Below are 54,701 nucleotides of genomic sequence, written 5' to 3'. Positions count from 1 at the left end.
CGCCCGCGCGGACGAAGCCGGTGACGGATCTCGCGCCCTCCGAGTCGTCCGCGCCCCGCTTCGGGACGGGTCGAGGTCCGCGGCCTCGGCCCGTTCGTCCCGTGAGGGGAGGGGAGCGGCTTGACCATGTTGATGGAGATACGTTCCCCCGACCCGCGCGGCGCGCTATGGAACGGGGCCATGCGACTGCTCATCATCGAGGACGACCGGGAGGCGGCGGCCTATCTCGTCAAGGCGTTCCGCGAGACCGGACACGTCGCCGACAGCGCGCATGATGGTCTCGACGGGTACGCGCTCGCCCGCGAGGGCGACTACGACGTGCTGATCGTCGACAGGATGCTGCCGAAGCTCGACGGCCTGTCGCTGATCCGGTCGCTGCGCGAGCAGAACGTCGCGACGCCGACCCTGATCCTGTCCGCGCTGGGGCAGGTCGACGACCGGGTGAAGGGGCTGCGCGCCGGCGGCGACGACTACCTGCCGAAGCCCTACGCGTTCTCCGAGCTCCTGGCACGGACCGAGGCGCTGGCCCGGCGACAGGCCGGATCCGGCGCCGCGGAGGAGACGCGCTACCGGATCGGCGACCTGGAGCTCGACCGCCTGTCGCATCGGGTGACCCGGGCCGGCCGCGAGATCCCGCTGCAGCCGCGCGAGTTCCGCCTCCTCGAGTACCTGATGCGTCACGCCGGACAGGTCGTGACGCGCACCATGCTGCTCGAGCACGTGTGGGACTACCACTTCGACCCGCAGACCAACGTCATCGACGTCCACGTCTCGCGCCTGCGCAGCAAGCTCGACAAGGGCTTCCCGTCGCCGATCATCCACACGGTCCGGGGGGCCGGCTACGTGCTGCGCTTCGACGACGGCGCGGCCGGGTGAGCGACGTCGGGACCGAGGCGCCGGTCGCCCGCGAGACCGCGGGGGCGCGGTTCCAGAAGCTGTTCCGCACCACCGCGTTCAAGCTGTCGCTGGCCTACCTGGCGATCTTCGCCCTCTGCGCGTTCCTGGCGCTCGGCTACGTCGCGTGGAACGCCCGCGCGGTGCTCGACGACCAGATCGTCTCGACGATCGACGCAGAGATCAACGGCCTGTCGGAGCAGTACAATGCCGGCGGCCTGCGGCGGCTGATCTCCGTGGTGGAGCGGCGCTCGCGGGAGCCCGGCGCGTCCCTCTACCTGGTGACCACGGCGGGCGGCGACCATGTCGTCGGCAACGTCGGCTACGTGCCCGCCGCCGTGCTGGCGACGCCCGGCCAGAGCGAGACGCGCTACGGCCGCAACGACGCGGATTCCGAGGCGCATCAGGCGATCGTGCGGGTCTTCACGCTGCCGGGCGGGTTCCGCCTGCTCGTCGGGCGCGACACCGAGGAGCGCGACCGCCTGCGGGCGGTGATCGGACGCGCCTTCGTCACGTCGCTGGCCGCGGTCGTGCTCCTCGGGGTGATCGGCGGCTGGCTCGCGGCGAGCCGTGTCCTGCGCCGGGTCGATGCCATGACACAGACCACGCGGGCGATCATGGCGGGCGACCTCGACGGCCGGCTCCACGTGGCCGGGAACGGCGACGAACTCGACCGCCTCGCGTCCAGCCTCAACCAGATGCTGGAGCGGATCGGCGAACTGATGCGCGGCATGCGGGAGGTCTCCGACAACATCGCGCATGACCTGAAGACGCCGCTGACCCGCCTGCGCAACCGCGCCGACGAGGCCCTGCGCCGGGCCTCGACGCAGGAGGAACTGCGCGCGGCGCTGGAAGCCGTGATCGACGAGGGCGACGGGCTGATCCGGGTGTTCAACGCGCTCCTGATGATCGCGCGGCTCGAGGCCGGAAGCGCCCGGGAGATCCTCGTCCCGCTGGATATCGGACAAGCGGTGCGGGGCGTCGGCGAATTGTACGAGGCGCTCGCCGAGGACCAGGGCCTGACCCTCACGGTGACCGCGCAGGACGACCTGATCATCGCCGGCAACCGCGAACTCATCGGTCAGGCCCTGGCCAACCTGATCGACAATGCCCTGAAGTACGGGGCCGTCTCCGCCGGAGCGGAAGCCCGCGTGACCCTGGACGCGTGGCGCGAGGCGGGCACGGTCCGACTCGCCGTCTCCGATCACGGCCCGGGCATTCCCGAGACGGACCGGGCCCGCGTGCTCGGACGCTTCGTGCGCCTGGAGGATGCCCGGTCGCGACCCGGCTTCGGTCTGGGCCTCAGCCTCGTCAACGCCGTGGTGCGCCTGCATCACGGGACCCTGCGGCTCGCCGACAACGGCCCCGGGCTGCGGGTCGAGATCGAGTTTCCGGCCTCGGCGCAGGCGCAGCCGGCGGCCGGTGACATCCTGCCCGCTCCGCCATCGGGCGACCCTGTGCCGGACTCCCTGTCCCGCGCTACTTAGGTCGCGACCTGTCCCACCGTCGCCCGGCCGTGACCGCGTCCGAGCGGCGGCGCGCCCGCGTTCCAGGAGGCCCCATGACCCTCAAGACCAAGACCGCCCTCGTGACCGGCTCGACCAGCGGCATCGGGCTCGCCATCGCGCGCGCCCTCGCGGCCGAGGGGGCCAACATCGTGCTCAACGGCTTCGGGGACGCGCAGGCCGTCGAGGAGGCCCGGGCGGGGATCGAGAGCACCTACGGGGTCAAGGCCCGGTACTCGGCCGCCGACATGAGCAAGCCCGATGCGATCGCCGCCATGGTGCGCGAGGCGGAGGAGACCTTCGGGGCGGTCGACGTGCTGGTCAACAACGCCGGCATCCAGTTCGTATCGCCGATCGAGGAGTTTCCCGCGGAGAAGTGGGAGCAGATCATCGCGATCAACCTGTCCTCGGCCTTCCACACGATGCACGCGGCGATTCCCGGGATGAAGGCGCGGGGTTGGGGGCGGATCATCAACACGGCCTCGGCCCACTCTCTGGTGGCCTCGCCGTTCAAGTCGGCCTACGTGGCGGCCAAGCACGGGATCGCGGGCCTGAGCAAGACGGCGGCGCTGGAACTCGCCCCGCACAGGATCACGGTGAACTGCATCTCGCCCGGCTACGTCTGGACGCCTCTGGTGGAGGCCCAGATCCCCGACACGATGAAGGCCCGCGGCCTCACCAAGGAGCAGGTGATCGAGGACGTGATGCTGAAGGCGCAGCCGACCAAGGAGTTCGTCACCGTCGACCAGGTGGCCGCGCTGGCGGTGTTCCTGTGCTCCGACGCGGCGAGCCAGATCACGGGCGCCAATATCAGCATGGACGGTGGCTGGACCGCGCAGTAGCGCGACCGGCCGCGGCGGCCGGGCCCGGTCGCCGCCAAGGCCCCGCCCGAATCCGGGCGGGGCCTCTCCCGGTCAGCGGCGACCGTGGACCAGCAGGGCGAGGCCGTAGCCGACCGCGCCCGCGATCAGCAGCGCGACCAGGGGGTTCTCCTCCACCCGGGCGCCGACGGCGGTGCGCCCGTCGCGCAGGTACGAACCGCTTCGCTCGTAGACGTCCCCCGCCACGTCGCCGGCGCGCTCGTAGGCGTCGCTCGCGTAGTCACCGGCCCGGTCTGCGATGTCACGGGCCTTGTCCTTCACCTGGCCGTAGACGTTCTGAGCCTGGCCCTGGGCCTCGCGGAAACGTCCCTCGACCGAGTCGCGGTTGGAGCCCACGAAATCACCGGCCGAGCCCTGAACCTTGCCGACGGCCTCCTTGGCGCCGCCGACGATCCGATCCGTATCAACCATGGCACTCTCCTGGACGTGAGCGCGGCGCCGCGACAGGGGCGCCGCTCGATAAGCCGTCGTCCACCGAACGCGCGAGACGGCGTTTGTGCCCCCGCCCGCCACGAAATTGTGCGTCTCGCCCCGCGATCGCGGCCGCGGAACGGTCAGAGCCCGATCAACTCGGCGATGGCCGCCGCGCCGGCGGCCGGGGAGGTCTCGCCCCGGGCGACGCCGGCCTCGGCCTCGGCCGTGCGGCGGCGAACTTCCGGGGAGCCGACGAGACGCTGGTGCAGGCGCTCGTCGACCAGCGCCCACATCCACTTCACGTCCTGAGTCCGGCGCTTCGCCTGGATCTCGCCGGTCGCCGTGAGCTTCTCCCGGTGATCGACGATCTTCGCCCACAGGGCGTCGAGCCGCAGGTTGTGGAAGCCCGAGATCGTGACCACCGGCGGTGTCCAGGTGGCGGAGGCCGGAGTCAGGATGTGCAGCGCCGCCCGGTACTCCGAGGCCGCCGCGTTGGCGCGCTGCTCGGCCTCGCCCGCATCGGCCTTGTTGACGGCGATCATGTCGGCGAGTTCGAGAATGCCCTTCTTGATGCCCTGCAACTCGTCGCCCGCCCCGGGCAGCATCAGCACGAGGAAGAAGTCGGTGAGGTCGGCCACGGCCGTTTCCGACTGGCCGACGCCGACCGTCTCGACGAGGATCACGTCGAAGCCCGCCGCCTCGCAGAGCAGCATGGTCTCGCGGGTCTTGGCCGCGACGCCGCCGAGCGTGCCGGAGGACGGGGAGGGACGGATGAAGGCTCCGGGATCGTGCGACAGCCGCGCCATCCGGGTCTTGTCGCCCAAGATCGAGCCGCCGGTCCGCGAGGACGACGGGTCGACCGCGAGCACCGCCACCTTGTGACCGGCCTCCGTCAGGTTCGAGCCGAGGGCGTCGATGGTGGTCGACTTGCCGACGCCGGGTACGCCGGTGATGCCGACGCGGATCGCCCGGCCGGTCTCGGGCAGGACCGAGTCGATCAGGCTCGCCGCCAGCGCCCGGTGATCGGCGCGCTTGGACTCGGCCAGCGTGATGGCGCGGGCCAGAGCGGCGCGGTCGCCGCGCAGCAGGCGCTCCCGGAGACTCTCGATGTCGATGGACGGCGTCATGATCCCTTCATGGCCGCGGCGACGGCCGCCGTCGAGGGGGAGAGTACCGGGGCCGGGGGATGGGCCGGCTGTGTCCCGCCCACCACAAGCCCGGCCGTGCCCGCTATTCACGCCGCGATGCGGCGATCGTGCCCCGCGATGGTCACGATCCTGGGCAACGGAAGACGACCCGCCCGAGCGTCACCGGATCATGTCGAGCCAGATCGTCTCACGCCGCGTCCTTCTCCGCTTCGGAGCCCTCGCGGGCGCCGCGGGTCTCGCCCCGTCGCTCGGTGCCTGCGTCACCGACGACCTCGGCACCGGCGCGGCCCTGCCCGAGAAGCAGTCGGCCCTCGACGTCATGCCGGTGCTGCTGGTCGCCACGACCCGCAAGCCCGTGGGCAATCCGCCCCGACCGCCGTACTTCAGCAGCGACCGCGGCCGCGGCCTGAGCTTCGCCGAGGTGCGCCTGTCGCCGCCCGACCGCTCGCTGCTCGGCAAGGTCTCGTCCGTCATCACCGGCGACTGGACCATCGGCGCAGTTCCGAAATCCGAGTCCGGCCCGGGCGCCGCCGAGGCCTTTTCCCAGGCCGCCCTCGGGCGCGACGTGCTGATCTACGTCCACGGCTACCGCGAATCGTTCGAATCCGCCGCCGTCAGCGCTGCCCGGCTCTCGGACGGGATCCGGTTCCGCGGCGTCTCCGGCCTGTTCACGTGGCCGTCGGCGGCCGCGACCCTCGATTACAATTACGATCGCGAGAGCGCCCTCTGGTCGCGCGACGCGTTCGAGGACCTGCTGAAGGCGCTCGCCGCCTCGCCCAGCGGCGGCCGCATCAACATCGTCGCGCACTCCATGGGCACGCTCCTCACCCTCGAGACCCTGCGCATGCTCCGCGCCGAGGCCGGCGAGGCGGCGATGTCGCGGATCGGTGCCGTGGTGCTGGCCGCGCCCGACATCGATTTCGACCTGTTCTCCAACGGCGTCGCCCGCCTCGGGCCCGACGTCTCGAAGATCACGGTGATCTCCTCCACCAACGACCGGGCGCTCGAACTCTCGGCGGCGCTGGCGGGGGGCGTGCGCGCCGGCGCGGCCGACCGCGCCAAGCTCGAGGCCCTCGGCGTCCGCGTCGCCGACGCCTCCGATTACGGCGGCGGCCTGATCAACCACGACCTGTTCCTCTCGAACCCGGACGTGCAGGGGGTGGTCAAGCGCGCCATCGCCCGCGGCGCCGGCGTCTGACGCGCGGCGCTCACCCCGTCCGGGTCGCCATGCTCTGCGGCGGCAGGGGTTCCTCCGGCATTACCGGCGCGTCGCCGGACGCGTCGAGGTGGTCGATCCGGTCGGCCCAGACCCGGAAGCCCACGAGGGGATTGGGTCCGAACGTGTGGGTCAGCGGCACGTCCGCGGCGTCGCGGCCGTACGCGACCATGACGCGGCCGATCCGCGGGCTGTTGTTGCGCGGGTCGAACACGTGCCAGCCTCCACCGAGATAGACCTCCATCCAGGCCGCGAAGTCGCCCGCCGGGTGCGGCTCGGGCTCGCCGATGAAGCTGATGTAGCCGGTGCAGTACCGGGTCGGGACGTTGAGGGCGCGGCAGAACGCGACCGCCAGGTGGGTGAAGTCCCGGCAGACGCCGCGCCCGCCCGCGTAGGCGTCCATGGCCGTGCGGTCGCGGTGGGCGAACTCGTAGCCGAACGCGATGTGGGCGTGGACGAAGTCGCAGACCGCCTGCACCCGGGCCCAGCCCGGCTCGGTATGGCCGAAGAGACGCCACGCCTCGTCGGCCAGGAGGTCGGACTCGCAGTAGCGGCTGGGGAGCAGGAACACGATCGTCTCGGGCGGCAGCTCCTCGATCGCGTGCTGCGCGGCCTCCGGGTGGACCGGATCGGGCACGCCGCTGTCGCGGATCGCGGCGTCGGTCCCGATGGTGAAGTTGCCGGCGGGCGCGGTCAGGCGGCCGCACAGGTTGCCGAAGCCGTCGCGATAGATCGTCACCGGGACGGGCGGATCGGTCCGGAGCGCGTCGGGCGCCTCCAGGGCGGCCGCCCTGGAGGGATGCACGTTGAGCATCACCACCATGGGCACCGGGTAGGGGAAGGCGTAGCGCATCTCGCAGCCGAGCCTGATCCGCATGCGCGGGTGATCCTTCGTGTTCGAGACCGTGTCCGCGGCGACGCGCGCAGGAGCCGTGCCGCGCCGAATCGTGCGGGTGGGGCCGCGACGGGCTTGGCGGCCGTCCGCTTCACCCCTACAGCATCCCCGCGCGACGCTCATCGCCACCGGACGAAACCGAGGCGTTTCTTTCCCGGGGCAGCGCGTCGCACCCGTGCGCCGGCCCGCCGAGCGGGGGCGCCTGAGGACGGTTACGAGAGGGATGCCGGCCATGTTCACGCTCGAGATCGACGGCACCGCCGTTGCGGTGATCAACAGCGACGAGGCGTCCGCCAAGGACCTCTTCACCTGTGACGGCTTCAAGGAAGACATCCGGACCATGACGACCGGCGGGAAGCCGCTCTGGAACGGCACGTCGGCGCTTAAGGTCCGGGCCGCCACCGAGGACGAGGTCGAGATCTTCGAGGACGCGCTCGCCGAGGACGACGGCGAGGGCGACTTCGTCGAGGATCCGCGCCACACCGGTTCCGATTCGGACGACGAGGACGAGGCCGACATCGTCTTCCTTGTGGATATCGACGAGGACGAGGACGAGGATGAGGCCGACGCCTGAGCGCGGCTGAACCCGAGCGCCTCCCGGGTGGTTTCCGATCCGATCTGGATCGGATCCCGGGAGGACGGCATGGCTGACAGCAGACGGATCGTCGACGCGCTGGTGCGTTCGAGGCGCGGCGGCCTCGCCGCCGGTGCCGCCCTCGGCGGGCTGGCGCTGATCGGCAGCCTCGCCTACCGGGCATTGCGCGGGGCGGCGCCGCCCGAGGCCGGCGGGCCGGACTTCACGCAGGTCGCCGAGGACGAGGCCCGGCTGATGCTGCGGGCCATGGTGGCGGCCACGACGGCCGACGGGATGGTCGACGCCGCGGAGCGCAAACGCCTCGACGCGGCCGTGGCGGAGGCGGGCCTCGATCCCGATGGCCGGTCCTGGCTCGACCGCGAACTCGCGGATCCCGCCGACGTCGACGCGATCGCCGAGCGGGTCGCGAGTCCGGACGCGGCGGCGCGGATCTTCGCGGCGGCGCGGCTCGCGATCGATCCCGACACGCTCCAGGAGCGTCAGTTCCTGAAGATGCTGGCCGAGGCCCTCGACCTGCCCGCGGAGACGACCGAGCGGGTCGAGCGCGACATCGCGGCCTGAGCGGCAACCTGTCCGATGGGTGGATCCTCCACGGCGGCCGAGCTTCGTGCTAGGCTTCCCCGCGACGACGGGTCCGGGCGATCCGTCCGCGGGAGGACGGGACATTTCATGGCAGGACTGTCAGTGCCCGCGCTCGGGCGCGCCCGGCGGCGGGCCTGCGCGCTGGTCGCAGCCGTGCTGATCGCCGGCGGCTCCGCGCGCGCGGCCGACCCGGCCCCCGGCCCGCTGACGATCGCCGAGCAGGGCAGCTTCTTCGTCGGCGGTCGCGACGTCCAGTCCGACACGCTCTCGACGCTGCCGGCCTACGCGCCGTCGGGCACGATCAGCGTCGACCAGATCTATGTCCGCTATCAGATCCCGGTGAACGCCGGACGGCCGCCGCTGGTCCTGATCCACGGCTGCTGCCTCACCGGCAAAACCTGGGAGACGACGCCCGACGGGCGCATGGGCTGGGACGAGTACCTCGTCCGGCGCGGCTTCCCGACCTACGTGATCGATCAGGCCTGGCGCGGCCGCTCGGCGGCGAGCCCGGCCCAGATCAACGCCGTGAAGACGGGGCGGGCCGACCCGAATTCCCTGCCGGCCGTCTTCTCGGCCGGCCGCGAGCCGGCCTGGGCGATCTTCCGGTTCGGGCCGGAATACCCGAAGGTGTTCCCCGGCATGCAGTTCCCCCTGGAGGCCCAGGGCGAGTTCTGGAAGCAGATGGTTCCCGACTGGTCGGTCGCCCTGCCGGTGCCGAACCCGACCGTGCCGGCCCTGTCGGAGCTCGCCAAGCGGCTCAAGGGCGCGGTGCTGATCTCGCACTCGCAATCGGGGATCTACCCGTTCCAGACCGCCGCCCTCGACCGGACCGGCCTGCGCGCCATCGTGGCGATCGAGCCGGCCGCCTGCCCGGACCCGGCGAAGGACGACCTCGCGCCCTACAAGGACCTGCCGATCCTCGTCCTGTTCGGCGACTACGTCGACGCCTCGCCCCGCTGGGCGCCGCGGCTCAAGCAGTGCCGCAGCTTCGTGGCGGCGGCGAACGCCGCGGGCGGCAAGGCGGAACTGATCCTGCTGCCGGAGATCGGCATCCACGGCAATTCGCACATGCTGATGCAGGACAAGAACAGCCTCGACATCGCCGACTGGCTGGTCGGCTGGATCGACAAGCGGGCGCCCGGCAAGTCCTGAGGCGGGCCGATCGGGCGCGCCGTTTACACCTGTGTCCGTCCGAGCGCTGCGGTCGCCACACCCGCCGGCGTCATCACGCGCGCAGCGAAGTGACCCAGGGCGGCTCGGCCTCGGCGGTCGTCGCGCCGGCTGGATCGCTGCGCCGCGCTCGCGGGGACGGCGGCGCCGTTACCGTCGACCGGGACAGGTTCTGATGGCCCGGCCGAGGTGGGTGACGGGGCGTCCGCTCAGCCCGGCTTCCGCTCGCCGAGGAACGCGCCCATCCGCTCCAGAGCCCGCCGGATGTTCTCGGCCGAGTTGGCGTAGGACAGGCGGAGGTAGCCCTCGCCGTGAACGCCGAAATCCGGACCGCCGATCACGGCCACGCCCGTCTCTTCCAGGAGGGCCGAGGCCAGGGCCTTCGCCTTCCAGCCGGTCCGGGCGATGTTCGGGAAGGCGTAGAACGCGCCCTTGGGCGCGATGCAGGAGACGTCCGGCAGGGCGTTCAGCCCGTCGACCACGATCGCCCGGCGCCGGTCGAACTCGGCCACCATCTCGGCCACGCAAGCCTGCGGGCCGTCGAGCGCCGCGATGCCGGCCCACTGGGTCGCCGCGTTGACGCAGGAATGCGCGTTGACCGCGAGCTTGCGCGCCGCGTCGTAGAGCGGCTTCGGCCAGACCGACCAGCCGAGCCGCCAGCCGGTCATCGCGTAGGTCTTGGACGCGCCGTCGAGGTAGACTAGCCGGTCGCGGATCTCGGGATAGGTCAGCAGCGAGTGGTGGGTCTCGCCGTCGTAGGTCATGGTGCCGTAGATCTCGTCCGACAGCACCGCGACGTCGGGGTGCTCGGCGAGGCCCTTCACCAGGGCGTCGATCTCGGTCTTCGGCGTCACGCCGCCGGTGGGGTTGGCGGGCGAGTTGACGATCAGCAGCCGCGTCCTCGGCGTGATCAGCGCCAGCGTCTCGGCCGCCGAGAAGGCGAAGCCGTTCGCCTCGCGGATCGGCACCGGCACCGGCGTCGCGCCGGTGAACTCGATCATCGAGCGGTAGATCGGGAAGCCGGGGTCCGGATACAGGATCTCGGTCCCGGGCGCGCCGAACATCAGGATCGCCATGAACATGGTGACCTTGCCGCCCGGCACGATCATCACGGAATCCGGCGAGACCTCGACGCCGTGGCGGCGGTGGATGTCGCGGGCCACCGCCTCGCGGAGCGGCGGGATGCCGACGGCCGGCGTGTAGCCGTGGTGGCCGTCGCGCAGCGCCTTGATCCCCGCCTCGACCACGTGGGCGGGCGTGGGCATGTCCGGCTGGCCGATGCCGAGATTGATCACGTCCCGCCCCTGGGCGGCGAGGGCCTGGGCCCGAGCCAGAACCGCGAAGGCGTTCTCCTCGCCGATGCGCGAGAAGGCCGGGACCACGTGCAGCATCGCGCCCTCCGGGCGGTGAGGTCTCAGTGCTTGGACCGCTCGGAGAGCTTCATCGCGCCGAACGACATCGCCACGGCGATCGCGCCCAGGATCACGAAGGTCTTCACGGAGGCGTAGAACAGGTCCGGATTGATGCCCTCATCGGTGTAGAGCACGAGCCCGATGGCCGCGAGCGGCAGCGAGATGAGGGCGAAGAGCGGGACGAGCGGGTTCATGTTCGGCACTCGGGATCCGGCGCGCGGCTGACCGCGGCCCTGGGAAAGCGCCTCTGCATATCACCGTGCTGCGAAGGTTGGGACCCCGCAAGCTGCAGTTTTTCGCCGGCTCGCCCGGACGCTCATGGATGCGCAATCATTTCGCGCAACAGTGGCGTCTCCGGGAGGGCGGACACGTATGCGTTGGGCATCGGTCGATTCGAAAGGCAAGGGAGCGGGGGGAGCGGGCCCCAGATCCCCCAGCATCGACACGCTGGCGCTCCATATCGGGCGGCTGCTGCGACATCCCGCCTACCGGCGCGAGGCGGTCGTCAGCCCGCTCCTGCGGCGGCACCTGCCGTACGAGGCCGGCTACGCCTGGAACGGCGAGGCCGGCCTGCGCGCCCGGCTGGCGGGCGCCGCCCTCGACGAGGCGAGCATCGATCACCTGCTCCGGAACGTGCAGGCCGAGTTCCTGCGCCTGCGACGGCCCGCCGATACCTGAGCCGGTTCCCGTGATCCGGCCCGCCTGATCCGGCTCAGGCCGGAACCCGGACGGTGGCCCGCAGGCCGCCGAGCGGGCTGTCGTGCAGGGTTATGTCGCCGCCGTGGGCGCGGGCGATGTCCCGGGCGATCGACAGGCCGAGCCCGGAGCCGCCGGCATCCTGGCGGGCGTCGTCGAGCCGCACGAACGGCTTGAACACGTCCTCGCGGCTCTCCGCCGGGATGCCGGGCCCGTCATCGTCGATCGAGACGAGGAAGGCGCGGGCCTCCAGCCGGCCGGAGATCGCCACCGTCTCGCCGTAGCGGACGGCGTTGGCCGCGAGATTGAACAGGCACCGCCGGAAGGCGCCCGGCCGGACCGTGACCTCGGGCGCGCCGACGAGATCGACCGCGGAGACGTGGGCACCGAGGCGCTCGACATCGGTCCGCAGGTCCTCCAGCAGGGCGCGCATGTCGGTGGGGGTCGCGGGCTCGGCCGAATCGCCCCGCGCGAAGGCGAGGTAGCCCTCCAGCATCCGGCTCATCTCGTCGACGTCGCGGCTGAGATCCTCGATCTCCTCGGTCTGCTCGATCAGCGCCAGGGACAGGCGGAAGCGGGTCAGGATGGTGCGCAGGTCGTGGCTGACGCCGTTCAGCATCGTGGTGCGCTGCTCCATCGCCCGCTCGATGCGCCGCTTCATCTCGATGAAGGCGTGACCGGCCTGACGCACCTCGCGGGCGCCGCGGGGCCGGAACTCGATCTCCCGCCCCTTGCCGAAGCCCTCCGCCACGGCGGCGAGCCGCAGGATCGGCTTGATCTGGTTGCGCAGGAACAGGATCGCGACGCCGAGCAGCACCAGCGACGAGCCGATCATCCACACGAGGAAGATGTGCGAGTTCGACGCGTAGGCCTGGCTGCGCCGGGCGGTGATGCGCATCACCCCGTCGGGGATCGCCACGCGGATCTCGATCAGGTTCGAGCGGCCGACCGTGTCGATCCAGAAGGGTCTGCGGATCTGGCGCTTGATCTCGTCGGACAGGGCCTCGTCGAGGATCGAGAAGAACGGCCGCGGGCCCGGGGGCGGCAGCTTGGCGCCCTTGAGGATGTCGAGGTCGAGGTTCAGCCGCTCCCCGGCGATGCGCGAGAGGGTCTCGGCGTCCTTGTCCTGCGGGTAGCTCTCGTAGATGTCGATCAGCGCCGCGACGTCCGCGGTCACCGCCGCCGACAGCCGCTTGGTCACGAGCTGCCAGTGCCGCTCCATGAAGGTGTAGGCGATCACCGACTGGAGCAGGACGACCGGCGCGATGATGATGATCAGCGAGCGGGCGTAGAGGCCCTTCGGCAGGACGTCGCCGATCGCCCGGCTGACGCGCTTCCACAGGCGGCGCGGGCCCGAGCGCGGCGGGTCCTTCCGGAGCGCCCGGGCGAGGGCGGGATCCGGGGCGTTCATGACATCGCGCGCCCGTCCGTCCCGCGGGCGCGGTGGCAGGTCGGTCGACGGAGGATCCGTTCAACGGCGGCGGACATGGCTCGAGCGGGCGCGGAAAGCCTGTGCGTTATCGCATCCGCGTCGGGATCGGCCAAGGCGCCGCGCGATCCCCGGTGGGCCCGGGCGACTTGCACGGCGGCACGCGGGCCATACCTGTGAGGGGCGGGGGGCGCCCGCCGGCCGAAAGTCCACGAGGCCATGCTCAGCACCGACACAGACATCCTCTCCGCCGCCCAATCCTGGCGGCGCGACGGCCGCGCCGTGGCCCTCGCCACCGTGATCGAGACCTGGGGCTCGGCCCCGCGACCGGTGGGCAGCCACCTCGTCGTCGACGGCGACGGCAATTTCCTGGGCTCCGTCTCCGGCGGCTGCGTCGAGGGCGCGGTGATCACCGAGGCGATCGAGGTGATCGAGGCCGGCGCGCCGCGCGTCCTCGAATTCGGCGTCGCGGACGAGACCGCGTGGCGCGCCGGCCTGTCCTGCGGCGGCCGGATCCGGGTCTTCGTCGAGCGGGTCGACTGATGCGCAGCGATGTCCTGGCGGCGCTCAACGACGCGCGGGCGGCGCGCCGCGCCGCGATCCTCATCACCGACATCGCCGACGGCGCGCAGCGCCTCGTCCGCGAGGACGAGATCGCCGCCGATCCCCTCGCCGACGTGCTGGCGAAGCACCTCGCCGCCGGCAAGAGCGGCCTCGTCGAGGCGGGCGGCCGGACGCTGTTCCTCACCGTGCAGGTGCCGCCGGTGCGGCTCGTGGTGGTCGGCGCCGTCCACATCTCGCAGGCCATGGCGCCGATGGCGGCGGGGCTGGACCTCGCGCTCACGGTGATCGACCCGCGCACCGCGTTCGCGACCCCCGAGCGCTTCCCCGGCACCGCGCTGGTCGCCGAATGGCCGGACGCGGCCCTCGGGACCAGCGTGCCGGTGCTCGACCGCTACTGCGCCCTGGCGGCCCTGACCCACGACCCCAAGATCGACGATCCCGCGCTGAAGGCGGCGCTGGCGGCCGAGTGCTTCTACGTGGGCGCCCTCGGCTCGCGGAAGACCCACGCGGCGCGCGTGGCGCGGCTCACCGAGGCCGGGTTCGCGCCCGCCCAGATCGGCCGGATCCACGCGCCGATCGGCCTGCCCATCGGCGCCGTGAGCCCCGCCGAGATCGCCCTGGCGGTGCTCGCCGAGATCGTCGCCACCTTGCGCCGCGTGCCCCGTCCGGAGGTCGCGTGAGATTCGGGACGGTCCCGGTCGCCGAATCGGCCGGGCTGATCAGCGCGCACACGGTGCGGCGGGCCGACATCACCCTGCGCAAGGGCGCCGTCATCGCGCAGGAGACCGCCGCCGGTCTGGCCCGGGCCGGCCTGTCGGAGATCGTGGCGGCGACGCTCGAACCCGGCGACGTCGGCGAGGACGCCGCCGCGGCGCGCCTCGCCGCGCGCCTGCGCGGGCCGAACCTGCGCGTCGAGGCGCCCTTCACCGGCCGCAGCAACCTGTTCGCCGAGGCGGCCGGGGTGCTCACCCTCGATCCGGCCCGGATCGACGCGGTCAACGCCGTGGACGAGGCGGTGACGGTGGCGACGCTGCCGCGCTTCCGGCCGGTGGTCGAGGGCGAGATGGTCGCCACGGTGAAGATCATCCCCTACGCGGTGCCGGGCGCCGTGCTGGCCCGGGCCTGCGCGGCCGCGGAGGGCGACGTCCTCGCGGTAACGCCGTATCGCCGCCGCCGGGTGGCCGTGGTCTCGACGCGCCTGCCGAGCCTCAAGGAGACCACGATCGACAAGACGCTCCGGGCGCTGGCCGACCGTCTCGCGCCCGCCGGCGCCACGATCGTCGCCGAGACCCGGGTGCCCCATGCCGGCGCGTCCGTGGCGGTGGCCCTGGCGGAGGTGATCGATCGCGCCGGGGCCGAGCTCGTCGTGGTGTTCGGCGCCTCGGCGATCGCCGACCGGCGCGACGTCATCCCGGCCGGCATCGCGGCGGCGGGCGGCCGGGTCGACCATCTCGGCATGCCGGTCGACCCCGGCAACCTGCTCCTCGTCGGCGCCCGCGGCGCCGTGCCGGTGATCGGCGCGCCGGGCTGCGCCCGCTCGCCCAAGGAGAACGGCTTCGACTGGATCCTGCATCGGCTCCTCGCGGACCTGCCGGTGACCCGGGCCGACATCGTCACCCTGGGCGTCGGCGGCCTGCTGATGGAGATCGTCTCGCGCCCGCAGCCCCGCGCCGGCGGCGCCGCCGCGACCGACGAGTCCGAGCCGGGCTCCGCGGATGGCTGAGATCGGCACGGTCCTGCTCGCCGCGGGCCTCGGCAGCCGGTTCGGCGCCGCGCCGAAGCTGCTCGCGCGCCTCGACGGCAAGCCCCTGGTGCGCCACGCGGCCGAGGCCGCCCTGGGCGCCCGTCCGCGCCCGGTGGTCGCCGTCCTCGGCGCGCACGCCGAGGCGGTCCGCGACGCCCTGGCGGGGCTCGACCTCGTCCGCGTCGACAATCCGGACTACCGCACCGGCCTCGCGAGCTCGCTGCGCGCCGGCCTCGCGGCGCTGCCCGCCACCTGCGCGGCCGCCATCGTCGTCCTGGGCGACATGCCGCGCGTCACCGCCGCGCATCTCGACCGCCTCGCGGAGGCCTTCGCGGGCGCCCCGGAGCTGCCCGCGGCCGTGGTGCCGGTTCAGGCCGGCCGGCGCGGGAACCCGGTGCTGCTCAACCTGCGCCGCCTCGGCCCGGACATCGCCCGCCTCGCCGGCGATCGCGGGGCCGGGCCGCTCCTGAAGGGACGGTCGGACGTGCTGGAGATCCCGGGCGACCCGGCCACCGCCCTCGACGTCGACACGCCGGACACGCTGGCCGCGCTGGCCGGCGGACCTTCAGACCGGACCGCGTGAGCGCGGGCTGTCCGATCGTCCCGGCGGGCGGTCAGCGCCCCGCCGCGCCGCGCCCGCGGGCGGCCTTCGCCGCGGCCCGGCACCGATCCGAGCAGTAGCGGACCTCGTCCCAGACCCGCTCCCACTTCTTGCGCCACGCGAACGGGCGGCCGCACTGGGCGCAGATCTTCTCCGGCAGATCGCCCTTGCGGCGCATCGGCGGCATCGTCGCTCCTCCCGGCCTATCCGGGCCGGCGCGCGTCGGGGCCGGTCTCGGCGGCCCGGCGGAGGCGCGCGTCCAGGAGGTGCGCCAGGCCGAGCATGACCGCGATCCCCCCGACATTGACCGCGACCTGCAGCGGCCAAGTGGGGTCGAAGGTCCGGTAGAGGATGCGGCCGATCAGCGCCGCCAGGCACCCGGCCGCGAAGATCTCCAGCGAGTGCCGGCCGCAGGCGTCGACGAGGCGCAGCCCCCGCCACCGGCTCGCGCGCGCCGCGGCGGGCGTGCTGAACAGCAGGTAGGCCAGCGCCAGCATGTTGATCAGGCGCAGGGGCGCGACGTGGCCCTTGTCGGGCGGCCCGATCCCCAGCGGCCGGAGATCGGGAAGTCCCCACTCCGCCCAGGACCCGCCCTGCAGGAAGGCGAAGGCGAGGTAGGCGGCGGCCGCGGCCACGGCCCAGCCGCGCCGCGGCAGCGTGCCGTCATGGGCGCGGACCGCGACCGCGAGCGCCGCGCCGATCACGAACAGGAACTGCCACGCGAAGGGATTGAAGTACCACCTGTCGTCCACCGCCGCGGCGTTCGGGAGGTTCAGCTGATGGTCGACGTTGGCGGCGAGCCAGAGCGCCCCCGACAGGCCCAGCACGCCCCAGATCCCGCGCCGCATCCCGAGATAGATCAGCGGGAACAGCGCCAGCAGCAGGATGTAGAGCGGCAGGATGTCGAGGTAGTTCGGCAGCGCGTTCAGCGCGAGGCCGCGCAGCAGGCCCGGCAGGAGCCCCATCTGCAGCAGGGGCGCGACGCCGAATCGCGGCGTCAGGCCGGTGAGGTCCATCCAGATCCGCACGATGACCAGGGTCGCCAGCAGCAGCCCGGCCTGGAACAGGTAGATGCGCAGGCAGCGCTTGGCGATGCGCGTGAGCGCCGTCCGGATCCCGGCCCGCCGGAACAGCCCGCCGTAGGCGATCATCGACGAGTAGCCGGCCAGCAGGACGAAGATCTCGGCCGCGTCCGAGAACCCGAAATTGTGCAGCGTCAGCAGGGCCGGCGCGTTGCGCGGGATGTGGTCGATGAAGATCGTCAGGAGCGCGAGGCCGCGCACGACGTCGACCCGCGCGTCGCGCACGGGCTTCGCGGGCGGTGCCCCGGCGGGCGGCGGGGGAAGCGCCCGCGGGGCCGCGGCGCCGGGCCGTTCGAGATCGTCGAGGCGCGTCACTCAGCCCATCACCGTGGCGCTCTCCGTCCGGACGCGGAGCGGCCGGGGCCGCGGTGGAACAATAGCGCGCGCGCCGCCCGGGAGCCCGCCGATCACGTGCCTGTGTTCGGATGTGCACAACGGCGGGAGCGCGCCGATGATCCGCAGGCCGCGCCGGCCGTCGCCCGCGCCCCCTCGCGTCGAGGCGGGGCCCGGTATAGACGCGGCCGACGATCCCGGATTCCGGCGCCCGCGCCGGGACGGGGGACCGCGGGGCTCGAGGCAGGGTTGAGGGCAAGGGACATGCGCGTCCTCGTCACCGGAGCGGGAGACTATCTCGGCCGTCGCCTGCTCGAGGCTCTGCGTCGGGACCTGCCCCCGGGCAGCCGCATCCTCGGCCTCGACCGGAGCCCGCCGCCGCCCCTCGACGGCGTGACGCTGAGGACCGTCGACCCGTTCGACGCGCGCGACCTCGCCGAGACGGTCGCGGCCTTCGATCCGACCTGCGTGTTCCACCTCGCGGCCCTGGCCTCGGTCGCCCAGTCGAGCGAGACGCCGTCCTACGCCTGGCGGGCGGAACTGCTCGGCACCCTCAACCTCGCCGAGGCGGTGGCGCGGACCCGCGCGGCCCTGGTCTTCCTCAGCTCCACCGTCGTCTACGGCGAGGTGTTCCGCGCCTGCGCGCGCCCCGACGAGAGCGTCACGCCGCGCCCGGACACGATCTCGGGCCGGACCAAGAACGCCTGCGAGTACATCCTCCGCGACGTCCTGGCGAATGCCCGCGTCAAGCATCTCGTGCTGCGGCCGTCGAACTACATCGGCGCCGGGCAGAGCGAGACCTTCGTGGTCGCCTCCTTCGCCGGTCAGATCGCCCGCATCGAGCGGGGGCTGGCGCCGCCGAGCCTCGAGGTCGGCGACCTCTCGGCGGGGCGCGACTTCTTCGACGTGGCCGACTTCACCGCGGCCTGCCTGCGCGTGATCGCGCGGATCGACGACCTGCCGGACGGCGGCATCTTCAACGTGGGATCGGGGGTCGTCACCCCGGTCTCCGACATCCTGGAGACGCTGCGCGGACTGACGGACGCGCGGTTCGACCTGCGCGTCGCGCCCGGGCGGGTCCGCCCGGCGGGGGTACGCAGCGAGGGCTGCGACCCCGCGGCCTTCGGGACCGCCACCGGATGGGCGCCGACCATCCCGCTCGCGCAGAGCCTGTCGACGATCCTGGCGGAGGCACGGGCGCGCCTCCGGTGATCTGTCACCGTCCGAAGGTGACGGCGACGCCCTCGGACGGGCGCGCGGCTCCGGAAACGCCGGCGGCGCTCGGGAGCGCGACCGGTCTCAGCGCGAGAAGCGCTTGTACTTGATCTTCTTCGGCATGATCGAATCCGCCCCGAGCCGGCGCACCTTGTCGGCCTCGTAGTCGGAGAAATTGCCCTCGAACCACTCGACGTGGCTGTCGCCCTCGAAGGCCAGGATGTGCGTCGCGATGCGGTTCAGGAACCAGCGATCGTGGCTGATGATGACCGCGCAGCCGGCGTAATCCTCCAGCGCGTCCTCGAGGGCGCGCAGGGTCTCCATGTCGAGGTCGTTGGTCGGCTCGTCGAGGAGCAGCACGTTGGCGCCGCCCTTCAGGGTCCGGGCGAGGTGCACCCGGTTGCGCTCGCCGCCCGAGAGGGTGCCCACCTTCTTCTGCTGGTCGGGCCCCTTGAAGGCGAAGGCCGCGCAGTAGGCGCGCGAGTTGATCTCGCGCTTGTTGAAATAGATGATGTCGTTGCCGCCCGAGACCTCCTGCCAGACCGTGGCGTTCGGATCGAGGGCGTCGCGCGACTGGTCGACGTAGCCGAGCTTCACCGTCTCGCCGACCTCGATCTTGCCGCTGTCGGGCTTCTCCTGGCCAGTGATCATCTTGAACAGGGTGGTCTTGCCGGCGCCGTTCGGGCCGATCACCCCGACGATGCCGCCCGGGGGCAGCTTGAACGACAGGTCCTCGATCAGCAGCCGGTCGCCGAACGCCTTGCTGAGGTGCTCGAACTCGATGACGTTGTTGCCGAGCCGCTCGTCGATCGGGATGACGATCTGCGCGGCCGCGTCGACCTTCTGCGCCTGCTTAGCGACCAGCTCCTCGTAGCGGGTGATGCGGGCCTTCGACTTGGACTGGCGCGCCTTCGGCGAGGCGGCGATCCACTCCTGCTCGCGGGCGATGGAGCGCTGCCGCGCCATGTCCTCGCGGCCCTCCTGCTCCAGGCGCTTCTGCTTCTGGACCAGCCACGCCGAGTAGTTGCCCTCGTACGGGATGCCCTTGCCGCGATCGAGCTCCAGGATCCAGCTGGTGACGTTGTCGAGGAAGTAGCGGTCGTGGGTGACGATCAGGATCGCGCCCGGATACTGGCGCAGGTGGCCCTCCAGCCAGTTCACCGTCTCGGCGTCGAGGTGGTTGGTCGGCTCGTCGAGGAGCAGCAGCTCCGGCTCCCACAGGAGCAGGCGGCAGAGCGCGATGCGGCGGCGCTCGCCGCCCGACAGGGTGGCGACCGGCTGCTCGTCGCTCGGGCAGCCCAGGGCCTCCATGGCTTGGTCGACCTTCGAATCGAGTTCCCAGAGACCCAGCGACTCGATCCGGTCCTGGAGCTCCGTCATCTCGTCGGCGGTCTCCTCCGAGTAGTTCATGGCGAGCTCGTTGTAGCGGTCGAGCATGGCCTGCTTCTCGGCGACGCCCTCCATCACGTTCTCGCGGACGGTCTTGTTCGGGTCGAGCTGGGGCTCCTGGGGCAGGTAGCCGACGCGCGCGCCCTGCGCGACCCAGCCGTCGCCGGTGAATTCCTTGTCGATGCCCGCCATGATCTTCAGCAGCGTCGACTTGCCGGCGCCGTTGATGCCCAGGACGCCGATCTTGGCGTCCGGGTAGAAGGACAGGTTGACGTTATCCAGGACCTTCTTGCCGCCGGTATAGGCCTTGGTCAGGCCCCGCATGTGGTAGATGAATTCGCGAGCCATCGCGGATCGTCCTCGGCGCGTTGTTCGGGACCGCGCGGATCGTGCCAGCGGCACGGGTCAGGCACCGGGCCTCAGCACCCGTCCTGGACGCGCGTCCCTACGATATAGGAATGACCCTCTCCGACTATCAGGCCCGCCGGGACGCGGCAAGGACGGGCCGGATCTCGGCGGGGAGCGGAACGCTCACGCGAACGGGTTCTTGACCGATCGCGGCGGCGCGTCCGGCGCCTCCGCCACCGCCTCCGGCAGATCGGACCCCTCCAGGGCCTTCACGATCGCGTCCAGCGTCTCCCGGAGCAGTCTGGCCTGATCCAGGCCGGTCCGGTCGCGGGTCAGGTCGATCGACCCGTGCACGGCGATCCGGTCCGTGCCGTTCTCGAAGCATAGGGCGCCGATGGAGCGCGCGCCGGCCTCGTCCGCGAACGGCACGAAGCCCGCGATGGCCGGGCTCTCGTCACGCCCGCTCTTGTCATCCGGGCTCTCGCCCTTGCGCCGGGCGCGTCGCTTGTCCTCGGGCATCGGGTCCTCTCAGAAGAACGTGCGCAGGAAGTCGCGGACGAGCTTGCGCAGGGCACGGGTGAGTTCGCGCTCGAGCCATTCCTGCCACGTCTGCTCGTGGCGGGGCCGGCGCTCGTCCGCGCGGGCGGAGGCATGGGGGTCCGGCAGGCTCATCGCGGTCGCCCGCGCCGCGGGCGGCAGGCCGGGGAAGACGTCGATGCCGGATTCCCGCTGGAGATCCTCGATCGACAGGGCGCGCCAGTCCTTCGAATCGTCGTTCCGCGCGAGGTAGGCGCCCGCCTCGCCGCGGGACGGGTCGTACACGGCCTTGAACAGCTGCGTCGGGACGAGCACGCCGCCCTTGATCTGCTGCACCGCGTCGCCCGCGAAGATCACCCCGGTGACGACGAAGAGCGCGCCGCGGCGGGTGGCCAGGCGCCGGGTGCTCTCCTCGATATCCGCCCAGAGCCCGCGGTTCAGGACGCGGTTCTGCGGCACGATGTTGGCGAGGCTGAACGACTCGGCCTGGGAACTGAGGGTCGGCATGTCCCCGGCCGGGGCGAGATGGCCCCGGTCGAACCCGCTGCGGACGTAATCCTCCAGCGAGGCGCGCTGATCCTCCGGCAGCCGGGTTTCCTCGTGGAAGGCGTCGTCGCGGGCCACCGCCCGGGCGGCCGCGACGCTGGCGCGCGTGAGGTGCTCGGCGGCGTAGAGCGGCGTGCGCGTCACGCCGGAATGCAGGACCGCGAAGGCCTCGAAGCACAGCGGGACCGCGCGGACGGCGAGCTTCGGGTTCGTGAGGACCGGCGTCCGCCCGTCGGCGAACAGGCCCGGGCAGGCATCCTGGGCCCGGGCCGGGACCGCGCCCGGTGCGAGGGCCAGAACCGCGGCCACGGCCGCGGCGGCGAGCCCTGGGTGGCGCCTCACCAGCATACGCGGACCCGGCGCACGCCCTCCGGGGTCGGGCGGTCCCGCCACGCGCAGGGCCGGCCGAGGCTGTTGCCGAAGGGGCGGGCGTCGCGGTCCGGGCCGCCCGGCGAGACCCGCGCCGGGCAGTCGCCGAGGAAGTTGCAGAGGAAGTCGAGATTGCCGTCCGGCGGCCGCGGCTGGGCGTAAGCTTGGCCGTTACCCGTAATCGCGAGCATGAGCAGGATTGTGCACAGACGAGCCGGATTCAAAGGCGGGCCTCTTGTGGCGTTAAGGGCACGTGATCGAAAAAAACGCCGGCCCGACATTGATCGCGCCGCCGTTCGTCCGTAACTGGCACTATCATGACAGCGACGGACGGGCGGGTTCTAGCATGAACGCGCGTCCCCGGGCTGCTGGCGTCGCGGTTGCCGAGGGCCCGCGGCGGAGCCGTCGCCATACTCGAACGAACGGATGCGAGCATTGGCACTCTCCCCTGAGCAATCGGCGTTGCTGGACCGCGTTCCGTCTCCATCGGCGCTTCGGCGTCTTCCGGAGTCGGAGCTTCAGGCGGTGGCGGACGCGGTGCGCGCCGAGATGATCGACGCGGTCTCGATCACCGGCGGCCATCTCGGCTCGGGGCTGGGCGTGGTCGAGCTGACGGTGGCGCTGCACCACGTGTTCGACACCCCCGACGACCGCATCGTCTGGGACGTCGGCCACCAGTGCTACCCGCACAAGATCCTCACCGAGCGCCGCGACCGGATCCGCACGCTGCGCCAGGGCGGCGGCCTGTCGGGCTTCACCAAGCGGAGCGAGAGCGTCTACGATCCCTTCGGCGCCGCCCACTCCTCGACCTCGATCTCGGCCGCGCTGGGCATGGCGGTCGCCCGCGACCTCGACAACGCCACCGCCAAGCAGAAGGGCGGCGCGCAGAAGCGCCGCAACGCCATCGCGGTGATCGGCGACGGCTCGATGTCGGCCGGCATGGCCTACGAGGCCCTCAACAACGCCGGCGCCCTGCACTCGCGCCTGATCGTCATCCTCAACGACAACGACATGTCGATCGCGCCCCCCGTCGGTGCCATGTCGGCCTACCTCGCAAGGCTGGCGTCGGGCGGCGCCTACCAGTCCCTGCGCGAGACCGCCAAGCAGCTCGGCAAGCTCCTGCCCAAGGCGCTCTACCAGCGCGCCGCCGCGGCCGAGGAGTACGCCCGCTCGCTGGTGGTCGGCGGCGGCACCATGTTCGAGGAGATGGGCTTCCACTACGTCGGCCCCGTCGACGGGCACAACCTCGACCACCTGCTGCCGGTGCTCAAGAACGTCCGCGACGCCGAGCACGGCCCGATCCTGCTCCACGTCGTCACCCAGAAGGGCAAGGGCTACGCGCCGGCCGAGGCCTCGGCCGACCGCTACCACGGCGTGGTCAAGTTCGACGTGGTCTCAGGGATCCAGGCCAAGGCCAAGCCGAACGCGCCGGCCTACACGCGGGTGTTCGGCGAGAGCCTGATCAAGGCGGCCGACGCCGACGACAAGGTCGTGGCGATCACCGCCGCCATGCCGGGCGGGACCGGCATCGACCTGTTCGGCAAGGCGCACCCGGACAAGACCTTCGACGTGGGCATCGCCGAGCAGCACGCGGTGACGTTCGCGGGCGGTCTGGCGACCGAGGGCTACCGGCCGTTCGTGGCGATCTACTCGACCTTCCTGCAGCGGGCCTACGACCAGGTGGTGCACGACGTGGCGCTGCAGAACCTGCCCGTGCGGTTCTGCCTGGACCGGGCGGGCCTGGTCGGCGCGGACGGGGCGACGCACGCGGGCGCGTTCGACCTGGCGTACCTGTGCTGCCTGCCGAACATGACCGTGATGGCGGCGGCCGACGAGGCCGAGCTGGTGCACATGGTGGCGACCGCCCACGCCCACGACACGGGCCCGATCGCGCTGCGCTACCCGCGCGGCGAGGGGGTGGGCGTCGAGCTTCCGGAGCGGGGCGAGGTCCTGGCGATCGGCAAGGGCCGGGTGGTGCGCCGGGACGCGGAGGCGCGGGTGGCGCTCCTGTCGCTCGGCACGCGGCTGGCGGAGGCCTTGAAGGCGGCGGACGCGCTGGCCGAGCAGGGCGTGGCGGTGACGGTGGCGGACGCGCGGTTCGCCAAGCCGCTGGACGAGGCGCTGATCCTGGATCTGGCGCGCGACCACGAGGTGCTGATCACGGTGGAGGAGGGCTCGCGGGGCGGGTTCGGCGCGATGGTGCTGCACCTGCTGGCCGAGCGCGGCGCGCTGGACGCGGGCGGCGTGCGGGTGCGGACCATGACGCTGCCGGACGCCTACCAGGACCACGACAGCCCGGAGAAGATGTACGCAGAGGCAGGCCTCGACGCCAAAACCATCGTCCGGACCGCCCTCGACACACTGCCCGAGCGGAAGGACAGCCGGTCGCGCCTGCGGCTCGCCTGACCGGGCGGGCCGCACCGGCCCCTCGAGAAGCGGGCGGCCGCCGGAGGCCGCCCGCGTCCCGGTCGCGTGACGCCGCGGGCCCCGGGCGTCTTGCCGGCGCGCGCGATCCTCCGCATATCGCCGGCACGGGGTGAGGGCGCGCCGCGCCCTCCGGACCCCGCCGGTATGCCTGTCGCACCGCGCCGACACGGGGACGAACGAGCGGATGACCTCCGAGAAACTGCGCCTGGGCGTCAACATCGATCACGTCGCGACCGTCCGCAACGCCCGCGGCGGCGACTACCCGGACCCGGTGCGCGCGGCCCTGCTCGCCGTCGAGGCGGGCGCCGACGGGATCACCGCGCATCTCCGCGAGGACCGGCGCCACATCCGCGACACCGACATCGCGGCGCTCAAGCGCGGCCTGTCCGTGCCGCTCAACTTCGAGATGGCCGCCACCGACGAGATGGTGGCGATCGCGCTGGACACCCGCCCGCACGCCGCCTGCCTCGTCCCGGAGAAGCGCGAGGAGCGCACCACCGAGGGCGGCCTCGACATCGTCGGCGGCCGGGAGCACCTGGCGCCGCGCATCCGGGCCCTCGCGGAGGCCGGCATCCGCGTCTCGCTGTTCGTCGAGCCCGAGCCCGCGATCATGGACGCCGCCCGCGCCCTCGGGGCGCCGGTGGTCGAGCTGCACACCGGCAGCTACTGCGAGGCGGCTCTGGAGGACGACGACGCCCGGACCGCGCGCGAGCTCGCCCGCATCCGGCGCGCGGCGGAGCACGGCGCCGGCCTCGGCCTCGAGATCCACGCGGGCCACGGGCTCACCCTCGGCAGCGTCGGCCCGGTGGCGGCCCTGCCGCAGATCCGGGAGCTGAACATCGGCCATTCCCTGATCGCCGACGCGATCTTCGTGGGACTCGACCGGGCGGTGCGCGACATGCGGGCCGCCATGGACCGGGCGCGGCACCCATGATCGTCGGGATCGGCTCGGATCTCTGCGACATCCGCCGGATCGCCCGGACCCTGGAGCGGCACGGCGCGCGCTTCACCCACCGGGTCTTCACCGACGGGGAGCGGGCCCGCTGCGACCGGCGGGCCGCCCGCGCCGAGGGCTACGCCCGCCGCTTCGCCGCCAAGGAAGCCTGCGCCAAGGCGCTCGGCACCGGCCTCAGCGCCGGCGTCTTCTGGCGCGACATGGAGGTGGTGAACCTGCCCTCCGGCCAGCCGACCCTGCGGCTCGCGGGCGGCGCGGCGGAGCGGCTCGCGGAACTGCTGCCGGCGGGGCACGCGGCGCGCCTGCACGTGAGCCTCACGGACGATCCGCCGATGGCGCAGGCCTTCGTGATCATCGAGGCCTTGCCGGTCTCTGTCGCCGGTTGAGGCCGGCGTCGCGGATTAGCCAGCGGCGGTCGCGCGTTGCGGGGGGCTCGCGCATGGTCTAGACCGCCGGACACGGCGGACACGATTGCGGCGCATTCCTCGGGACAACCGCACATCAGGCCGCGCGCGGCGGGGCCGCGCCCCGCTGAGCGCGGGCGATGCACCTCAACCGAAGACGGAACGCGCGCGTGGATTACGACGGCAAGCCGCTCAGGAAACCTGCCGAGACCGGCACCTGGGCCAGCATCCGCGAGACGCTGAAGGTCGGCATCCAGGCGCTGCTGATCGCCCTGGTGGTGCGGACGCTCCTGTTCCAGCCGTTCAACATCCCTTCGGGCTCGCTGGTGCCGACGCTGCTGATCGGTGACTACCTGTTCGTGTCGAAATATTCCTACGGCTATTCCAAGTACTCGCTGCCTCTCTCGGAATACATTCCGATCCAGGCCGACGGCCGGATCTGGGGAGCCGACCCGAAGCGCGGCGACATCGCGGTGTTCAAGCTGCCCAAGGACAACTCGACCGACTACATCAAGCGCGTGATCGGCCTGCCGGGCGACAAGATCCAGATGATCGACGGCGTGCTCAACATCAACGGCAAGGCGGTCAAGCGCGAGCGGATCGCCGACTACGAGACCACCGACCCCTACGGCCAGCCGACCAAGGTGCCCCAGTACCTGGAGACCCTGCCCAACGGCGTGGTCCACCGGGTGATCGAGCGCGACGGCGACAACGGATTCTGGGACAAGACCGAGCTGTACACGGTCCCGCCCGGTCACTTTTTCATGATGGGCGACAACCGCGACAACTCCACCGATTCGCGCGATCTCGCCAATGTCGGCTACGTGCCCTTCGCCAATCTGGTCGGGCGCGCCGAGATGATCTTCTTCTCGATCGACGAGGGCACGCCGGCGTGGCAGGTCTGGAACTGGCCGGCCCACGTGCGCTGGTCGCGCCTGTTCACGACGATCCATTGACCGGCCCGGACTTGGACGACGCCGCGCAGCCCCGGGCGAACGCCCGATCCCGGCGGGCCCACAAGCCGCGCCCGCCCCTGACCGCCCTCGAGGAGCGGATCGGGCACAGCTTCGGCGATCAGGACCTGCTCACCCGCGCGCTGACCCACACCAGCAAGGCGAGCGGCCGGGGCGGCAGCTACCAGCGCCTGGAATTCCTCGGCGACCGGGTGCTCGGGCTCGCGGTCGCCGACCGGCTCTACGGCGCCTTCCCGGAGGCCGACGAGGGCGACCTCTCCCGGCGCCTCGCCGCCCTCGTCCGGCGCGAGACCTGCGCGGCCGTGGCCGCCTCCTGGGAGGTCGGCCCGCACCTGATTCTCGGCCAGGGCGAGGTCATGGGCGGCGGCCGGCGCAACCAGACGATCCTCGCCGACGTCTGCGAGGCGATCCTGGGCGCGATCTACCTCGACGCCGGGTTCGACGCCGCCCGGGCGGTGGTCGAGACCCATTTCCGCCCCGGCGAGCCGACCGCGGCGGCCCGGGGCCGCGACGCCAAATCCGCCTTGCAGGAATGGGCCATGGGCCGCAGCCTGCCGATCCCCACCTACGCGGTGGTGGAGCGCACCGGTCCCGACCACGCGCCCCGGTTCCGCATCGCCGTGCAGGTCGAGGGCCTCGAGCCCGGCCTCGGTGACGGCACGTCGAAGCGGATCGCCGAGCAGGCCGCCGCCCGGGCGCTGATGGAGCGGGAGGGAATCGGGGCCTCCGCGGATGCGGAGCCGACGGAGACAGCATGAGCGCGCACGAGCAGGACGATCACGACGAGCGGGACGGGCCCGACAGCGCGCCGGCCCGGGAGCCCGCGCGCGACCCGTCCACCCTTCCCGGCACGCCCGCCGACGCGCGGGCCGGCTTCGTGGCGCTGATCGGCGTGCCGAATGCCGGCAAGTCGACCCTGCTCAACAACCTCGTCGGCACCAAGGTCTCGATCGTCTCGCGCAAGGTGCAGACGACCCGGGCCCTGGTGCGGGGCATCCTCATCGAGGGGTCGGCCCAGGTCGTCCTGGTCGACACCCCCGGCATCTTCGCGCCCAAGCGCCGCCTCGACCGCGCGATGGTGCACTCGGCCTGGAGCGGCGCCGCCGACGCCGACGCCGTCTGCCTGCTGGTCGACGCGCGCAAGGGCGTCGACGCGGAGGTGGAGGCGGTGCTCGGCCGGCTCGGCGAGGTGAAGCGCGAGAAGCTGCTGATCCTCAACAAGATCGACCTGATCCCGCGCGAGCGGCTCCTCGATCTCGCCGCGAAGCTCAACGCCGCCGCGCCCTTCGCCGAGACCTTCATGATCTCGGCGCTGAACGGCGACGGCGTCGCCGACCTGCGCCGGGCGCTGGCCGCCCGCATGCCGCCGGGGCCCTGGCTCTATCCGGAGGATCAGGTCTCGGACGCGCCCCTGCGCATGCTCGCCGCCGAGATCACCCGCGAGAAGATCTACGACCGGCTGCACGAGGAGCTGCCCTACCGCTCCACGGTGGAGACCGACCAGTGGCAGATCCGGCCCGACGGCTCGGTGCGGATCGAGCAGACGATCTTCGTCGAGCGGGAGAGCCAGCGCTCGATCGTGCTCGGCAAGGGCGGCCAGACCATCCGGTCGATCGGGCAGGCGGCCCGGATCGAGATCGCCGAGGCGGCCGACGCCAAGGTCCACCTGTTCCTGCACGTGAAGGTGCGGGAGAACTGGGCCGACGATCCGGCCCGCTACCGCGAGATGGGCCTGGAATTCCCGCGGGGCTGACGCGCCGGGTCGCGCGCGGGAGGCTGGGCTTCCCGGCGGGTTCCGGTATAAAAGCGGTGTTCCCCCCGGATGAACCGAGTCGGGCGCGGGTTTACCCCGCTCCGCCGCGGATTCGCGTTCCGGATTCGGCACTCCAAATCCCGAATTGTCTATGCGCCATGCCGTCTACGGCCTGCCGCCGGTGGACCTCGCCGAGGTCCCGGGCGACGCCGTCCAGCTCTCCCCGTTGATTCCCGGCGCCGCGCGGCTGGAGGACCTGTCCGAGAACAGCCTCGACGCGGCCACCGTGCTGGCGCCGCCCGGAACGGTCGAGCGGCGCTACGTGCTGGCCCAGGTGCTGCGCGCCCTCGGGCCCGGCGGCCGCATGGTCGCCCTGGCGCCCAAGGATCGCGGCGGAACCCGCCTGGCCAAGGAACTGACGACCTTCGGCTGCGCCGCCGCCGACCAGCCGCGCCGGCATCACCGGATCTGCACGGCGGAGCGCCCGACCGACCTCGCCGGCGTCGCCGAGGCGATCGACGAGGGCGGCCCGCGCCACGTCGACAACCTCGCCCTGTGCACGCAGCCCGGCATCTTCTCGTGGGACCGGCTCGATCCCGGCACGGCGCTGCTCCTGGCGAACCTCCCCGCCCTCAAGGGCCGCGGCGCCGATTTCGGCTGCGGCCTCGGGATCCTGTCGCGGGCCGTCCTGGGGTCCGAGGCCGTGACCGCCCTGACCCTGCTGGAGATCGATCGGCGCGCCGTCGAGATGGCGCGCCGCAACGTCGCCGATCCGCGCGCGACGATCCTCTGGGCCGATATCCGCGCGTCCGGCGCGGTGCCGGAAAACCTCGACTTCGTCGTCACGAACCCGCCGTTCCACGAGGGCGGGAGCGAGGATCAGGCGCTCGGCCGGGCGTTCATCGCGCGGGCGGCCGAGGCCCTGCGCCCCGGGGGGGCGCTGTGGCTCGTGGCCAACGCGCACCTGCCCTACGAGGCGAGCCTGCGCGAGGCGTTCCGGCACGTCGCGGTGGCCGTCCAGGCGAACGGCTACCGGGTCTACGAGGCCCGCCGATGAGGGCGCCGCTTCCATGAGCGCGGCGAGATCCGTCCGCCTGGACAAGCTCCTCGCCAATCTCGGCTACGGCTCGCGCCGCGAGATCCAGGCCCTCGCCCGCGCCGGCGCGATCCGCCTCGACGGCGCTGAACTCGCGGATGCCGGCGACCGGGTCGCCCTCGCGCCGGACCTGCCGGAGCGCCTCACCGTCGACGGCGAATCCCTCGACCCGCTCCCCGGCCTGTGCCTGATGCTGCACAAGCCGCTGGGCGTGACCTGCTCCCACAAGGAGGCCGGCCCGCTGGTCTACGGGCTCCTCCCCGAGCGCTGGCGCCGCCGCGACCCGCCGCTCTCCACGGTGGGACGCCTCGACAAGGAGACCTCGGGCCTGCTGCTGCTGACCGACGACGGGGCGCTGCTGCACCGGATCATCAGCCCGAAGGCGCAGGTGGCGAAGCGCTACCGCGTGACCCTCGACCGGCCGCTGACCGGCCGCGAGGCGGAGGTGTTCGCCGCGGGCACGCTCGTCCTGGAGGGCGAGGAGCGCCCGCTCCTGCCGGTGCGGCTCGACGTCGAGGACGCGACCCGCTGCGCGGTGACCCTGACGGAGGGCCGGTACCACCAGGTCCGCCGGATGTTCGCCGCCGTCGGCAACCACGTCGCGGCGCTGCACCGGGACCGGGTCGGCGGCCTCGCTCTGCCGGCGGACCTGCCGGCGGGCGCGCACCGGGTGATGACGGCCGAGGACGTGGCGGCGGTGTTCGCGGGCGGGTGATCCGGGCTGCGCGCCTGTCAGTGCAGAGCCCGGGCGAGGGCGACGACCGCGCCGATGACAGCGAGTGTCTGGAAGCCGATCGAGCCCGCCACCCAGCGCACGATTTCGGACCGCGTATCCGCCAGCTCGACGCGCGGATCCGCCTTCGTGACGCGATCGCCCTGCAGCGCTTCCGCCATGGCATCGGGCAAGCCCTCCGCCTGTTCCGGGGACAGCTTGGCTCTCTCCCGGAGGGTCCGGGCGGATTTCAGGGTGTCGAAGGCGACCGCCGCCACGGTCCGAACTGTCGCGAGGCGCGCCCGCGCGGTGCAAGCGCTCTGAACCCAGGCTGTGATCGAGGGATGGCCCGCGCCACCCCGCCGCTTCTTGCCTTCGGACCCGCCCTCTGCTAAGCGCCCGCCCATCCCACACGCGGAGCCGGCCTCATGCCTGAATGAGGCGTTTCCGGTGGTCGTCCGAGATCTCGGCCGGCCGCATCCCTCCGCGGCGGATATAACCGGAGAGCACAAAGACATGGCCGTCGATTTCTCTATGCGTCAGCTCCTCGAGGCGGGCGCACATTTCGGTCACCAGGCGCACCGCTGGAACCCGAAGATGCAGCCGTACATCTTCGGTACGCGCAACAACATCCACATCATCGACCTCGCCCAGACCGTGCCGGCGATGCACCAGGCGCTGCAGGCGGTGAGCGACACCGTCGCTAAGGGCGGCCGCGTGCTGTTCGTCGGCACCAAGCGCCAGGCGGCCGACACGATCGCCGAGGCGGCCAAGCGGTCGGCCCAGTACTACGTCAACTCCCGCTGGCTGGGCGGCATGCTCACCAACTGGAAGACCATCTCGGGCTCGATCTCGCGCCTGCGCAAGGTCACCGAGACGCTGGAGACCGGCGGCCCGGGCCTGACCAAGAAGGAGCGCCTGATGCTCTCCCGCGAGAAGGAGAAGCTCGAGAAGGCGCTCGGCGGCATCAAGGACATGGGCGGCGTCCCGGACCTGCTGTTCGTGATCGACACCAACAAGGAGCAGCTGGCGATCAAGGAGGCGAACCGCCTCGGCATCCCGGTCGCCGCCATCGTCGACACCAACTGCAACCCGGACGGCATCAGCTACATCGTCCCGGCCAACGACGACGCCGGCCGCGCGATCGCGCTGTACTGCGACCTGATCGCCAAGGCCGCCATCGACGGCATCTCGCGCGCCCAGGGCTCGTCGGGCATGGATCTCGGCGCCTCCGAGGAGCCGATGGCCGAGGAGCTGCCGGCGAACGACGACGCGGCCGTCACGGTCGAGTCCGACGCCCTCGACCCGGCCGACGTGGCGATGCTCGCCGAGTCGACCGAGCACTTCGAGCTGCTCGCCGCCCCGCGCGGCGCGCCGGACGACCTGACCAAGCTGAATGGCGCCGGCCCGCAGATCGTGCAGAAGCTCAACGACGCCGGCATCTACCACTACTGGCAGCTCGCCGCGATGACGCCCGAGGACGTCGCCAAGGTCGATGCCGACCTGAAGCTCAACGGCCGCATCGACCGCGATTCGTGGGTCTCCCAGGCCCGCGGCTTCGTCGAGGCCGCCGCCGCGGCCTGATCCAACGGGGCTTCGCGGCGGCACCGTCATCGGGCCGTCGCGAATCCAGGCATACCGGGCCCGGCCGCTCACCCGCGCGCCGGGCCTCTCGCATCCAGACCACACGAAAGGGACCGCCATGGCCAACATCACCGCCGCGATGGTGAAGGAGCTCCGGGAGAAGACCGGCGCCGGCATGATGGACTGCAAGGGCGCGCTCAACGAGACGCAGGGCGACATCGAGGCCGCCGTCGACTGGCTGCGCAAGAAGGGTCTCGCCAAGGCCGCCAAGAAGGCCGGCCGCGTCGCCGCCGAGGGCCTCGTCGCCGTCGAGTCCGCCGGCCACCACGCCGCCGTGGTCGAGGTGAACTCCGAGACCGACTTCGTCGCCCGCAACGACGCCTTCCAGGCCTTCGCCCGCGAAGCCGCCAAGATCGCCCTGAACACCGACGGCACGCTGGAGGGGCTCCAGACCGCCCACTTCCCGGGCGCCACCGAGACCGTCTCGGAGAAGCTGCAGGCCCTGATCGCCACCATCGGCGAGAACATGAACCTGCGCCGGGTCACCAAGCTCGAGGTCAAGAAGGGCGTCATCGCCTCCTACGTGCACAACCAGATCTCCGAGGGCCTCGGCAAGATCGGCGTGCTCGTGGCGCTCGAGTCCGAGGGCGACGTCGACGCGCTCTCGGCGCTGGGCCGCCAGATCGCCATGCACATCGCGGCGACCAACCCGGTGGCGCTGGACGCCTCGGGCGTCGACGCCGCCACGGTGGAGCGCGAGTCGAACATCCTGCGCGAGAAGAACGCCGGCAAGCCGGACCACGTCCTCGCCAAGATCATCGAGAGCGGCCTGAAGAGCTACTACAAGGAGGTCACCCTCCTGGAGCAGCCCTTCGTGCACGACGGCTCCAAGACGGTGAGCCAGGTCCTCAAGGAGGCCGGCTCCAAGGTCGGCGGCCCCGTGACCCTGACGGGCTTCGTCCGCTACGCGCTGGGCGACGGCATCGAGAAGGAAGAGGGTCCGGACTTCGCCACCGAGGTCGCCCAGCAGGCCGGCCGCGCCTGAGTTCGAGCGCGAGCGCCGGGCCTGCCGGGCTCGCGCGTGACCAGCCCCGTCCGGCACGAGCCGGGCGGGGCTTCGCGTTTCCGGAGTCGCGGGATCGATCCACGCCGGGCCGTGTTGCGCCGCACGCCCCGCCTCGCGGCGCCGCTCTACGTTCCCGGCATGGCTCTGAAACCCTTCTCCTACCTCATGATCGGCGTGTTCGCCTCCGGCCTCGCCATGACCGTCTTCGGCGCCGTCGGCGTCCTCGCCGGCAGCTGAGAGCCGGCGCCGGCGCTCCGGATTCGGACCGCGCCGGCGGCGCAGACGTCCTCCCCGGGCGACCGTCTCTCGCACGTCGCTCGCGCGCCGGTAGCATTTCGGCCCACGATCCCCGCCGTATCGGTGCCGGGCCTCTCGACGGCGCTCGGGCGGTTGACGTAGAAGCCTCCCCGCTTGCGCGATGCGGGATGGAGCCGGGGGCCCAGATGCCGGAGACGACGCCGTTTCGCCGTATCCTCGTGAAGCTGTCGGGCGAGGCGCTCGCCGCTCCGGACGGCTACTGGTTGCATCCGCCGACCCTGGCGGCGCTCGCCGAGGACATCGCCCGCACGATCGAGGCGGGTGCCGAGATCGCCATCGTGGTGGGCGGCGGCAACATGATCCGCGGGGCGCGGATCTCCGCGGCCGGCTGGATCGACCGGGCGACCGGGGATTCCCTCGGCATGATGGCCACGGTGATGAACTCGCTGGCGATCGAGACGGCGCTCAACGCCGCGGGCGTCCAGGCGCGGACCATGTCGGCGGTGTCGATGCCGACCATCTGCGAGACCTACGCCCGCCAGCCGGCGCTGCACCATCTGGACAAGGGCCAGGTTGTCGTCCTCGCCGGCGGCACCGGCAACCCGTTCTTCACCACCGACACCGCCGCGGTGCTGCGCGCCGCCGAGCTGCGCTGCGACGCGGTTCTCAAGGCGACGCAGGTGGACGGCGTCTACTCGGCGGATCCGAAGAAGGATCCGAGTGCCACGCGCTACGACCGCATCACCCACGACGAGGCGATCGCCCGCGACCTCAAGGTGATGGACACCGCCGCCTTCGCGCTGGCCCGGGAGAGCCGCCTGTCGATCGTGGTCGGCTCGCTCCACCCGCCGAGCTCGATCGCCGCGATCCTGTCGGGCGACGCGCCCTCGACCCTCGTGGCGCCCTGACACGCGGCACGATCGGGGTCGCGACCGTTTGCGGCCCTGAAAAAATTCGTCCATTGAGGCCGCGACTGCCCGCGCCGGGCTCAAGACCACGTCAGACGTCTCGGGACGACCCTCATGGCCACACCGGAATTCGATCTCAACGACATCAAGCGCCGCATGCAGGGCGCCGTCGCCTCGCTCTCGAAGGATCTCGGCTCGCTGCGCACCGGGCGCGCCACGCCGTCGCTCCTCGACCCGATCCAGGTCGACGCCTACGGCTCGATGATGCCGATGGCCCAGGTCGCCACCGTCAGCGTGCCGGAGCCCCGGCTCCTGTCGATCTCGGTCTGGGACCGCAGCATGGTCACGGCCGTCGAGAAAGCGATCCGCGAATCCGACCTCGGCCTCAACCCGCAGACCGAGGGGCAGACCATCCGGCTCCGCATCCCCGAGATGAACGAGCAGCGCCGCAAGGAGATGGTCAAGGTCGCCCACAAGTACACCGAGGAGGCTCGCGTCGCCGTGCGCCACGTGCGCCGGGACGGCCTCGACCACCTCAAGAAGCTCCTGAAGGACAGCGCCATCTCGGAGGATGACGAGAAGCGTCAGGCCACCGACGTTCAGAAGGCGACCGACCAGTACATCGCCGAGATCGACGGCGTGCTGGCCTCCAAGGAGAAGGAGATCATGCAGGTCTGAGGCGCGGGACGGGACGCGCGTGACCTCCGCCGCCGCACCGGCCGCGCGTCCCTCGGGGCGGCGCGAGCTGTGGCTGCGCGTCGCCTCGGGCCTCGTGCTCGGGGCCGGCGTGCTGGCCGCGCTCGTCTATGGCGGCTGGCTCTTCGCGGGGATCTGGCTCGCCGCCGGCATCGTCGGCTTCGCCGAGTGGATGGTGATGAGCCGCACGGAGCCCCGCGAGGTGCTGATCGCGCTGGGCGCGGCGACGCTCGGCGCCCTGCTGCTCTGCCAGCGCGGCGGCGCCCCGACGCCGGCCTGCCTCGCGGTCCTGCTGCTCGGCGCCGCGGCCTGCGCCACGGTGGCGCGGACCGGCCGGGGCCGGCTCCGCGCCTTCCTCGGGGTGCTCGGCGCGGCGGCGATCGCGGCGGTGCCGGTGGCCCTGCGCGACGATCCTGCCATCGGCCTCGTCGGGCCGGCCTGGATGTTCGCGGTGGTCTGGTCCACCGACATCGCGGCCTACTTCGCCGGTCGGAAGATCGGCGGCCCCAAGCTGATGCCGCGGGTCTCGCCCAACAAGACGTGGTCGGGCGCCCTCGGCGGCCTCGTCGGCGCGGTCGCCGCCGGGACGCTGGTCCCGGTGGTCGCCGACCTCGCCGGCACGACCCTGCCCAGCGCCGCCTCCCTCCCGGTGGTGGCGGGCGTGAGCGCGCTGGCCTCGGTCCTGAGTCAGGCGGGCGACCTGATCGAATCCGGCCTGAAGCGCCGCTACGGCGTCAAGGATTCGGGGAAGATCATCCCCGGCCACGGCGGCGTCATGGACAGGCTCGACGGATTCTTCGCGGTCGCCGTGCTGGCGGCTGTCTATCTCGCCCTGCGCGGCGGCGGTCTGATCCCGTGACGATGAGGGAGTTGAACCCGTGACCCAGGTCGTCACCGTCTTCGGCGCCACCGGCTCGATCGGCCGCTCCACCGCCGACCTCCTGGCCCAGCACGCCGACCGTTTCCGCGTCGGCGCCCTGGTGGGCGGCAAGGATCCCGTCGCCCTGGCCAAGGTCGCCCGCGAGCTCAACGCCTCCTTCGCGGCGCTCGCCGACGAGGCCGCGGGCCCGGCGCTGGCCGAGGCCCTGTCGGGCTCCGGCATCCCGAGCGGGGCGGGGGAGGCGGCCGTCATGGAGGCCGCCGCCCGCGACGCCGACATCGTCGTCGCCGCCGTGAGCGGGGCGGCGGGGCTGAAATCGACCCACGCGGCCCTTCGGCTCGGCCGCAAGGTCGCCCTCGCCAACAAGGAGAGCCTCGTCTGCGCCGGCGACGCCTTCATGCGCGACGCCGCCCGCTACGGCGCCACGATCCTGCCGATGGATTCCGAGCACGACGCGCTGAGCCAGGCGCTGGCCGGCCGGCCGCTCGCCGACGTCCGCACCATGATGATCACGGCCTCGGGCGGCCCGTTCCGGACCTGGAGCCGCGAGCGGATCGCCGCCGCCTCCGCGGCCGAGGCCGCCGCCCATCCGACCTGGTCGATGGGGATGAAGATCAACATCGATTCGGCGAGCCTGATGAACAAGGGGCTCGAGCTGATCGAGGCGCACCACCTGTTCGGCATCGAGCCCGAGCGGCTCGACGTCGTGGTGCACCCGCAATCGGTGATCCACGGGATGGTCTACTGGCTCGACGGCGCCGTGACCGCCGAGCTGGCGCTGCCCGACATGCGCGTGCCGATCTCGCACTGCCTCGGCCTCGGTGACCGGCTCACGATCCAGCGGGGCCGCCCCCTCGACCTCGTGAAGCTCGGATCGCTCACCTTCGAGGCCGCGGACGAGGCGCGCTTCCCGTGCCTGCGGATCGCCCGCGCGGCGCTGGCGGCGGGCGGTGCGGCGCCGACCGTGATGAACGCGGCCAACGAGATCGCGGTGGCGGCCTTCATCGCCGGCCGGATCGGCTTCTACGGGATCAGCGATCTGGTCGAGCGCGCCTGCGCGCACTTCGCCGGCCGGTACCGGACCGCGCCCGCCGACGTCGACGAGGCGCTCGCCATCGATGCCCACGTGCGGATCTGGAGCGCCGAGGCCCTGCCGGAGCTGCGCGCCGCCGGCTAAACCCGGTCATTGCGAGCGCGGCGAAGCAACCCAGGTCGGCGCAACATTCTGCGAGCGTCGCGCCGCTGGATCGCTTCGCCGCGCTCGCAACGACGTTTCCCGCCTGAGCTGCGCCTCAGCGCGCGGGGCCGTACCCGGCCAGGAACACCCGGACTGCCTCGTCGACCTGATGGCGCATCTCGGCCTCGCCGGCGATGCCGCCCGCCGCGAACAGCAGGCGGGTCAGCAGACCCGCCTGGCAGAGATGCAGGAAGTGCCGGGCCGCGAGCTCGGTGTCGGCGATCGTCAGGCGCCCCGCCTGGACCTGCGCGTCGAGGTAGCGCGAGAGGCGCTCGACGCCGCGGGCCGGACCGGCCTGATAGTAGACCTGCCCGAAGCGCGGAAACTTCTCGCTCGCGCCGATGACCATGCGGACCAGCGAGACGTGCGCCGGCCGGCACATCTCGGTCAGGAAGCTGCTTCCGAGCCGCGTCAGGACGCCCGGCACGTCGGGATCGTCCGCGTCCAGGGTGAACAGGGCCTCGGCGAGGCTGGCCTTCTCCTGGATCGCCAGCGCCTCGAACAGGTCCTCCTTGTTCTCGAAGTAGACGTAGAGCGTGCCCTTCGAGACCCCGGCCGCCCGGGCGATCTCGCCCATGCTGGCCCCGTCGAACCCCGCCGCCAGGAACACCGTCCGCGCGCCCTCGAGGATCTGCTGCCGCTTGTCGCCCTCGTGCTGGGCCTGACCCCGCTCCAGCGCCGCACCCTGAGCCATCATCCCGCTCCGCACCGTGACACCGTCACGCTTGACCGAACCGTTCGGTCAAAATAACCTGCGGCTTCTTCGGGGGCGCGTCAAGTCGTGCCTGGTTATTGACCGAACGGTTCGGTCATCTCTTTCGAGGCGCTGATATGTCCCTTCGCGAGGACGCCGATCGGCCGAGTTCCGGTCTCGAGACCGGTATTGAGACCCGAATCGAGGCCGGGGACGAGGCGCGTGCCGAGCGCACCGCGCCGGCCGCCACCGCGGCGTCCCTGCCGACGCCCGTGCCGGTCGAGGCGCCGCCCGCGCGCAAGCGCTCCATGAGGCGGCTCGTCCTGCTCGGACTGCTGACGGCCGCCCTGGGCGGCGGCGCGTATCAGGGGTGGCAGTGGTGGACCGTCGGGCGGTTCTTCGTCTCGACCGACGACGCCTACGTCCAGGCCGACATCTCGGTCCTCGCGGCCAAGATCCCGGGCTATCTCCAGTCGGTCCCGGTGGTGAACGGCCTCGCGGTGAGGAAGGGCGACGTCATCGCCAAGCTCGACGACGGCGACTACCGCCTCGCGCTGCAGGCGGCGCAGGACAAGCTCGCCACCCAGGAGAGCACGATCGCGCGGATCGGCCGGCAGGCCGAGGCGGCGCAGGCCCAGGTCGCCCAGGCCGCCGCGCAGCTCGACGCGACCCGCGCCGACGCCGTCCGCGCCCAGGCCGACTTCGCCCGGTCGACGCAGATGCAGGCGGATTACGTGGCCAAGTCGCGCATCGACCAGACCCGTGCCGACCGCGACCGCACCGAGGCCTCCGTGAAGGCCATGGAGGCGGGCCTCCTCGCGGCCCGCGCCAACGTGGACGTGCTCCAGGCGCAGAAGCGCGAGGCGGAGAGCCTCGCGGCGGAACTCCGCACCGCCGTCGACCGGGCCCGGCGCGACCTCGACTTCACGGTCATCCGCGCGCCCTTCGACGGTGTGGTCGGCAACAAGGCCGTCGAGGCCGGCGCCTATGTCGGGCCCGGCACGCGGGTCGCCGCGCTGGTCCCGCTCCAGAGCGTCCGGATCGACGCGAACTTCAAGGAGACCCAGGTCGAGCGCATGCGTCCCGGACAGCCGGTGACCGTGACGGTCGACGCCTATCCGGACCGTGAGATCCACGCCGTGGTGGAATCGTTCTCGCCGGCCTCCGGCTCGGTCTTCAGCCTGCTGCCGCCCGACAACGCCACCGGCAACTTCACCAAGATCGTCCAGCGCCTGCCGGTCCGGGTGCGCGTGCCCGAGGAGGTCGCCCGGGAGGGCCTGCTGCGGCCGGGCCTGTCGGCGGTGGTGCGGGTCGATACCCGCACCGGCGCGGACCGCTCCGTCCTCGACCGCGCCTCCGCGGCGCGGCCGGTCAGCACCGCGAGCCGCTGAGACCGGCCATGGCCGCCAGCGCCGCCCTCGCGCCCGGCGCGCCGATCCGCGCCGCCGATCCGCCCCTCGACCGCCGCCGCATGGTGGCGTTCGTCTGCATGGTCTTCGGCATGTTCATGGCGATCCTGGACATCCAGATCGTCTCGGCCTCCCTGAACGAGATCCAGGCCGGCCTCTCGGCCTCCGGCGACGAGATCCCCTGGGTCCAGACCAGCTACCTGATCGCCGAGGTCATCTCGATCCCGCTCTCCGGCACCCTGTCGCGGGTGCTCTCGACGCGCTGGATGTTCGCCATCTCGGCGGGCGGCTTCACCCTGATGAGCCTGATGTGCGCCACCTCCTCGTCGATCGGCGAGATGATCGTCTGGCGGGCGCTCCAGGGCTTCATCGGCGGCGGCATGATCCCGACCGTCTTCGCCGCGGCCTTCACGATCTTCCCGCCCTCGAAGCGGACCATCGTCTCGCCGATGATCGGCCTCGTGGCGACGCTGGCGCCGACGATCGGCCCGACGGTGGGCGGCTACCTGACCGACCTGATGTCGTGGCACTGGCTGTTCCTGATCAACGTCGTGCCGGGCATCTTCGTGACCGTCTCGACCTGGATCCTGGTCGATTTCGACGAGCCCAATTACGGCCTGATCAGATCGTTCGACTGGGCCGGCCTCGCCTTCATGGCCGGCTTCCTCGGCTGCCTCGAGTACGTGCTGGAGGAGGGGCCGAACCACGACTGGCTGCAGGACGAGGCGGTCTTCGCCTGCGCGGTCGTCTGCGGGACGTCGGCGCTGCTGTTCTTCTGGCGGGTCTTCACGGCCAAGCAGCCGATCGTCGATCTCCGGGCCTTCTCGGACCGGAACTTCGCCAGCGGCTGCGTGGCGAGCTTCGTGCTGGGCATCGGCCTCTACGGTCTGACCTACATCTACCCGGTCTACCTCGCCCGGGTGCGCGGCTACTCGGCGCTGATGATCGGCGAGACGATGTTCGTCTCCGGCCTGTGCATGTTCGCCACCGCCCCGATCGCCGGCCGGCTCTCGGGCAGGGTCGATCCCCGCATCATGATGGGGATCGGCTTCGTCGGCTTCGCCTGCGGCACCTGGATCGTCACCGGGCTCACCAAGGACTGGGACTTCTACGAGCTGCTGCTGCCGCAGATCCTGCGCGGCTGCTCGCTGATGCTGTGCATGATCCCGATCAACAACATCGCGCTGGGCACGCTGCCGCCGGCGCGGATGAAGAACGCGTCGGGGCTGTTCAACCTGACCCGCAACCTCGGCGGCGCGGTCGGGCTCGCGCTGATCAACACGATCCTCAACGACCGCTGGGACCTGCACCTCGCCCGGCTCCACGAGCGCTTCACCTGGGCGAACACGGCCGCGCTGGAGCGCCTCGACGCGCTGCAGCGCGGCTTCGACGCCTACGGCAGCGCCGCCTCCGGCATGGCGCTGAAGGCGATGACCAACACGGTGCGGATCCAGGGCCTCGTCATGGCCTTCGAGGACGTGTTCCTGACCCTCACGGTCCTGTTCCTCGCGATGGCCTGCGCGGTCCCGATGATCCGGCGGCCGAATGCCGGCGCGGGCGGAGGCGGCGGCCACTGACGGGCGGGACCGCCGCGCGCGATCGGCCGGTGCGGTATCGGACGGTGCGGTTTCGGACGGTGCGTGCGACGTTCCGCGGCCGAGCCGCAGGATTGCGTTGGCGGTCGGCACCGCCGATCTGCTAGACAGGGCGGATGGCCGGCCCGAGAAGCCGGCGCCGAGACGGCCAGGAATACGGCTTATGGACTTCCTCAACGCGATGGGCGGGACCGCCGGCGGTTTCTTCGGTGCCGTGATCCCGTTCCTGTTCGTGCTCACCGTCGTGGTGTTCGTGCACGAGATGGGCCACTTCTTGGTCGGGCGCTGGTGCGGGGTCGGCGTGCACGCCTTCTCGCTCGGCTTCGGCCCCGAGCTGTTCGGCTTCAACGACCGGCGCGGCACCCGCTGGAAGGTCTGCGCGATCCCGCTCGGCGGCTACGTGAAGTTCCACGGCGACGTGAACGGCGCCAGCATGCCGGATCCGGAGGCCGTCGCCCGGATGAGCCCGCAGGAGCGGGCGATCAGCTTCCCGACCCAGCCCGTGTCGAAGCGCGCCGCGATCGTCGCCGCTGGCCCGGTGGCGAACTTCATCCTGGCGATCCTGCTCTTCGCGGGCGCCATCTGGCTCGGCGGCCGCTACGAGCTGCCCGCCCGGGTCTCGTCGGTGGAGCCGAACAGCGTCGCCGCCCAGGCCGGCTTCCAGCCCGGCGACGTGATCACCGCCATCGACGGCGAGAAGATCGGCGACTTCAACGCCATGTACCGCACGGTCACCGGCAGCGCCGGGACGCTGCTGACCTTCACGGTGGAGCGCAACGACCAGCCCATCACCATCCAGGCGACGCCGGCGACCTTCGAGGAGAAGACGCCGTTCGGCCGCCACCGGATCGGCCGGCTCGGCATCCGCTCCCCCGCGGGCTCGGAGGCGCGGCTCGTGCATTACGGCGCGCTCGACTCGCTCAATCTCGGCGTGAAGGAGACCTACTTCGTCGTCGAGCGCACCTTCTCGTATCTCGGCAAGCTCGTGACCGGCCGGGAATCCGCCGACCAGCTCTCGGGTCCGATCGGCATCGCCCGCGTCTCCGGCGAGGTCGCCAAGACCGGCGGCGTCGGCGGTCTGGTCGGGCTGATCGCCCTGCTCTCCGTCTCGATCGGCCTGCTCAACCTGTTCCCGGTGCCGCTGCTCGATGGCGGCCACCTGCTGTTCTACGCCTTCGAGGTGGTGCGCGGCCGCCCGCTCAGCGAGCGGGCCCAGGAGATCGGCTTCCGCATCGGCCTCGCCCTGGTGCTGATGCTGATGCTGTTCGCCGCCTGGAACGACATCCTCAACCTCGGCGCCTCCTGGCGGAACACCTGATCCGGGGCCGGCGGGGATCCCGGTATCCCCGCCGGATCTCCACCGGAAACGCTGCCCCAATCCCGCCGCGATCTCGCCCGGACACCGCCCGGATGACGCCCCGCCGGCGCGTCGAAACGGGGTTAAAATCGCGTTCACGGGATCGCGAGGGCCGCTGAAAAGGTGCGACGGCCCAGACGTTTACGGGTCGTTCACCACGATCCGCGGTTTGCCCGCAGGCTGACCGCACCGTTAAGTGGCGCGAAGGCCACGACCCCCCAAAATCCCCTGACGATGGCCTCCCGCGCGTTTGCTTGGCAGGGGAATCCCGCTAAGAGCTACGCTTGGACCGAAGCCACGCTTGGACCAGGTGACGGGACGGCCGATCAACGGTCGCCTGTGACGGGCTAACCCCCGCGACCAGAACAGAAACGGGCGATTGCATGATGTCGTTGACGGGGAAGCCCCGACGTAAGTCGGTGCGGAAAACCATCGTCCTAGTCACTGCCGGTCTGGGTGTCGTCCTGAGCGGGGCTGCCCAGGCGCAGCAGATCGTCGTCCAGGGCAACCAGCGCGTCGATGCCGACACGATCCGGTCCTACGTGACCGGGACGGCGTCCGGCTCCGCCGAGGAGGCCCGCCGCAACCTGCTCGCGAGCGGGATGTTCTCCGACGTGAAGGTCGCCCAGTCGGGTGGCCGCACGGTGGTGACGGTCCGCGAGAACAACCTGATCAACCGCGTCGTCTTCGAGGGCAACAAGAAGATCGAGAAGGCCACCCTGGAGGGCGTGGTCGAGGCCAAGGCCCGCGGGCCGTACAGCGAGGCGATCATCAACGCCGACCTCGCGCGCATCCGCGACGTCTACAAGCGCTTCGGCCGCGGCACCGCCAAGGTGACCTACCGGACGGTCGACCTGCCCAACGGCCGCGTCGACGTGATCTACCAGATCGACGAGGGCGATAAGACCGGCATCATCTCGATCAACTTCGTCGGCAACAACGCCTACTCGGAGCGGACGCTGAAGGGGCTGATGAGCTCCTCGGAGATGAACTTCCTGTCGTTCATCAAGACCTCCGACGTCTACGATCCCGACCGCATCACCAACGACCTCGACCAGGTCCGCCGCTACTACCTGAAGAACGGCTACGCCGACTTCCAGGTGGTCAGCGCCGACGCGCGCTACGTCGAGGGCGACAAGTCCGGCTACGTCATCACCATCACGGTGAACGAGGGCGAGCAGTACAAGGTCGGCGCCGTCCAGGTGGATTCGCGCCTGCCGGGCCTCGACACCACGAAGCTCGACAGCGACATCGCCACCTCGGTGGGCGACATCTACAACGCCGACGACGTCGAGAAGACGCTCAACAACGTCACCCGCGAGGTCAACCGCGCCGGCTACCCGTTCGCGCAGGTCCGCCCGACCGGCCAGCGCGACCCGGCGAGCCACCAGGTCTCCCTGGGCTTCGTGGTCGAGGACGGCCCGCACGTCTACGTCGAGCGCATCAACATCCGCGGCAACACCCGCACCCGCGACTACGTCATCCGCCGCGAGCTCGATATCGCGGAGGGCGACGCCTACAACCGCGTGCTGACCGACCGCGCCGAGCGCCGCCTGAACGGCCTGGGCTTCTTCAAGAAGGTCCGCTTCTCCAACGAGCCGGGCTCGGCCCCGGACCGCGTGGTCATCAACATCGACGTCGAGGATCAGCCCACGGGTTCGTTCTCGGTGGCGGGCGGCTACTCCACCCAGGACGGCATCATCGGCGAGGTCTCGGTCTCCGAGTCGAACTTCCTCGGTCGCGGCCAGTACGTCCGCCTCGCCGGCACGGGTGGCCAGTACTCGCGCGGCGTCGACTTCTCGTTCACCGAGCCGTACTTCCTCGGGTACCGCCTCGCGGCGGGCTTCGATGCCTTCTACAAGTACTCCGACCTGACCCGGTACTCGCGCTACGAGACCACGGTGTACGGCGGCCAGCTGCGCCTCGGCCTGCCGATCACCGAGGAATTCGGCATCACGCTGCGCTACTCGCTGTACAACACCGAGCTGAAGGTGCCGAACACCCTCAAGCGGCCGTACAACGACTGCTCGATCCCGATCCCGGGCTACACCGCCACCTACGCGGCGGGCACGATCGACCCGAACACGGGCCGGAACATCGGCGGCCAGTCGATCTACCCGAACTGCGCGTATGACGGCGAGGCCTCGATCGCCATCAAGGGCTCGCAGGGCAACACGCTCACGTCGCTGGCCGGCCTGACGCTCGCCTACTCGACCCTCGACGTGATCGGCGCGCCCCGCAACGGCCTCTACGCCGAGCTGAAGCCCGACGTCGCCGGCCTGGGCGGCGACTCGAAGTTCTTCCGCGTGACCGCCGACGCGCGGTACTACAAGGAGATCTTCGAGGACGTGGTCGGCTTCATCCGCTTCCAGGGCGGCCACATCTCGTCGCTCAACAACGACCCGCTGCGGGTGACCGACCAGTTCTTCCTCGGCCCGTCGCTGGTCCGCGGCTTCGCGCCGAACGGCATCGGCCCGCGCGACGTCGGCATCGCCGACGCCCGCTCGAACGCGATCGGCGGTTCCACCTACATCGGCGGCACCCTCGAAGTGCAGTTCCCGCTGCCCCTCGTTCCGCGCGATCTGGGCCTGAAGGGCGCGCTCTTCGCCGACGCCGGCACGCTGTTCGGCTATCACGGCCAGCGCAACTTCAACGTGAACGGCGACGCCTTCATCAACGGTGTCTCGCCGACGACCGGGAAGTGCAACTTCAACGCCTTCACGATCGGCGTGGAGCCGGAATGCGTGAACGTCCGCGATACGGCGGCGATCCGCTCCTCGATCGGCGCGTCCATCCTGTGGAACTCGCCGCTCGGCCCGATCCGGTTCGACTACGCCTACGCGCTGTCGAAGGACGAGGGTCAGAAGGTGTTCGTCCCGATCCTCGGCAAGTACGGCCATATCGGCGCGGATCAGGTCCAGGCGTTCCGCTTCTCCGGCGGCTCGCGCTTCTGATAAAAATCCCGCGCGCCGGCCGGATTGTTCCGGCCGGCGCGTTGTCGAACATGTCAGATCCCGTTTTCTTCACCGCCGCCGCCACAGGCCTCACCCTGGCCGAGATCGCGGCGGCCGCCGGCACCGGCCTCCCCGAGGGGGCGGACCCGGATCGCCGGTTCAGCGGCGCGGCCTCCCTGGAGAGCGCCGGCCCGGACCACCTCGCCTACATGGACAACGCCCGCTACGGCGACGCCCTCGCGGCGACGCGGGCGGGCGCGTGCCTCGTCTCGCCCCGCTTCGCGGCGCGCTGTCCCGCCGGCACGGTCGCCCTCGTCAGCCGCGACCCCTACCGCGCTTACGCCGCGCTGCTCGGCCGCCTGCATCCGGACGCCCTGCGTCCCGGCTCGCAATTCGCCGTCCGCGGCGTCGCCCCCGGCGCCCACGTCCATCCCGAGGCCCGTCTCGAGGACGGCGTCACGGTCGATCCCGGCGCGGTGATCGGGCCGGGCGCCGAGATCGGCGCCGGAACGGTGGTCGGACCCAACGCCGTGATCGGACCGGGCGTCCGGATCGGGCGCGACTGCGCGATCGGCGCCGGCACGACCCTGAGCCACGCCCTCCTCGGAAACCGGGTGATCGTCCATCCCGGGGCGCGGCTCGGGCAGGACGGGTTCGGCTTCGCCATGGGCGCCACCCATCTCAAGGTCCCGCAGGTCGGGCGCGTCATCGTGCAGGACGACGTCGAGATCGGCGCCAACACCACGGTCGACCGCGGCGCCTCGCGCGACACGGTGATCGGGGAGGGCACCAAGATCGACAACCTCGTGCAGATCGCCCACAACGTCGTGATCGGGCGCCACTGCGTCATCGTGTCGGGGGTCGGCATCTCCGGCTCGACCACGCTGGAGGACTACGTCGTCCTGGGCGGGCAGGTCGGCGTCGTCGGCCACCTGCGCATCGGCCGCGGCTCGCAGATCGCCGGCTCGTCCAACGTCAACCGCGACGTGCCGCCGGGAAGCCGCTGGGGCGGGACGCCCGCCAAGCCGGTGCGGGCGTGGTTCCGCGAGCTGACGACGCTCGCGCGTCTCGCCGAACGCTCGGGCAAGGACCAAGCGGGAGACGACGCCTGACCGGGAAGGCCTTGCGCTTCCGGCGATTTCTTCCGAAGAGGGCGGTCGGCGCGCCGGAGGCGGCCGGATTGCGGGCCGCCGAAGGCGGCAAGTCGAGGTGCGGATTTCGATGAGTGAGGCGGCGCGCGAGACCGGCACCGAGCTGGGCACAGCCGACATCCAGACGCTGCTGGAGCTGCTGCCGCACCGCTACCCGTTCCTGATGGTGGACCGCATCGTCGAGATCGACCGGGACGAATCCTGCGTCGGCATCAAGAACGTCACGGCCAACGAGCCGCAGTTCATGGGCCACTTCCCCGACATGCCGGTCTTCCCGGGCGTGCTCCTGATCGAGGGCATGGCGCAGACGGCGGGCGCCATCTGCTGCCGCCACATCCGGGCGGACGGGCGGAACACCAAGCAGGTGTTCTTCATGACCATCGACAAGTGCAAGTTCCGCAAGCCCGTCACCCCCGGCGACCAGGTGCGCTTCCACATGACGAAGCTGAACCAGCGCCGGACCATGTGGTGGTTCCGCGGCGAGGCCCGGGTCGACGGCACGCTGGTCGCCGAGGCCGAGATCAGCGCCATGCTGGTGACGGAGTGACCGCGCCCGCCATCCACCCGAGCGCCGTGATCGAGTCCGGCGCCCGGATCGGCGACGGGGCGCGGATCGGCCCCTTCTGCCATGTCGGGCCCGAGGTCGTGCTCGGCGCGGATTGCGAGCTCATCAGCCACGTGGTCCTCGCGGGCCGGACCACGATCGGCCCCCGCACCCGGATCTTCCCCTTCGCGTCGATCGGCCACCAGCCGCAGGACCTGAAGTACCGGGGCGAGGCCTCGACCCTGACGATCGGCGCCGATTGCCTGATCCGCGAGGGCGTCACCATGAACCCGGGCACGAGCGGCGGCGGCCTGGAGACCCTGGTCGGCGACCACTGCACCTTCCTGGCCAACTCGCATGTCGGCCACGATTGTCGGGTCGGCGCCCACGTGATCTTCTCCAACAACGTCATGCTGGCGGGCCATTGCAGCGTCGGCGACTACGCGATCCTGGGTGGCGGCGCCGCCGTGATCCAGTTCGCGCGGGTCGGCGCGCACGCCTTCGTGGGCGGCCTGTCGGGCCTGGAGAACGACTGCATCCCCTACGGCATGGTGCTCGGCAACCGGGCCTACCTGTCGGGGCTCAACATCATCGGCCTGCAGCGCCGCGGCTTCGCCCGCGAGGACATCCACGCGCTGCGGCGCGCCTACCGCCTGCTCTTCGCCCCAGAGGGCACGCTGATGGAGCGGGTGGAGGACGTGGCCGCGACCTTCGAATCCCACGCGGCGGTCGCCGAGATCCTCGACTTCATCCGCCTCGGCGGCAAGCGCTCGATCTGCACGCCGCGCGAGGTTCCGACCCCGATCAGCGCCGCCTGAGCGGCCGGGCCGTGACCGAGGCCGATCCCGCCCCCGAGGGGGCCCTGGTCCTGATCGCGGGGGCGGGGCGCCTGCCCGAACTCGTCGCCGAGTCGCTCCGCCGGGCGCGCCGGCCCTTCCGGGTCATCGCCCTGCGCGGCTTCACCGGGCCGGCCCTGCGCGCCGGCGCCGACGCGACGGTCGATCTCCTCGATCTCGCGGCCACCCTGAAGCTGCTGCGGCGCTGGGGTCCGGCGACCGTGGTGCCGGCGGGCGGCGTCTCCCGCCCGAGCCCGGCCGCGATCCTCAACGCCGGCGCCGCCCTGCGCAACCGCGAGGCCCTGCGGGCGATCGCCGGCGGCGGGGACGACCGCCTGCTGCGGGCCGCCGTCGCGCTGGTCGAGGAGGAGGGACACCGCGTCGTCGGCGTCCACGAGGCCGCGCCGGACCTGCTCTGCCCAGACGGCCCCCTCGGGCGCCGGGCCCCGGACGCCGAGGCCGCCGCCTCGATCCGCACCGGGCGCGGCGTCCTGGACGCCCTCTCGCCCTACGATCTGGGGCAGGCGGTGGTTCTGGCCGGCGACCGGATCCTCGCGGTGGAAGGGCCGGAGGGCACGGACCGCATGCTCGCCCGGGCGCGGGCCCTGGGGCGCCGCCCCTTCGGGTTCGGCCGGGCAATGCCCTCCACCGTGCTGGTGAAGGCCCCGAAGGTCGGCCAGGACCGCCGCATCGATCTTCCGGCGATCGGCGCGCGGACCGTGCGCAACGCCGCCCGGGCGGGCTGCGTCGGCCTCGCCCTGGAGGCGGGCGGGACCCTGGTCATCGACCGGGCGGCCACGGCCGCGGAGGCCGATCGCCTCGGCCTCTTCGTGGTCGGGTACGGAGGCGCGCCGTGACCGGCCGGCCCCGGACGATCTGGCTCGTCGCCGGCGAGGATTCCGGCGACCAGCTCGGCGCCAAGCTGATGCGTGCCCTGCGCGAGGCCGCGCCCGACACCGTCTTCGGCGGCGTCGGCGGCGAGGCCATGGCGGAGGCGGGGTTCGCGTCGCTGTTCCCGCTCGATGACGTGGCGGTGATGGGCTACCTGCCGGTTCTCGCCCGCGCCCGGACGCTGCTCCGCCGCATCCGCGAGACGGTGTCGGCGACGATCCGCGCCCGGCCGGACGTGCTGGTGATCATCGACAGCCCGGGCTTCACCCACGCGGTGGCCCGGCGGGTGCGCAGGGCGGCCCCCGGCATCCCGATCATCGACTACGTGTCGCCGAGCGTCTGGGCGTGGCGGCCCTGGCGGGCGAAGGGCATGCGTCCGTTCATCGACCACGTCCTGGCCCTGCTCCCCTTCGAGCCCGACGCGCATCTGCGGCTCGGCGGCCCCCCCTGCACCTATGTCGGGCACCCGCTGATCGAGCGCCTCCCGGAGCTGCGCCCCGGCGCGGACGAGCGGGGGCGGCGCGACGCCGTGCCCTACAGCCTCGTGGTCCTGCCGGGCTCCCGTCGGTCCGAGATCGAGCGGCTGATGCCGGTCTTCGGCGCGGCCCTGGCACGCGTGGCCGAGGGCCTCGCGGTCGAGGCGGTGCTGCCCGCCGTGACCCGGCACAGGGCCCTGATCGAGCGGCTTTCGGCCGACTGGGCGGTGCCGGTCCGCATCGTGACCGGCGAGGCGCCGAAATACGCCGCCTTCCGGGAGGCCCGGGCGGCGCTCGCCGCCTCCGGCACGGTCACGCTGGAGCTGGCGCTCGCCGGCGTGCCGATGGTCGTCGCCTACAAGGTCTCGCGGGCGGAGGAGTTCATCGCCCGCCGGCTGATCCAGGTCCCGAGCATCGTGCTGCCGAACCTGATCCTCGCCGAGAACGCGATGCCGGAATTCGTCCAGGCCGACTGCACCCCGGAGCGCCTCGCGGGCGCCCTGCGGCCACTCCTGGCCGGCGGTGCCGACCGCGACGTCCAGCTCGCCGCCCTCGGCCGCATCGACGGGCGGATGCGGCTCGCCGCGGCGGACACGCCGAGCCGCGCGGCGGCGCGGATCGTCCTGCGCGCGGCCGAGGGGCGGGGGCCGGGTCCGGCGGCGTGACGGTCCCCCTCAGCCGGCGCGGCGGCCGCAGCGGATGTAGGTCGAGGTCCCGCGGCTGCTCGACCAGGTCAGATGCTCGCCGTCCACCTGCAGGCGGACCTGCGACGACCAGCGGCGGCCGCGATCGCTGCACTCGGCGGCGGTGACCCAGGCGGCGCCGCTCCGCCGCATGTCGTGGAAGAGGCAGAGCGTGCGGCCCGCGCGGGCGCGGTCCTGCGTGATCGTGGCCGGGATGTAGCCGCGGCGCCGCGACCGGGCCCCGCAGGCCTCGGGTGTCGGGCCCCAGACGCCGACGTACTCGGCCGCGGCCGACGCGACGGCCGGAGCGGGGACCGGAGCCGGCACCGGCCGGGCGTTCGCGACCGCGGGCGCCGCCGCGGCGGTCTGCGGGGCCGGCGGCGCCGCCGCGGCGGCCATGGCGGTCTGGCCGGGCGTCTCGGCCGGGGGCGCGGGCTGGTCGGGCTCGTCGAGCATCACCACGCGGCGCGCGGCGCGCGGACCGGCGGAGCTCCCAGCGGACGGGCCCGCTTCCGGCATGGACGGGCGGAACGGCAGGTCCTCGGTCAGGTAGGCGGCGCTGTAGGCGAACAGGCCCACCCAGCCGAGGATGAGGAGCGTCGGCAGGGCGAAGCGACGCCAGGAGCCGGCACGCGCCCCGTCGCCCGGATCCGCCAGCACGACCGCCCCCATGGTCCGCCCCCTTCTCGTCCGATCAGCGGCCGAAGATGCCCTTCAGGAACTGCGCCGTGCGGTTGCGCTTGCGCTTGCGCTCCAGCTCCGACGCGTCCTTGAGCCACGCCACCTGCACCACGCGCCGCTCGCCCTCGAAGGGCTCGTGGCCGTGCCAGGAATTGTCCGCCCGCAGGAAGGCGAACATCGTGCCCATGGTCGGCGGGACTTCCACCGCGAAGGGCTCGTAGTTGCGGCCGTCGTACAGCACCCGCAGGCGGCCGGCCGCGGGGGCGTCCCAGGCATCGTTCATGTAGACGAGCAGGGTCAGCACCTTCGACGGGCCGTCGGTGTGGATCGAGCCGTATTTCAGCTGGCTGCGGCGCATGATGGTCGTCAGCCGCGGGCACGAGACGAGGTCGATGCCGAATTTCTCGCCGAGGATCTCCGAGAAGGCGTCGCTCTCCAGCTCGTCGATCAGCGCCTTGAACCGGCCCTTGAGGGCGACCTCGTCCACCGTGAGGTAGCCGGGCTTGGCGATGTCCGGGAAGTCGCGCCGGATGTCGTCGATCGCCTCGGGATTCAGGACGTTGCTGCCGAGCGTGTAGGCGTAGGGCTCGCGGGAGACGGGCGCGGCGCGCACGGCGGAGATGTCGAGGATCGAGAGAGCGGACATCGCTGGGTCCCTTGGCTCCGGCGCCGGTCGGCCGGCACGCGGGGCGCCGGAGACGCGTGCCGGGGGGGCCGGTCCAGCCGTCGTGCCGGGGCCGCCCGCGCAGGCGTCCACGATCACAAATCTAAAGCGGCTTTCGGCAATCCCGGAATCTCCTAATCCGCCGATTGCGGCGGTCCGACGGCGAAAGCGGCCCGGTGGCGCATTCCGGTGACAGTCTCGGACGGCCTGCTTGTGCAGGATGGCGCCAGACCCGCGGGCTTTCTTCCCGGGTGCGTACCGGAACCCGTGCCCGATGAGGCCGTTGGCCCTCGCTCTGCTGTTCGCCCACCTCGCCGCCGTCGCGACCGGGGTCGAGGCCCGCGCCCAGACGCGGCCGCCGCGCGGCTCGATGACGGCCCGCATGACCTGCTCCGAGGCGATGGCCCTGGTGAAGAACGAGGGCGACGTGATCATCGCCGCCGGGACGGCGCCGGAGCGCTTCGTCAGCAATCCCGGGCAGTGCAGCGGCTCGGAGATCGCCGAACTGCGCTTCGCCCCCACGCGCGACAACCCGCAATGCCCGATCGGCTACCATTGCCGCGAGCCCGGCTTCGAGGAGTGGAACTGGTAGCCGCGCTGCCCGCGCCACCCGCGTAAATCGCCGCACCGTCGGAAGGTGACCAAAGTTTCACGCGACAGCGCGGCCAGAGTGCCACTATCTGGCCATCTGCCGGGGCCAAGGCCGCCGGTGGCGTCCCGAGCGGGCGCGCACGGATGGGGGATCGACGCGTGGCAGCACTCAGGACCGGACTGGGCATCCAGGCCGTGCTCACCGCCCTGGCCGCGCTGATCCTGCTGGCGTTCCCCGGAATCCCGAGCCCGCCGCTCTACGTCTCCCTCGCCGGCTTCGCCATGGCGGGCATCCTGATCGCCTCGAACGGCATCTCGGCCTACCTCAAGGTCTTCGTCTCGGTCTACGGCGTCGGCTACCTGCTGCTCGCGGGCTCGAAGACGGTCGCCGCCATGGGGCTGCTGCCGCCGGTGGTCGCGGCCCTGCTCCCGCCGGCCTTCGCCGCCACCGGCGCGGTGGTCTTCGCTGCCATCGTGCTGGGCATCTCGCATCTCGAGCCGATCCGCGCGATCACCAACATCGCCGACCCGTACTTCGCCAACCGCGACAAGCCGACCAAGGAGATCGGCCTGTTCCGCTGGTTCGGCACCACCGAGGGCCGGATCGGCCGCAACCTCGTGGCGCTGTCCATCTTCGTGAATTTCGCCGACGTGGCGCTGACGCTGCGGTTCAACTTCTTCTACCGCGACATCTACAACTCGCTCCAGGAATACGACGCGAACGCGTTCTGGTACCAGCTGCTCTGGGTGTTCGTGCCGCTGGCCACGCTGAACATCGCCATCGGTATGTTCGACCTGTTCGTGGATTCCTCGCTGCTGATCCGCTGGCGCACGTGGCTGACCCACAGCCTGTACGAGCGCTGGCTCGGCAACGGCACGCACTACCGCATCCCGTTCACCGACGAGGAGGCGGACAACCCGGATCAGCGCATCCAGGCCGACGTCAACAGCTTCATCGTGCAGACCACGACGCTGTCGATCCGGCTGCTCAGCCAGGCCGCGCAGCTCGTCTCGTTCATCGTGATCCTCTGGACCCTGTCGCGCGACTTCGTCGTGCCGTTCACCGACACGGTGATCCCGGGCTTCCTGGTCTGGCTGGTGATCGCCTACGCGGTGGTCGGCACGTGGCTCACCCACCTGATCGGCCGGCCGCTCATCGGGCTGGACTTCCGGCAGGAGCAGGTCGAGGCGAATTTCCGCTTCGCGCTGGCCCGGAACCGCATCTACTCGGAGCAGATCGCCCTGCTGCGCGGCGAGCGCGCGGAGGCCTCGCGGCTCTCGAGCCTGTTCCACAGCGTGATCGACAACTACGTCGGGATCATCTTCCGCCGCATCAAGCTGATCGCCTTCACGTTCAGCTACCGGCAGGCGAGCGTGATCTTCCCGATGGTGCTGGCGGCCCCGTCCTTCTTCGCCAAGAAGATCACGCTGGGCGCGCTGCAGCAGACCTCCCAGGCGTTCGGCCAGGTGCAGAGCTCGCTGTCGTTCTTCGTCGATTCGTACACGACGCTGGCGGCCTACAAGGCCAACACCATCCGTCTCGGCTCCTTCCGCCGGGCCATGACCAAGGCCGAGGCGCTGGAGGCGGCGGGCTACGGCCTCGTCCAGGGCAACGACAGCGCCGGCGACGTCACCGCGCGCGACCTGGTCCTCGCCCTTCCGAACGGGAAGCCGATCGTCACCGCCGACGCGCTGACCCTGCCGCGCGGCGGCGCGACCCTGGTCACGGGTCCCTCCGGCTCGGGCAAGTCGACCCTGTTCCGGGCGATCGCGGGGATCTGGCCCTTCGGCAAGGGCCGGGTCGACGTGCCCGCCGGGCAGTCGGCGCTGCTGCTGCCGCAGCGGCCCTACATCCCGCAGGGCACGCTGCGCGGCGCCGTGGTCTACCCGAACACCACCGACCAGTTCCCGGACGCGGCGATCAGGGACGCCCTGACGGCCGCCCAGCTCGCCCACCTCGTCGACCACCTCGACGAGAGCGACACCTGGGAGCGGCGGCTGTCGGGCGGCGAGCAGCAGCGGCTGGCCATCGCCCGCGCGCTGCTGGCGAAGCCCGAATGGCTGTTCCTCGACGAGGCGACGGCCTCCCTCGACGAGCCTTCCGAGGCGGCCCTCTACCGGATGCTGCGCGAGCGGCTTCCCGGCACGACGATCGTGTCGATCGGCCATCGCTCGACGCTCGACGCCTTCCACGACCGGCGCATCGCGCTCGAGTCGGAGAGCGGCGTGTTCGTCCCGCGCGTGCAGCGGCAGCCGCTGCCGGCAGAGTAGCCGGCGGCACGACCGGCCCTCCCTCCGCCGGGAGGGGAGCCGATGTCCGGCTGCTCAGCCCTGCGGTCTTCCGCCGATCGACGCGGGCGCCGTGCCCTGTCCGTCATCGCGAGCGCGGCGAGGTGATCCAGGGCAGCGCGACATCTCGAAGATTTGGCGCGACCCCGGACCTTTCGCTCTGCTCGCAAGGGCTTCGGTCGTGAGGCTTACGCCGTCCGCAACCCGGCGGCGGCCCGGGCCGCCCGCTCGATCGCCGCCGGGTCGGGGGCGCCGGGCTTCACCACCCAGCTGCCGCCGACGCAGAGCACGGACGGGATCGACAGCCATTCGGGAGCGGTCGCCTCGGTGATCCCGCCCGTGGGGCAGAACCGCACCGCGCCGAACACGGCCGCGTGCGCCTTCAGCGCCTTGATCCCGCCCGCGGCCTCGGCCGGGAAGAACTTGAACCGGTCGAGGCCGTGGTCGAGGCCGCGCATGATGTCGGCCGCCGTGGCCACGCCGGGCAGGTAGGGCACGCCGTTGGCCTTGGCGGCGTCGGTCAGCGGCTCGGTGAGGCCCGGCGAGACGATGAACTCGGCCCCCGCCGCCAGCGCCTTCTCGAGATCGCGCGGGTTGAGCACCGTCCCGGCGCCCACCACCGCGCCCTCGACCCGCGTCATCTCCCGGATGACGTCGAGGGCGGCCGGGGTCCGCAGGGTGACCTCCAGGGCGGTCAGGCCGCCCTTGACCAGGGCCTCGGCGATGGGCCGCGCCTGGGCCGCGTCGTCGATCACCAGGACCGGAATGACGGGCACGGAGCGCATCAGCGCGTCGATGCTGGTCAGATCGTTCATGGTCGGCAACTCCCTCTCGGTTTCAGAGGCCGGCGGCGGCGAGCATCGCCGAGGCGCCCCGCTCCGCCGTGTCGGCCCCCTGGCGCATGAACGCGAACAGCTCCCGCCCGGTGCCCTGCGCGGCCTCCGGCGCCTCGGCCTCGGGGCGCGCCGCGAATTCCGCGTCGTCGACCAGAACCTGCAGCAGCCCGTCGGCGGCGCTGAGGCGGACGATGTCGCCGTCGCGGATCCGCCCGATCGGGCCGCCGCCGAGCGCCTCGGGGCTCAGGTGGATGGCGGCCGGCACCTTGCCCGACGCCCCCGACATGCGCCCGTCGGTCACCAGGGCGACCCGGTGGCCGCGGTCCTGCAGCACGCCCAGCGGCGGGGTCAGCTTGTGCAGCTCGGGCATGCCGTTCGCCTTCGGGCCCTGGAACCGGACCACGACCACGACGTCGCGCTCCAGCTCCCCGGCCTTGAACGCCTTCAGCACCTCGTCCTGGTCGGAGAAGACCCGGGCCGGGGCCTCGATGGTGCGGCGGTGCTCCTCGACGGCGCTGGTCTTGAACGTCGCCCG

56 protein-coding genes (1 of these 56 only partly in view) are annotated in these 54,701 nt (G+C 71.9%); 38 read left to right on the top strand and 18 right to left on the bottom strand.

Annotated elements, in window-relative coordinates:
• Window positions 1-180 precede the first annotated feature (180 nt).
• The 3 genes from J3A75_RS23790 (at window position 181) to J3A75_RS23780 (ending at window position 3,241) form a co-directional block, all read left to right on the top strand.
• Complete coding sequence (locus J3A75_RS23790; protein ID WP_024829288.1) at window positions 181-876, top strand: response regulator transcription factor; 696 nt, start codon at window positions 181-183, stop codon at window positions 874-876.
• Window positions 873-2,381: an ATP-binding protein gene (locus tag J3A75_RS23785; RefSeq protein WP_012320423.1), complete on the top strand. Its 1,509-nt coding sequence runs from the start codon at window positions 873-875 to the stop codon at window positions 2,379-2,381. Before J3A75_RS23790 ends, J3A75_RS23785 begins: the two co-directional genes overlap by 4 nt.
• A gap of 74 nt (window positions 2,382-2,455) precedes the next feature.
• Entirely contained in the window at window positions 2,456-3,241 is a 786-nt protein-coding gene (locus tag J3A75_RS23780) for a 3-hydroxybutyrate dehydrogenase (RefSeq protein ID WP_024829290.1), read from the top strand.
• A 72-nt stretch (window positions 3,242-3,313) separates the two neighbouring features.
• On the opposite strand, the gene J3A75_RS23775 is transcribed toward J3A75_RS23780, so the two are convergent.
• Both J3A75_RS23775 and meaB read right to left on the bottom strand, forming a co-directional pair.
• Window positions 3,314-3,691 carry a CsbD family protein gene (locus tag J3A75_RS23775; protein WP_012320421.1) on the bottom strand — a complete coding sequence of 126 codons (378 nt, stop codon included), beginning with the start codon at window positions 3,689-3,691 and terminating at the stop codon, window positions 3,314-3,316.
• 143 nt (window positions 3,692-3,834) lie between these two features.
• Window positions 3,835-4,821 carry a methylmalonyl Co-A mutase-associated GTPase MeaB gene (gene meaB, locus J3A75_RS23770; protein WP_012320420.1) on the bottom strand — a complete coding sequence of 329 codons (987 nt, stop codon included), beginning with the start codon at window positions 4,819-4,821 and terminating at the stop codon, window positions 3,835-3,837.
• A 190-nt stretch (window positions 4,822-5,011) separates the two neighbouring features.
• Here meaB and J3A75_RS23765 point away from each other — a divergent pair, with 190 nt between their 5' ends.
• Window positions 5,012-6,040, top strand: coding sequence for an alpha/beta hydrolase (locus J3A75_RS23765; protein ID WP_012320419.1), 1,029 nt, complete (start codon window positions 5,012-5,014; stop codon window positions 6,038-6,040).
• Between the two features lie 10 nt (window positions 6,041-6,050).
• On the opposite strand, the gene J3A75_RS23760 is transcribed toward J3A75_RS23765, so the two are convergent.
• On the bottom strand, window positions 6,051-6,935 hold the full coding sequence (locus J3A75_RS23760; RefSeq protein WP_043074164.1) for a transglutaminase-like domain-containing protein: 885 nt from the start codon (window positions 6,933-6,935) through the stop codon (window positions 6,051-6,053).
• 250 nt (window positions 6,936-7,185) lie between these two features.
• Here J3A75_RS23760 and J3A75_RS23755 point away from each other — a divergent pair, with 250 nt between their 5' ends.
• The 3 genes from J3A75_RS23755 (at window position 7,186) to J3A75_RS23745 (ending at window position 9,282) form a co-directional block, all read left to right on the top strand.
• Window positions 7,186-7,527 (top strand): hypothetical protein, encoded by a 342-nt coding sequence (locus tag J3A75_RS23755; protein WP_024829293.1) that lies wholly within the window; start codon window positions 7,186-7,188, stop codon window positions 7,525-7,527.
• A 69-nt stretch (window positions 7,528-7,596) separates the two neighbouring features.
• Window positions 7,597-8,109, top strand: coding sequence for a DUF533 domain-containing protein (locus J3A75_RS23750; protein WP_053622410.1), 513 nt, complete (start codon window positions 7,597-7,599; stop codon window positions 8,107-8,109).
• Between the two features lie 108 nt (window positions 8,110-8,217).
• The gene (locus tag J3A75_RS23745; protein WP_076729391.1) at window positions 8,218-9,282 is read left to right on the top strand and encodes an esterase; all 1,065 of its coding nucleotides are present in this window, start codon (window positions 8,218-8,220) and stop codon (window positions 9,280-9,282) included.
• A 227-nt stretch (window positions 9,283-9,509) separates the two neighbouring features.
• Here J3A75_RS23745 and J3A75_RS23740 read toward each other — a convergent pair whose 3' ends face one another.
• On the bottom strand, window positions 9,510-10,691 hold the full coding sequence (locus J3A75_RS23740; protein ID WP_053622406.1) for a pyridoxal phosphate-dependent aminotransferase: 1,182 nt from the start codon (window positions 10,689-10,691) through the stop codon (window positions 9,510-9,512).
• A 23-nt stretch (window positions 10,692-10,714) separates the two neighbouring features.
• Complete coding sequence (locus J3A75_RS23735) at window positions 10,715-10,906, bottom strand: hypothetical protein (protein WP_012320413.1); 192 nt, start codon at window positions 10,904-10,906, stop codon at window positions 10,715-10,717.
• A gap of 178 nt (window positions 10,907-11,084) precedes the next feature.
• Here J3A75_RS23735 and J3A75_RS23730 point away from each other — a divergent pair, with 178 nt between their 5' ends.
• Window positions 11,085-11,390, top strand: a complete 306-nt coding sequence (locus J3A75_RS23730) for a hypothetical protein (protein ID WP_012320412.1) — start codon at window positions 11,085-11,087, stop codon at window positions 11,388-11,390.
• A 34-nt stretch (window positions 11,391-11,424) separates the two neighbouring features.
• On the opposite strand, the gene J3A75_RS23725 is transcribed toward J3A75_RS23730, so the two are convergent.
• Window positions 11,425-12,819, bottom strand: coding sequence for an ATP-binding protein (locus J3A75_RS23725; RefSeq protein WP_024829298.1), 1,395 nt, complete (start codon window positions 12,817-12,819; stop codon window positions 11,425-11,427).
• A gap of 237 nt (window positions 12,820-13,056) precedes the next feature.
• Between J3A75_RS23725 and J3A75_RS23720 the strand changes: the two genes are divergently transcribed.
• From J3A75_RS23720 to J3A75_RS23705, 4 genes are read left to right on the top strand one after another with little or no spacing between them, the layout of a single operon-like run.
• Window positions 13,057-13,380, top strand: a complete 324-nt coding sequence (locus tag J3A75_RS23720) for an XdhC family protein (RefSeq protein ID WP_012320410.1) — start codon at window positions 13,057-13,059, stop codon at window positions 13,378-13,380.
• A complete protein-coding gene (locus J3A75_RS23715) occupies window positions 13,380-14,081 on the top strand; it encodes an XdhC family protein (protein WP_012320409.1) in 702 nt (233 codons plus the stop codon). The genes J3A75_RS23720 and J3A75_RS23715 overlap by 1 nt, the downstream gene beginning before the upstream one ends.
• Window positions 14,078-15,124, top strand: coding sequence for a molybdopterin-binding protein (locus J3A75_RS23710; protein ID WP_070999955.1), 1,047 nt, complete (start codon window positions 14,078-14,080; stop codon window positions 15,122-15,124). Before J3A75_RS23715 ends, J3A75_RS23710 begins: the two co-directional genes overlap by 4 nt.
• Window positions 15,117-15,728: an NTP transferase domain-containing protein gene (locus J3A75_RS23705; RefSeq protein ID WP_012320407.1), complete on the top strand. Its 612-nt coding sequence runs from the start codon at window positions 15,117-15,119 to the stop codon at window positions 15,726-15,728. Before J3A75_RS23710 ends, J3A75_RS23705 begins: the two co-directional genes overlap by 8 nt.
• Window positions 15,729-15,759: 31 nt before the next feature.
• On the opposite strand, the gene J3A75_RS23700 is transcribed toward J3A75_RS23705, so the two are convergent.
• On the bottom strand, window positions 15,760-15,933 hold the full coding sequence (locus tag J3A75_RS23700; RefSeq protein ID WP_012320406.1) for a DUF2256 domain-containing protein: 174 nt from the start codon (window positions 15,931-15,933) through the stop codon (window positions 15,760-15,762).
• Between the two features lie 16 nt (window positions 15,934-15,949).
• Window positions 15,950-17,143: an OpgC domain-containing protein gene (locus J3A75_RS23695; RefSeq protein WP_209650785.1), complete on the bottom strand. Its 1,194-nt coding sequence runs from the start codon at window positions 17,141-17,143 to the stop codon at window positions 15,950-15,952.
• Between the two features lie 282 nt (window positions 17,144-17,425).
• Here J3A75_RS23695 and J3A75_RS23690 point away from each other — a divergent pair, with 282 nt between their 5' ends.
• Window positions 17,426-18,373, top strand: a complete 948-nt coding sequence (locus J3A75_RS23690) for an NAD-dependent epimerase/dehydratase family protein (protein ID WP_012320404.1) — start codon at window positions 17,426-17,428, stop codon at window positions 18,371-18,373.
• 87 nt (window positions 18,374-18,460) lie between these two features.
• Here J3A75_RS23690 and ettA read toward each other — a convergent pair whose 3' ends face one another.
• The 4 genes from ettA to J3A75_RS23670 form a co-directional block, all read right to left on the bottom strand.
• Window positions 18,461-20,113, bottom strand: coding sequence for an energy-dependent translational throttle protein EttA (gene ettA / locus J3A75_RS23685; protein ID WP_012320403.1), 1,653 nt, complete (start codon window positions 20,111-20,113; stop codon window positions 18,461-18,463).
• Window positions 20,114-20,296: 183 nt separating this feature from the next.
• The gene (locus J3A75_RS23680; RefSeq protein WP_012320402.1) at window positions 20,297-20,632 is read right to left on the bottom strand and encodes a hypothetical protein; all 336 of its coding nucleotides are present in this window, start codon (window positions 20,630-20,632) and stop codon (window positions 20,297-20,299) included.
• Between the two features lie 9 nt (window positions 20,633-20,641).
• Window positions 20,642-21,544, bottom strand: a complete 903-nt coding sequence (locus J3A75_RS23675; protein ID WP_012320401.1) for a DNA/RNA non-specific endonuclease — start codon at window positions 21,542-21,544, stop codon at window positions 20,642-20,644.
• On the bottom strand, window positions 21,535-21,756 hold the full coding sequence (locus tag J3A75_RS23670) for a hypothetical protein (protein WP_043074162.1): 222 nt from the start codon (window positions 21,754-21,756) through the stop codon (window positions 21,535-21,537). The genes J3A75_RS23675 and J3A75_RS23670 overlap by 10 nt, the downstream gene beginning before the upstream one ends.
• A 235-nt stretch (window positions 21,757-21,991) precedes the next feature.
• Here J3A75_RS23670 and dxs point away from each other — a divergent pair, with 235 nt between their 5' ends.
• The 8 genes from dxs to J3A75_RS23630 all read left to right on the top strand — a co-directional run bounded on the left by dxs (window position 21,992) and on the right by J3A75_RS23630 (window position 29,889).
• Window positions 21,992-23,971: a 1-deoxy-D-xylulose-5-phosphate synthase gene (gene dxs / locus J3A75_RS23665; protein WP_024829302.1), complete on the top strand. Its 1,980-nt coding sequence runs from the start codon at window positions 21,992-21,994 to the stop codon at window positions 23,969-23,971.
• Between the two features lie 205 nt (window positions 23,972-24,176).
• Window positions 24,177-24,926: a pyridoxine 5'-phosphate synthase gene (locus tag J3A75_RS23660; protein WP_024829303.1), complete on the top strand. Its 750-nt coding sequence runs from the start codon at window positions 24,177-24,179 to the stop codon at window positions 24,924-24,926.
• Window positions 24,923-25,333 (top strand): holo-ACP synthase, encoded by a 411-nt coding sequence (gene acpS, locus J3A75_RS23655; protein WP_012320397.1) that lies wholly within the window; start codon window positions 24,923-24,925, stop codon window positions 25,331-25,333. The genes J3A75_RS23660 and acpS overlap by 4 nt, the downstream gene beginning before the upstream one ends.
• 158 nt (window positions 25,334-25,491) lie before the next feature.
• Complete coding sequence (lepB, locus tag J3A75_RS23650) at window positions 25,492-26,307, top strand: signal peptidase I (RefSeq protein WP_012320396.1); 816 nt, start codon at window positions 25,492-25,494, stop codon at window positions 26,305-26,307.
• A complete protein-coding gene (gene rnc, locus J3A75_RS23645; RefSeq protein WP_012320395.1) occupies window positions 26,304-27,083 on the top strand; it encodes a ribonuclease III in 780 nt (259 codons plus the stop codon). Before lepB ends, rnc begins: the two co-directional genes overlap by 4 nt.
• Window positions 27,080-28,078: a GTPase Era gene (gene era, locus J3A75_RS23640; RefSeq protein WP_012320394.1), complete on the top strand. Its 999-nt coding sequence runs from the start codon at window positions 27,080-27,082 to the stop codon at window positions 28,076-28,078. The genes rnc and era overlap by 4 nt, the downstream gene beginning before the upstream one ends.
• A 151-nt stretch (window positions 28,079-28,229) precedes the next feature.
• Entirely contained in the window at window positions 28,230-29,135 is a 906-nt protein-coding gene (locus J3A75_RS23635; RefSeq protein WP_012320393.1) for a class I SAM-dependent methyltransferase, read from the top strand.
• A gap of 13 nt (window positions 29,136-29,148) precedes the next feature.
• Window positions 29,149-29,889 (top strand): pseudouridine synthase, encoded by a 741-nt coding sequence (locus J3A75_RS23630; protein WP_012320392.1) that lies wholly within the window; start codon window positions 29,149-29,151, stop codon window positions 29,887-29,889.
• Between the two features lie 17 nt (window positions 29,890-29,906).
• Here the strand turns inward: J3A75_RS23630 and J3A75_RS23625 are convergent, their stop codons facing one another.
• Window positions 29,907-30,164, bottom strand: coding sequence for a hypothetical protein (locus J3A75_RS23625; RefSeq protein WP_043074161.1), 258 nt, complete (start codon window positions 30,162-30,164; stop codon window positions 29,907-29,909).
• A 238-nt stretch (window positions 30,165-30,402) separates the two neighbouring features.
• Between J3A75_RS23625 and J3A75_RS23620 the strand changes: the two genes are divergently transcribed.
• From J3A75_RS23620 to dxr, 6 genes are all read left to right on the top strand, one after another.
• Window positions 30,403-31,470 (top strand): 30S ribosomal protein S2, encoded by a 1,068-nt coding sequence (locus J3A75_RS23620; RefSeq protein ID WP_012320390.1) that lies wholly within the window; start codon window positions 30,403-30,405, stop codon window positions 31,468-31,470.
• Window positions 31,471-31,588: 118 nt separating this feature from the next.
• Window positions 31,589-32,515 (top strand): translation elongation factor Ts, encoded by a 927-nt coding sequence (gene tsf, locus J3A75_RS23615; protein ID WP_012320389.1) that lies wholly within the window; start codon window positions 31,589-31,591, stop codon window positions 32,513-32,515.
• A 464-nt stretch (window positions 32,516-32,979) separates the two neighbouring features.
• Complete coding sequence (pyrH, locus tag J3A75_RS23610) at window positions 32,980-33,702, top strand: UMP kinase (protein ID WP_024829306.1); 723 nt, start codon at window positions 32,980-32,982, stop codon at window positions 33,700-33,702.
• A gap of 114 nt (window positions 33,703-33,816) precedes the next feature.
• The gene (frr, locus tag J3A75_RS23605; RefSeq protein WP_012320386.1) at window positions 33,817-34,380 is read left to right on the top strand and encodes a ribosome recycling factor; all 564 of its coding nucleotides are present in this window, start codon (window positions 33,817-33,819) and stop codon (window positions 34,378-34,380) included.
• A gap of 19 nt (window positions 34,381-34,399) precedes the next feature.
• Window positions 34,400-35,257: a phosphatidate cytidylyltransferase gene (locus J3A75_RS23600; RefSeq protein WP_070999953.1), complete on the top strand. Its 858-nt coding sequence runs from the start codon at window positions 34,400-34,402 to the stop codon at window positions 35,255-35,257.
• A gap of 19 nt (window positions 35,258-35,276) precedes the next feature.
• Window positions 35,277-36,455: a 1-deoxy-D-xylulose-5-phosphate reductoisomerase gene (gene dxr, locus J3A75_RS23595; protein ID WP_012320384.1), complete on the top strand. Its 1,179-nt coding sequence runs from the start codon at window positions 35,277-35,279 to the stop codon at window positions 36,453-36,455.
• A gap of 115 nt (window positions 36,456-36,570) precedes the next feature.
• On the opposite strand, the gene J3A75_RS23590 is transcribed toward dxr, so the two are convergent.
• On the bottom strand, window positions 36,571-37,209 hold the full coding sequence (locus tag J3A75_RS23590; protein ID WP_012320383.1) for a TetR/AcrR family transcriptional regulator: 639 nt from the start codon (window positions 37,207-37,209) through the stop codon (window positions 36,571-36,573).
• Between the two features lie 137 nt (window positions 37,210-37,346).
• Between J3A75_RS23590 and J3A75_RS23585 the strand changes: the two genes are divergently transcribed.
• The 9 genes from J3A75_RS23585 (at window position 37,347) to lpxB (ending at window position 49,087) form a co-directional block, all read left to right on the top strand.
• On the top strand, window positions 37,347-38,600 hold the full coding sequence (locus J3A75_RS23585; protein WP_070999952.1) for an HlyD family secretion protein: 1,254 nt from the start codon (window positions 37,347-37,349) through the stop codon (window positions 38,598-38,600).
• Between the two features lie 8 nt (window positions 38,601-38,608).
• Complete coding sequence (locus J3A75_RS23580; protein WP_070999951.1) at window positions 38,609-40,195, top strand: DHA2 family efflux MFS transporter permease subunit; 1,587 nt, start codon at window positions 38,609-38,611, stop codon at window positions 40,193-40,195.
• 181 nt (window positions 40,196-40,376) lie between these two features.
• Window positions 40,377-41,531, top strand: coding sequence for an RIP metalloprotease RseP (rseP, locus tag J3A75_RS23575; protein WP_070999950.1), 1,155 nt, complete (start codon window positions 40,377-40,379; stop codon window positions 41,529-41,531).
• A 422-nt stretch (window positions 41,532-41,953) separates the two neighbouring features.
• Window positions 41,954-44,524 (top strand): outer membrane protein assembly factor BamA, encoded by a 2,571-nt coding sequence (bamA, locus tag J3A75_RS23570; RefSeq protein WP_012320379.1) that lies wholly within the window; start codon window positions 41,954-41,956, stop codon window positions 44,522-44,524.
• Between the two features lie 50 nt (window positions 44,525-44,574).
• Complete coding sequence (gene lpxD, locus J3A75_RS23565) at window positions 44,575-45,636, top strand: UDP-3-O-(3-hydroxymyristoyl)glucosamine N-acyltransferase (RefSeq protein WP_012320378.1); 1,062 nt, start codon at window positions 44,575-44,577, stop codon at window positions 45,634-45,636.
• Window positions 45,637-45,745: 109 nt separating this feature from the next.
• Complete coding sequence (gene fabZ, locus J3A75_RS23560; RefSeq protein ID WP_012320377.1) at window positions 45,746-46,222, top strand: 3-hydroxyacyl-ACP dehydratase FabZ; 477 nt, start codon at window positions 45,746-45,748, stop codon at window positions 46,220-46,222.
• Complete coding sequence (gene lpxA / locus J3A75_RS23555) at window positions 46,219-47,037, top strand: acyl-ACP--UDP-N-acetylglucosamine O-acyltransferase (protein ID WP_012320376.1); 819 nt, start codon at window positions 46,219-46,221, stop codon at window positions 47,035-47,037. The genes fabZ and lpxA overlap by 4 nt, the downstream gene beginning before the upstream one ends.
• Before the next feature lie 11 nt (window positions 47,038-47,048).
• Window positions 47,049-47,912 carry an LpxI family protein gene (locus J3A75_RS23550; RefSeq protein ID WP_012320375.1) on the top strand — a complete coding sequence of 288 codons (864 nt, stop codon included), beginning with the start codon at window positions 47,049-47,051 and terminating at the stop codon, window positions 47,910-47,912.
• Window positions 47,909-49,087 carry a lipid-A-disaccharide synthase gene (lpxB, locus tag J3A75_RS23545; protein ID WP_012320374.1) on the top strand — a complete coding sequence of 393 codons (1,179 nt, stop codon included), beginning with the start codon at window positions 47,909-47,911 and terminating at the stop codon, window positions 49,085-49,087. Before J3A75_RS23550 ends, lpxB begins: the two co-directional genes overlap by 4 nt.
• A gap of 9 nt (window positions 49,088-49,096) precedes the next feature.
• On the opposite strand, the gene J3A75_RS23540 is transcribed toward lpxB, so the two are convergent.
• The gene (locus J3A75_RS23540) at window positions 49,097-49,777 is read right to left on the bottom strand and encodes a hypothetical protein (RefSeq protein ID WP_012320373.1); all 681 of its coding nucleotides are present in this window, start codon (window positions 49,775-49,777) and stop codon (window positions 49,097-49,099) included.
• A gap of 22 nt (window positions 49,778-49,799) precedes the next feature.
• The gene (locus tag J3A75_RS23535) at window positions 49,800-50,432 is read right to left on the bottom strand and encodes a 2OG-Fe(II) oxygenase (RefSeq protein ID WP_012320372.1); all 633 of its coding nucleotides are present in this window, start codon (window positions 50,430-50,432) and stop codon (window positions 49,800-49,802) included.
• 292 nt (window positions 50,433-50,724) lie between these two features.
• Here J3A75_RS23535 and J3A75_RS23530 point away from each other — a divergent pair, with 292 nt between their 5' ends.
• Both J3A75_RS23530 and J3A75_RS23525 read left to right on the top strand, forming a co-directional pair.
• Complete coding sequence (locus tag J3A75_RS23530; RefSeq protein ID WP_043074150.1) at window positions 50,725-51,042, top strand: hypothetical protein; 318 nt, start codon at window positions 50,725-50,727, stop codon at window positions 51,040-51,042.
• 158 nt (window positions 51,043-51,200) lie between these two features.
• Window positions 51,201-53,312, top strand: a complete 2,112-nt coding sequence (locus J3A75_RS23525; RefSeq protein ID WP_070999949.1) for an ABC transporter ATP-binding protein/permease — start codon at window positions 51,201-51,203, stop codon at window positions 53,310-53,312.
• Window positions 53,313-53,518: 206 nt separating this feature from the next.
• Here the strand turns inward: J3A75_RS23525 and eda are convergent, their stop codons facing one another.
• Entirely contained in the window at window positions 53,519-54,145 is a 627-nt protein-coding gene (eda, locus tag J3A75_RS23520; RefSeq protein ID WP_012320369.1) for a bifunctional 4-hydroxy-2-oxoglutarate aldolase/2-dehydro-3-deoxy-phosphogluconate aldolase, read from the bottom strand.
• Between the two features lie 22 nt (window positions 54,146-54,167).
• Window positions 54,168-54,701, bottom strand: the end of a protein-coding gene (gene edd, locus J3A75_RS23515) for a phosphogluconate dehydratase (protein WP_012320368.1). It continues 1,293 nt past the right edge of the window; 534 of the gene's 1,827 nt are visible here — the last part of the coding sequence; the start codon falls outside the window, past its right edge — the gene reads right to left on this strand; the stop codon is at window positions 54,168-54,170.

Source organism: Methylobacterium sp. PvP105 (genome assembly GCF_017876975.1).
Taxonomy (GTDB): domain Bacteria; phylum Pseudomonadota; class Alphaproteobacteria; order Rhizobiales; family Beijerinckiaceae; genus Methylobacterium; species Methylobacterium radiotolerans.
Note: the sequence above shows the minus strand (reverse complement) of the source record. Positions and strands in the feature narration are given on the sequence as shown.

Coding starts and splice junctions, on each gene's coding strand:
- J3A75_RS23775 (WP_012320421.1), bottom strand. CDS start 3,691: ATGGTTGATACGGATCGGATCGTCGGCGGCGCCAAGGAGGCCGTCGGC.
- pyrH (WP_024829306.1), top strand. CDS start 32,980: ATGCCGGAGACGACGCCGTTTCGCCGTATCCTCGTGAAGCTGTCGGGC.
- J3A75_RS23780 (WP_024829290.1), top strand. CDS start 2,456: ATGACCCTCAAGACCAAGACCGCCCTCGTGACCGGCTCGACCAGCGGC.
- dxs (WP_024829302.1), top strand. CDS start 21,992: ATGCGAGCATTGGCACTCTCCCCTGAGCAATCGGCGTTGCTGGACCGC.
- J3A75_RS23540 (WP_012320373.1), bottom strand. CDS start 49,777: ATGGGGGCGGTCGTGCTGGCGGATCCGGGCGACGGGGCGCGTGCCGGC.
- J3A75_RS23760 (WP_043074164.1), bottom strand. CDS start 6,935: ATGCGGATCAGGCTCGGCTGCGAGATGCGCTACGCCTTCCCCTACCCG.
- J3A75_RS23715 (WP_012320409.1), top strand. CDS start 13,380: ATGCGCAGCGATGTCCTGGCGGCGCTCAACGACGCGCGGGCGGCGCGC.
- J3A75_RS23790 (WP_024829288.1), top strand. CDS start 181: ATGCGACTGCTCATCATCGAGGACGACCGGGAGGCGGCGGCCTATCTC.
- J3A75_RS23720 (WP_012320410.1), top strand. CDS start 13,057: ATGCTCAGCACCGACACAGACATCCTCTCCGCCGCCCAATCCTGGCGG.
- bamA (WP_012320379.1), top strand. CDS start 41,954: ATGATGTCGTTGACGGGGAAGCCCCGACGTAAGTCGGTGCGGAAAACC.
- J3A75_RS23530 (WP_043074150.1), top strand. CDS start 50,725: ATGAGGCCGTTGGCCCTCGCTCTGCTGTTCGCCCACCTCGCCGCCGTC.
- J3A75_RS23670 (WP_043074162.1), bottom strand. CDS start 21,756: ATGCTCGCGATTACGGGTAACGGCCAAGCTTACGCCCAGCCGCGGCCG.
- J3A75_RS23730 (WP_012320412.1), top strand. CDS start 11,085: ATGCGTTGGGCATCGGTCGATTCGAAAGGCAAGGGAGCGGGGGGAGCG.
- J3A75_RS23705 (WP_012320407.1), top strand. CDS start 15,117: ATGGCTGAGATCGGCACGGTCCTGCTCGCCGCGGGCCTCGGCAGCCGG.
- J3A75_RS23675 (WP_012320401.1), bottom strand. CDS start 21,544: ATGCTGGTGAGGCGCCACCCAGGGCTCGCCGCCGCGGCCGTGGCCGCG.
- J3A75_RS23585 (WP_070999952.1), top strand. CDS start 37,347: ATGTCCCTTCGCGAGGACGCCGATCGGCCGAGTTCCGGTCTCGAGACC.
- J3A75_RS23680 (WP_012320402.1), bottom strand. CDS start 20,632: ATGCCCGAGGACAAGCGACGCGCCCGGCGCAAGGGCGAGAGCCCGGAT.
- J3A75_RS23735 (WP_012320413.1), bottom strand. CDS start 10,906: ATGAACCCGCTCGTCCCGCTCTTCGCCCTCATCTCGCTGCCGCTCGCG.
- meaB (WP_012320420.1), bottom strand. CDS start 4,821: ATGACGCCGTCCATCGACATCGAGAGTCTCCGGGAGCGCCTGCTGCGC.
- J3A75_RS23690 (WP_012320404.1), top strand. CDS start 17,426: ATGCGCGTCCTCGTCACCGGAGCGGGAGACTATCTCGGCCGTCGCCTG.
- fabZ (WP_012320377.1), top strand. CDS start 45,746: ATGAGTGAGGCGGCGCGCGAGACCGGCACCGAGCTGGGCACAGCCGAC.
- J3A75_RS23700 (WP_012320406.1), bottom strand. CDS start 15,933: ATGCCGCCGATGCGCCGCAAGGGCGATCTGCCGGAGAAGATCTGCGCC.
- J3A75_RS23765 (WP_012320419.1), top strand. CDS start 5,012: ATGTCGAGCCAGATCGTCTCACGCCGCGTCCTTCTCCGCTTCGGAGCC.
- J3A75_RS23590 (WP_012320383.1), bottom strand. CDS start 37,209: ATGGCTCAGGGTGCGGCGCTGGAGCGGGGTCAGGCCCAGCACGAGGGC.
- J3A75_RS23535 (WP_012320372.1), bottom strand. CDS start 50,432: ATGTCCGCTCTCTCGATCCTCGACATCTCCGCCGTGCGCGCCGCGCCC.
- J3A75_RS23620 (WP_012320390.1), top strand. CDS start 30,403: ATGGCCGTCGATTTCTCTATGCGTCAGCTCCTCGAGGCGGGCGCACAT.
- tsf (WP_012320389.1), top strand. CDS start 31,589: ATGGCCAACATCACCGCCGCGATGGTGAAGGAGCTCCGGGAGAAGACC.
- J3A75_RS23630 (WP_012320392.1), top strand. CDS start 29,149: ATGAGCGCGGCGAGATCCGTCCGCCTGGACAAGCTCCTCGCCAATCTC.
- rseP (WP_070999950.1), top strand. CDS start 40,377: ATGGACTTCCTCAACGCGATGGGCGGGACCGCCGGCGGTTTCTTCGGT.
- J3A75_RS23725 (WP_024829298.1), bottom strand. CDS start 12,819: ATGAACGCCCCGGATCCCGCCCTCGCCCGGGCGCTCCGGAAGGACCCG.
- era (WP_012320394.1), top strand. CDS start 27,080: ATGAGCGCGCACGAGCAGGACGATCACGACGAGCGGGACGGGCCCGAC.
- lepB (WP_012320396.1), top strand. CDS start 25,492: ATGCACCTCAACCGAAGACGGAACGCGCGCGTGGATTACGACGGCAAG.
- J3A75_RS23745 (WP_076729391.1), top strand. CDS start 8,218: ATGGCAGGACTGTCAGTGCCCGCGCTCGGGCGCGCCCGGCGGCGGGCC.
- J3A75_RS23635 (WP_012320393.1), top strand. CDS start 28,230: ATGCGCCATGCCGTCTACGGCCTGCCGCCGGTGGACCTCGCCGAGGTC.
- lpxD (WP_012320378.1), top strand. CDS start 44,575: ATGTCAGATCCCGTTTTCTTCACCGCCGCCGCCACAGGCCTCACCCTG.
- eda (WP_012320369.1), bottom strand. CDS start 54,145: ATGAACGATCTGACCAGCATCGACGCGCTGATGCGCTCCGTGCCCGTC.
- J3A75_RS23660 (WP_024829303.1), top strand. CDS start 24,177: ATGACCTCCGAGAAACTGCGCCTGGGCGTCAACATCGATCACGTCGCG.
- J3A75_RS23740 (WP_053622406.1), bottom strand. CDS start 10,691: ATGCTGCACGTGGTCCCGGCCTTCTCGCGCATCGGCGAGGAGAACGCC.
- acpS (WP_012320397.1), top strand. CDS start 24,923: ATGATCGTCGGGATCGGCTCGGATCTCTGCGACATCCGCCGGATCGCC.
- J3A75_RS23755 (WP_024829293.1), top strand. CDS start 7,186: ATGTTCACGCTCGAGATCGACGGCACCGCCGTTGCGGTGATCAACAGC.
- J3A75_RS23580 (WP_070999951.1), top strand. CDS start 38,609: ATGGCCGCCAGCGCCGCCCTCGCGCCCGGCGCGCCGATCCGCGCCGCC.
- J3A75_RS23750 (WP_053622410.1), top strand. CDS start 7,597: ATGGCTGACAGCAGACGGATCGTCGACGCGCTGGTGCGTTCGAGGCGC.
- ettA (WP_012320403.1), bottom strand. CDS start 20,113: ATGGCTCGCGAATTCATCTACCACATGCGGGGCCTGACCAAGGCCTAT.
- frr (WP_012320386.1), top strand. CDS start 33,817: ATGGCCACACCGGAATTCGATCTCAACGACATCAAGCGCCGCATGCAG.